Genomic DNA, 42,259 nt, shown 5'->3' on the forward strand with positions numbered 1-42,259 from the left:
CAGTCACGGGCCCGGAGAGCCCATCCCCACCACGATCCCGCCCTCGCAAGCGACAGCACGCCAATTCTCGCGCCCTGGCCCGTCCCGCCGGCCAGTCTCAGAACCGCCTTGTTCAGCGCCCTCCTAGACACGCGCGTCTCAGGTTTCACTGTTAGTCTGTGAAGGCCTGAAAACATACATGGACCTGGGTCCCGACTTTCAAAGGGGAATGCTGATGGCAGCACACGCCAAAGCCCTCACTAGCAGTTCGAAGAAGCTGGGTATCGTGGGCCTCGGCTCGTTTGCCGTCGCTGCGGCTTTCATCGGTGTTGGCAGCGGAACGGCCAACGCCGATGTCGAGGAGATCTCACCCGGTCCGGTTGTGACCAGCCGGCAGGCTTCCCAGAACTCGGTCATCCGCATCAATGACTACGGTCTAGCGCGCGGCACTTCCGAGGCGCGTGTCGCAGACGCCGGCGAGATCAACGCGTTCGGAGTGCAGGGCAGCGAAATTGATTTGCCGGTCGTCCGTGACACCGTTAAGGCCGTCGTGGGCACCACCGCCTCGGCGTTCGAGGGTGAATGGCCCGTCGGCCCGGCAATCGGCGATTGGTGATCTGCAGAGTTTGAAAATTCCGTCCCCGGCGATCACGCCGGGGACGGAATTTTTTTCGGGCTTTGCTTCGTAAGGCATTGCGCCGCGGAGCCGTCCATTCAACTCCAGGAGCGGCTCGTACGAAGCCCACGAACTAGTCGCAGAGGTACCCGAGCCGTAGTCCACCGGCCCGAGCACCACAGTCATTTGGTGCGGTCATGGTGTTATCAAACACCGGCCCTGCCACGTTCTGCCCGTGTCCCGGCGTGGAGGGACTCAGCGGAGCCGCGCTGGCACCCCCAGCAAGTCCCAGGAATGCGAACGCCATGGCCCCCAAGGTAATTGCGTTCATGCGAGCTTCTTCATCGTTTTCCTCTCGGAGTTGCTTACATCACTGGCATGTAGTGCTGTCTGCCATCTGTTACAGATTCCGGTCGAGATTCATTCCCGCAAATGTGTTCCCAGGGGTCTCGATCAGGATCAATCAACGCTCGGACCGGCCACGAACAGTCGCGCGCACGGCGCGGGCGCACAGTTGGACGTCTCAGCGAGAGCAGTCGACCGTCACCGAAGCAGTCGGCCTGACGACAAACGGGTAGTAGTCGTCGTCGTAGTTAAGGATCGGCACCCAGTTGGGTGGTCCTTGCGACCTTCGCACGTTGGTCACCACGCACTTGTTCATCGATGCGGTGCCGATCCGGTCGATGCTGACCGAATAGCCCTGCTGCTGGAGGTCGGAGATGACTTCCTGCGCGCTCTTGGTGTCTGCGCCCGCGGAACCGGCCGCCATGGCGAGCACCCCGCCCACGGCTGAGACCAATACGACGATTGCCCGCACTCCGTTCATGACGGCACCTCACGTTGGTCGTTACGAGACGCCTCTAGCGTAGCCCCCGGCGCTGCGACTTTTGTTCCCGTTTTTCGCGGTCCGTGCGGCTAACTCCGGTCGGCGCTTGTCGTCTCGGCAGTATCCGGGCTCGGCCCGCTCCCTGGGCTTGCGGCGCGCCCGTCGGACGCTCCATCGCCGTCGGCAAGAATGTTGCGGATCTCGGTAAGCAGGCTGAGCTCGGTGTCCTGCGCCTGTTCGACCTCACCCTTCTTGCGCAGCCGGTTGTAGGGGAGGACGACCAAGAAATAGACCACCGCAGCGACGAGAATGAAGTTGATGAGTGCGGACAGCAGGATGTTCAGGTCGATGGCTTGGCCGCCGCCGATGTTTATCCGCAGGATGCCGTAGTCGGAATCGCCTCCCGCGCCGATGCGATTGATGAGTGGCTCGATGACGCTGTCGGTGAATTTCGTGACCAGCGCCGTGAACGCGGTACCGATGACCACCGCGACGGCCAGGTCGACGATGTTGCCCCGGGCGAGAAACTCCTTGAAGCCCTTCAACATGCTCTTCGCTTCCTTCCTGCACGTGGGTGTTCTGGCTGAGAGGCAACGTTAGTCAACTCGATGCTTGTTCGGACGATGTCCGGTTCAGTGGAAGGTGAGGGTGACCCTCTGCACGAGCGCCGCACCGGCCACCTCGTTGGCGTCCTGCGCCGGTAGGGCGACGAGCACCACTCGTTCGCCTCCGTTGCCCGCTCCTGACGGCGTTTGCGACACCAATACCACCACCGCGTCGGTTGCCACGACCTGCGGTTCGGTGCCGCCACCCACGCCGGCGTCGTCTCCGGCGCCGAGCACGTCGACCACATCCCCAGGACGGATCAGATCCAGCAGCGCCGTGTCGTCGAGATGTAGCGGAACGATGCGCGCATTCGGGCCCGCCGCCGACTCGGCCAGTCTCGGACCCAGCAGTCGAACATCGGTCAGTGCCTCGCCGCGGCGGGCCGGACCCGCGAGCGTCGCACCAACCACCACTGCGAGATCCCGTTGTGCGCCGTCGGGAACCGTTGTCGCCATGCGGGTTTCGAGACGGACATCGGCGGCGGTGAGTTCGATCCCTGGCGCCAGATCCCGGGCGGCGACGACGATGTCGGTCCGTTCGTGCGCCGGGTCGGGTCGAAGTGCCGCGACAGCGGCCAGGATGACGAGAGCGCCGGCTGCGAACCGCCGGGCCGCCGCGGTGCGCGACCAGTCAGGGCGTAGGCGACCAACGATCCGACTCAACGCCGACGGATTGAGCGATTCCCCCATACCGCCAAACTAGGCAGCAGCCGAGGGTTTTGGCGCGGGCTGATGCCGCGCCTGTGGATAACTAGTTCGTAGCCGCGGCGGCCGGCGCCGAACTCGAGGAGCTTGAGCTCGAACTCGAGGAGTCCGACTTCGAGTCGCTGGACGCAGTCGAGGCGGCTTTGTCCGACGACGAGGACTCCGCGCTGCTGGAGGAGCCATTCGACGACGTCGACGATGCTGAGGTCGACGATGAACTCTTGGCCGTTTCCCGGCTGTCGTTGCGATAGAAGCCGCTGCCCTTGAACACCACGCCTACGTTGCCGAACAGCTTGCGTAGGCGACCGCTGCACTTGGGGCAGGTAGTCAGCGCATCGTCGCTGAACGACTGCACCTCATCGAAGCGATTGCCGCAGTCGGTGCACGCATAGGAATACGTGGGCACGAAAACCTCCGAGATCGTCAAACTTCTTAGCACTCTACCGGCTCAAGTGCTAGAACCGCTACGTGGGCTCCGCCATTCCCGGCGACAGTCAGCCGAGTGTGACAAGCCCATTGTGCGGGGTCAGCGCGTGGGTCATGCGCACATCGTGCGGTTCGGCGGGCAGGCGGTCGACGAGTTCGTCGTCGCGCACGACGGCGATGAGTCGCGCTGCCGCATCGGCCAGGGGCAGGGAACGGTCATAGAACCCCGCTCCGCGGCCCAGCCGGACCCCTGCGTGGTCGACCGCGAGTGCCGGCACGAGGATCACCGATGCCTCCGCTATCGCGTCGGCCCCGAGCCGCGGTGGCGCAGGCTCCTGCAGTCCATGCCGCGCTCCGATCAGCTCGCCGGGGCGGTACTCGCCCCACTGCAGCGGCTCCGGGGCGCCCGTGGTCTCAGTGCTGCCGGTGACCGGCAGCAGCACCCGCACGCCGCGGCGGCGCAGTGAATCGATCACCTCGAGGGATCCGGGCTCGGACCCGACCGGTACGTATGCGCACACGGTCTGGGCGTCGGTGACCAGCGCCGCAAGGTGGTTTGCGAGCGCCTGCGCCTCGCGGTCGTGCTCTTCAAACGACAGCGCGCGGCGAGTCAGCAGTATCGCCTCGCGCAGTTCGGCTTTTGTTCGCTGCAACGCATCGCCTCCAAACCGGACCTTGGGGGGTTCTGCCGACCTAAGGACATTAATGTGTGAACAATGACACGGCCCGAGGTACCGATTCCGCGCACCGCGGTCGTCCCTGCGGCAGGTTTGGGCACGCGGTTCCTGCCCGCGACGAAGACCGTGCCGAAAGAACTGTTGCCCGTCGTGGACACCCCGGGCATCGAACTGGTAGCCGCGGAGGCGGCGGAAGCCGGTGCCGAGCGGCTCGTCATCGTGACCTCCGAGGGCAAGGACGGGGTGGTCGCCCACTTCGTCCAGGACCTCGTGCTCGAGGGCACGCTGGAAGCACGTGGCAAGCACGTGATGCTGGAGAAGGTGCGCCGCGCAACGGCGCTCATCAAGGTCGAGTCGGTGATCCAGGCCGAACCCCTGGGTCTCGGCCACGCCGTCGGCTGCGTAGAGAGCGTCCTGAACGACGACGACGACGCAATCGCTGTGCTGCTGCCCGACGACCTTGTGCTGCCCACCGGTGTGCTGGAGACGATGTCGAAAGTGCGTGCCAAGCGCGGCGGTTCGGTGCTGTGTGCGATCGAGGTGCCTCGCGACGAAATCAGCGCATACGGCGTCTTCGACGTCGAACCCGTCACCGATACCAACAATCCGAACGTGATGCGCGTCAAGGGCATGTTCGAGAAACCGAAGGCGGAGGACGCGCCGTCGCCCTATGCCGCCGCAGGCCGCTACGTGCTCGACCGCGCGATCTTCGGCGCGCTCAAGCGGGTTCCGCGGGGAGCGGGCGGCGAGATCCAGTTGACCGACGCGATAGCTCTGCTAATCAACGAAGGGCATCCGGTCCACGTCGTCGTGCATCGCGGTTCTCGACACGACCTCGGAAATCCCGGCGGCTACCTCAAGGCTGCGGTTGACTTTGCGTTGGAGCGCGACGACTACGGGCCCGAGCTACGGCGGTGGCTGGTGGAGCGCTTGGGGCTGATCGATTGCTGACTCGCAGCGATCGCCCCGACACCGAGAAAGGCAACTTGTGCGGTCGGTTGAGGAGCAGCAGGCTCGGGTAGCCGCTGCCGCGGTGGCCCCCAGACCGGTCAGGGTGGCGATCGCCGAGGCGCAGGGCTTGATGTGCGCCGAAGAGGTGGTCACCGAGCGACCCCTGCCGGGGTTCGATCAGGCCGCCATCGACGGTTATGCGGTCCGCAGCGTGGACGTGCTCGGCGTGGGAACCGGCGACGAGGACGATGGCGGCGACAGCGACGTTAGAGCCGCGACAGGCTCCGACGGTGAGGTGAGCCTGCCGGTGATCGGCTCGATCGAAGCCGGCGCGCGAACTCCCAGCCGGCTGCAGCCACGCCAGGCCGCGCGGGTCCAAACCGGCGCGCCGATGCCGACGCTCGCCGACGCGGTGCTTCCGCTGCGATGGACCGACGGCGGTGACGCGCGGGTGACGGTGCTGCGTGGTGTGCGCTCGGGCGCCTATGTCCGCAGGACGGGTGACGACGTCCAGCCGGGGGACGTGGCCGTGCGGGCGGGGGCGATCATCGGCCCCGCTCAGGTGGGATTGCTGGCCGCGGTCGGACGGGACCGCGTGCTCGTGCACCCGAAGCCACGGCTGTCGGTGCTGTGCGTTGGCGGCGAACTCGTCGACATCTCCCGCACGCCGGGGAACGGACAGGTCTACGACGTGAACTCCTACGCGCTGGCCGCGGCGGGCCGTGACGCGGGCGCCGAGGTCAACCGCGTCGGCATCGTCGATACGGACCCCAAGGCGCTGCGCGACGTCGTGGAGGGTCAGATCAATCGGGCCGAGGCGGTGGTGATCGCGGGCGCGGTCGGCGGGGCCGCGGCCGAGGGGGTTCGGGCCGTACTCGCGGAGCTCGGCGAGATGGAGGTGGCGCGCATCGCCATGCATCCCGGTTCGGTTCAGGGCTTCGGTCAGCTGGGACGAGACGGTGTTCCGGTGTTCCTGCTGCCGGCCAACCCGGTCAGCGCGCTGGTGGTCTTCGAGGTGATGGTGCGGCCGCTGATCCGGCTGTCGTTGGGTAAACGACAGGCACACCGACGGATCGTGCAAGCGCGCACCCTGTCGCCGATCGGCTCGGTGGCCGGTCGCAAGGGCTTCCTGCGCGGACAGCTGATGCGCGATCAGGACACCGGCGAATACCTGGTGCAGGCGCTTGGCGGTGTGCCCGGCGCGCCGTCGCATCTGCTAGCGACGCTGGCTGAGGCAAACTGTTTGGTCGTCGTTCCCAGCGAGGCCGAGCAGATCCGCACGGGCGAGATCGTCGACGTCGCATTCCTGGCCCAGCGCGGCTGATCGACTCCGGGCACACCGTCATGAACCTATGGCGTTCGAGTTCCATGCATCCGGGGTGGCCGTCGCCTGCCGGTCCGCTGCGGGTGCCCGCCGGCGTGGTGCGGTTGCGGCCGGTGCGGCTGCGCGACGGGCCGCAGTGGAGTCGTCTCAGATTGTCCGATCAGGCTCACCTGGAACCGTGGGAACCCTCCAATGGCTCGGATTGGGAAGTGCGGCATGCCATTACGTCATGGCCATCCGTGTGCTCCGGCCTGCGGTCGGAGGCGCGCAAGGGTCGGATGTTGGCATACGTGATCGAGCTTGACGGACAGTTCGTCGGCCAGCTGACGATCGGCAACGTGACGCACGGCGCGCTGCGGTCGGCGTGGATCGGGTACTGGGTGGCCAGCTCCGCGACGGGTGGTGGTGTCGCGACAGCCGCGCTGGCGTTGGGCGTGGATCACAGTTTCGGCGCAGTGCGGCTGCATCGCGTCGAAGCGACAGTGCGTCCGGAAAACGCGGCGAGCCGCGCCGTGCTGGCAAAGGTCGGCTTTCGCGAGGAGGGCCTGCTGCGGCGCTATCTCGAGGTGGACGGCGCATGGCGTGATCACCTGCTGGTGGCCATCACCATCGAGGAACTCAACGGCTCGGCGTCGTCTGTCCTGGTGCGTCAGGGCCATGCGAGCTGGACGTAAGGTGCCCGCTGGCCTCTGTCCCGAGTGTGCGTCCTCATACGCCGACCCCGGCGCGTTGCGGACGAAACCGCGCACTCGGCGGGTCTCGAATATGAGTCAATCTGTTGCAAAAGTGACACGTGTGACTGTTGGTGCTTGTCAGCAGCGAATTACAGGTGTGTAATTGTCTCGGCGCGCCATCCACGGATGCGCAGGTCACCAGACCTAGCCTTATCGGGGAAAGGAGCAGGCGACATGCCAAGCATCCCCCAATCCCTCCTGTGGATCTCTCTCGTCGTTCTCTGGCTGTTCGTGCTCGTTCCAATGCTGATCAGCAAGCGAGACGCAGTGCGCCGCACCAGTGACGTGGCGTTGGCGACTCGGGTTCTCAACGACAGCAGAACACGGCTGCTGCGGCGCAAGTCGCCTGCGGCCGGTCATGCCAGCGACCCGGACTGGCGGCCATCCGACGAGGATGTCGACGGAGACCTCGACGACGATGCCGAAGAGGCCCCGGCGCGACGGTCGGTTGTGCGGGTCGCCGCCGTGGATATCGAGCAGGACGAGGACCCGGGCTACCTCGACGTGGATGTGATCGAAGAGGCCTCCGGTGCACTACCGGTAGGGGCATCGGCGCGCACCGGGACAGCAGCGGAGAGCCAAACCGATGAGCTGGCACTGGATTTCGGCGGCACTGCTGACGAGGCACCCGCTCCGGAAGTAGCCGAAGAAACCGAAGAGGAAGAGAGCGAACCCGAACCCGACGGTTCCGACGACGAATACGACGACGAGTACGAGTACGTCGCAGATTCCTCGGGTCTGGAAGCGCCGTCGGACACCGAACTGCAGCTGGCCGATTCGCTGAGCGCCGCGCGCAGACGCCGGCACGAGTCGAAGACCGGGGCTGCGGTCAGTGCCCGCAAGTACAAGTTCCGCAAGCGGATGTTGACCGTCATGGCGGTAGTGGTCGTCGCCGCGCTCGCCGCGGCATACACGCTGTCGCCGGTCATGTGGTGGGTGAGCGCCGTCGTCAGCGCGGTGACGCTGTTCTACCTGGGCTATCTACGACGTCAGACGCGCATCGAGGAGCGGCTGCGGCGCCGTCGGGCCCAGCGGATGGCCCGGTCACGGCTCGGGGTGGAGAACACCGACGACAGGGAATTCGACGTCGTGCCGTCACGGCTGCGGCGGCCGGGTTCGGTGGTGCTCGAGATCGATGATGAGGATCCGATCTTCGAGCACCTGGACTACGCACCGTTCGCGCGCGAGTTCGACCTTCCGCGCGCGGCGGGTCAGTAGCCTCGCGGTTTCGACCGGCGGGCCGCGACTGGTAGCCTGTGCTACCGGTATCAGGGGCTATGGCGCAGTTGGTAGCGCGTCTCGTTCGCATCGAGAAGGTCAGGGGTTCGAATCCCCTTAGCTCCACAATTTTTGAGCAGGCGAGGGCAGTCGCGCACTAGTGCAGGTGGGCCGGTATGTCGGCCAATTCGCAATTTGCTGCGGGCACGGTCGCAGCGCCATAGATTGTGCCTGGCAGCGGCCAGTCTCTGCGCTGACCGGACGGGGTGGGGCTGTGGTTCCGAACATCAAGAGGGCGATGCGCCTGGCCGGGATGCGTCCGATGCCCCGTTGGCCGGTCCCGGCGACCGTGGACTTGCGCGGCAAGCGGATTCTGTTGACCGGCGCATCGTCGGGCATTGGTGCCGTTGCTGCGGAGAAGTTCGCCGCCCAGGGTGCATCGGTGATCGCGGTGGCCCGCCGGGCAAGCCTGCTGGCCGAGGTCGTCGACCGGATTACCGCGAGCGGCGGCAACGCCACCGCGATTCGTGCTGACCTAGCCGATCTCGATCAGGTCGACATGGTGGTCGCGCAGGTCGGCCCCGTCGACATCTTGATCAACAACGCGGCCAGGTCGATTCGCAGGCCGCTGGCCGAATCGCTGGACCGATGGCACGACGTCGAGCGAGTGATGGCGCTGAACTACTTCGCGCCCCTGCGGCTCATCCGTGGCCTGGCCCCAGGAATGATCGAACGCGGCGACGGGCACATCATCAACATCGCCACCTGGCGAGTGCTGCCCGAATCGTCCCCGATGTTCGCCGCTTACAACGCATCCAAGGCGGCGCTGAGCGCCGTCAGTCGCGTCATCGACACCGAGTGGGGGAACGCGGGTGTCCACTCCACGACCATCTACTACCCATTGGTCGCGACGCCGATGATCGCCCCGACCCGCGCCTACCAAGGAGTTGCGGCGCTGGGCGCCGACGAGGCCGCCGACTGGATGGTGACCGCCGCGAGCACCAGACCGATCCGCATCGCGCCCCGCAAGGCGCTCGCGCTACGTGCACTCGACGTCGTTGCGCCGCGCATGCTCAACAACATCCTGGAACGCGAGACCAACCGGATGAACGCCAGGACCGCCACGCCTGAGTTGACCGAGCCCGCGCTCGGCGGCCAGTGACCCCAGGCTCTGAAGAAATGTCACATGAGTGATCTGGAGCGTTCCGGCATCGGCGTGGGTCGCAGGCCGGAGAACCTCATCCTTGGGGCACTGCTTACCACGGCCGCATTCTTCTGCGTGGCGCTCGTAGGCAGCCTCGCAAAGGTGTCCGGACAGTACACATCGACGGGCGTACTGCTGCTGTTCCAGAACGCGATATGCCTGCTGTTCGTGATGCCGGTCGCGCTGCGCGGCGGCCGGTCGTCATTGCGGACCGACAAGATCGGTCTGCACATTCTGCGAGCGGCAACCGGGACGGCATGCTGGTATGCCCTGTTCTTCGCGATCACCCAGATACCTCTGGCGAACGCCACGCTGCTGACCTACAGCGCGCCACTGTGGATGCCGCTGATCGCCTGGGTGGTCACACGCCAACGAATATCGAGAATGACCTGGATCAGCGCCGGCATCGGCTTCGCCGGAATATTGCTGGTGTTGCAGCCACAAGGCCACAGCTTCAACGTCGGCGAGTTGTCCGCGTTGGCAGGTGCGCTCTTCCTGGCCGTCGCCATGATGTCGGTCCGTTGGCTCGGTGCCACCGAGCCGATGATCAGGGTGCTCTTCTACTACTTCCTGCTCGCGACCGTGCTGTCAGTTCCCATCGCCGTGCTCGACTGGCGACCTGTTCAAGCGTCGGCATGGACGTGGTTGGTCGGGCTTGGATTCGCGCAACTGTTCTCGCAGATCCTCATCGTGGTCGCCTACCGCTACGCCCCGGCAGAGAAAGTCGGGCCGTTCATCTACACCGTTATTGTGTTCACCGCGCTGATCGACTGGATCGTCTGGGACCACCGGCCAACGCTCGTCACCTATTTCGGCATGGCCCTCGTCATCGGCGGCGGCCTGGTTGCCGTGCGGGCCAGACCCGCGAGCGCCGGATCCGCGACCGCCAGGGCTTCACGCGGCTGATCTCTCCAGGATATGGACGCCGCAGGCGGATCCCAGTCCGATGACGTGGGCAAGACCGACTCGCGCATTCGCGATCTGGCGGTCGCCTGCCTCGCCGCGCAGGTGGTGGCAGATCTCCCAGACGTTGGCGATTCCGGTGGCCGCAATGGGATGACCCTTGGACTCCAACCCGCCCGACACGTTCACCGGTGTCGAGCCGTCCCGCCACGTGGCACCGGAATTGAAGAAGTCTGCTGCGCCGCCCTCTTCGCACAGCATCAGGTTGTCGTAGTGCACCAGTTCGGCCGTGGCAAAGCAGTCATGTAACTCGACGAGATCGAGCTCGCTCGGAGCCACGCCGGATTGCTCGTAAGCGATGGCGGCGGCCTTGCGGGTCAGCGAGTTGACGTTCGGCAGAACCTGGCAGCCCTCTTCGTACGGATCGGTGGTCAGCACCGACGCCGACACCTTCACGGCGCGTCGCTGCTGTTCGAGCGAAAGAGACTTCAGCGTCGCGCCGTTGCACACGACCGCGGCAGCAGCGCCGTCACAGTTCGCCGAGCACATCGGACGGGTGTTGGGGTACGCGATCATCACGTCGTTCATGATCTGGTCCAGTGTGAACCGCTTCTGGTAGGACGCAAGCGGATTCAGGGTCGAGTGCGCGTGGTTCTTCTCGCTGATCTTGGCGAACAACTCGAAACTGGTGCCGCCGTACTTGTGGCCGTACTCCATGCCGATCTGGGCGAAGACCCCTGGCATGGTCTCGGTGCCGATCCTGCCGTCGATCGGGGCGACCGCGCCGTAGCGGCCGGAAGGAGTCCAGGTGTCGGCGTCCTTCTTCTTCGATCCTCCGCCGCCGAGCAGGCCTGCGCCGGACAGCTTCTCGACTCCGACGGCCAATCCGTAGTCGACTTCGCCAGCCTTTACCGCCATGATGGCGGTCCGCAGTGCGGTGGCGCCGGTGGCGCATGCGTTGGCGACGTTGTACACGGGAATTCCGGTCTGGCCGATCTGCTTCTGAAGTTGTTGTCCGATACCGGCACTCGCGTTCATCAAGTTGCCCGCCGCGATCACTCCGATATCCGCCATCGTGACGCCGGCATCCGATAGCGCTCCCGTCGCGGCCTGCGCCGCCAGGTCGATCGTGTCGAGATCGGGATGCTTGCCGAACTTGGTCATCTGAATGCCGAGGATCCAGACTTCATCGCTGGCGCTCATCGTTGCTCCTTCGTGTCAGAGACGGGCTCGAAGCCGAACCCGATCGCTTCGGTGCCTTCGGAGTCGGTGCCGATCGAATGGGTGGCGAGCCGCACTTTCATGCCGTCGTGGACGTGCTCGGCGTCGGGCTCGACGTTGATTAGGTTGGCGCGAACCTGGGTCCCGCCGCAATCGACGACCGCGGCGACGAACGGGGTGGGAATCCCCGGTGCCGCGAAGGCGACGATCGTGAATGCGCGCACGGTGCCCTCGGTCGCGATCGGCACCGTCGTGAAGTCGGTGGCAAAACAGTTGGCGCACGCGTTGCGCCGGTCGAAGTAGCGAGCGCCGCACCCTGTGCATTCCTGGGCGACCAGATGTGGTTCGTTGTCGAGCACCAGATAGTCGACCAAGGGTATTCGCCCCGCCATGCGCACCTCCATCGTCAGTGAGGTCGACGTTAGTCTGCGACCTTTGTCCAGTTGAACAGGCATCGTTTGCGCCTCGGCCGAATGGGGCATACGACCCGCTGCTGTCGTGTAGAAGCACGCGACAAGGTGGGGGCCTGTGGGCATGGAACGACTCAGCGGATATGACGCGTTCTTCCTGGAGCTGGAGTCGAGCACTCAGCCAGTCAATGTGTGTTGTCTGCTCGAGGTCGACACCCACACGATGCCCGGTGGTTACACATTCGACCGGTTCGCAGACGCGCTCGCCGTCCAAGTCGATTCGGTCCCCGAATTCCGTATGAAGCTGGCCGACAGCCAGCTGAACCTCGCATATCCCGTCTGGGTCGAGGAGGAGAACTTCCGACTCGATCGCCACCTCAACCGTGCCTGCCTGCCACGGCCTGCCGGGCGGACCGAACTCGCGGAGGTATGCGCGCACATCGCCGCGTTGCCGCTGGAGCGTTCCCACCCGCTCTGGGAGATGTGGGTGATCGAGAGTCCGGATGACTCCGACGCGCTGGCGGTGATGTTGAAGTCGCACCATGCAGCACTCGATGGGGTGGCCGGAGCGGACCTCATGTTCCAGCTGTGCAGTCTCGATGTCGATCCGCCGGCGCCTGCGCCGGTCGACGGTCCTGGTGCTACGAACCGCATCGAGATCGCTGCCTCGGGGTTCGTCGATTTCTTACGTCGCCCACAGCGGATGGTGACGTTGATTCCCGATACGGCCATGACCGTCGCGCGCACCGTGGCGCGCGCAATCAGTGGGCGGGCTATGGCGCCTCCGTTCGCGGCGCCATCGACCGTCTTCAACGCACCGTTCACGTGCCGTCGCAATATCGCGTTCACCCAGGTCGACCTGTTGGACGTCAAGAAGGTCAAGGACCGGTTCGGTATCACCGTCAATGATGTGGTGACGGCAATGTGCTCGGGAGCCTTGCGGCAGTTCCTGCTTGACCGCGACGAAATGCCCGACGCACCCTTGATCGCAACCGTGCCGATGTCTGTGCGCGCGAAGTCCAACCGACCCGGCCGAAACCAGACGACGTGGATGTTCTGCCGTTTGGCGACCGACATCGAAGATCCGCGGGAGCGGCTCGGCGTCGTTGCCGAAAGCGCCGCGCTCGCCAAGGAACATGGTTCGGCGATGTCCCCGACCCTCCTGCAGGACTGGGCTGAGATGGCGGGACAGGCGCTCAACGCCGTGATGAGACTGGTGCGCAACATGCCGCTGCCCGAGCGGCCGGTACACAACCTCGTGCTGTCCAACGTCGCCGGTCCGCAGGAGCGGTTGTATCTCCTCGGTTGTGAAATCAATGCGCTATATCCGTTTGGACCGATCGTGATCGGGGCCGGGCTGAACATCACGGTGATGTCCTTGGACGGCAAGCTCGGGATCGGCGTGATTTCGTGTCCCGATCTTGTCGACGATGTCTGGGATCTCGTCGATGCGTTTCCGGGCGTCCTTGATGAACTGCTGCAGCTCGACGTCGCCGCCGCACTCTGATTACAAGACGACGAACCAGACGGCGACGTAGTGACTGATGGCCGCGGCTGCGGTGAAGGCGTGGAAGAACTCGTGATAGCCGAAAGTATGCGGCCACGGATTGGGCCAGCGAATGGCGTAGAGGATCGCGCCGACGTTGTAGAGGACGCCGCCAAGTACGAGCAGGAACACGACGATCGGACCGCCGCCGTCGAGGAGGGTTCCGGCAAACCAGATCGCCGCGTAGCCGAGCAGGAGGTATAGCGGCACGCCCACCCATCTGGGCGCCGACGGCCACCACATCTTGAGCGCGACGCCGGCAGCAGCGCCGATCCAGACGATGGTCAGCACTTCGGCTCCGGTGCGCGGCGGCATGGCCAGGAGCGCGAACGGTGTGTAGCTGCCGGCGATGAAGATGAAGATCGCGGAGTGGTCGAGACGCTTCATCCATTTCAGCGCCACCGGGTTGTGCCAGTGCTTGCGGTGATAGATCGCGCTGACGCTGAACATTGCCACGATGGTGATGGTGTAGATCAGCGTCGCAAGGACCGCCCTCGGCGTCGACGCGATCGCGGCCACCGATACGAGTGCCAATCCGCCCACCGTGGCGGTGACCGCGGAGATCAGATGAATCCAGCCGCGGGCGCGTGGCCGTCCGATGAGGTCGGCGACGGTGTCGGCCAGACCCTGGGGCAGGTCGTCGACAACCGGGGCTGGTGGGCCGGGAATCTCAGAAACCGCCATCGGGCCTATTCGGCCTGATGGTAGGTGGTACTCGTTGTCGGTAAGCGCGATCTGGGCCTCTCCTCGGTGCGTCGAGCCGAAATGGCAGACCGCGACGACGCGGGACTGAGCCTACCTGGCTCCTCGCTAGTCGCCATGTACGACGAGTCACCCCGCGCCGCGCCGCAGTTGAGCGCGCAATAGAGCGAGCGAATCGAAGTCGCGGACCGCCTGCACAGCCCGATCGAGCCCGGCCCGCGTCGGTGCCTCGCCCTGAAGGCGCCGGCCGAATGCCGCGGTGACGCCCGCAGCGATGTACGCGGTGAAGGCGAAGAGTTGGTATGAGTCCCACGCGTCGTCGAAGGTCAGCCGCGTAGTGCCGTCGGCGTTCAACTTCTCGACGTAGGTGCGCACCAGATCGGTGTCGATGGCGCGACGGGTATCGGAGTCGATGGACGTGGCGGCGAAATAGGCGAGGTCCTTCACGGCCGGCCCACAGGAGGTGACCTGCCAGTCGAACAACACGGGCCGATCGCCGACGAAACAGATGTTGCCCAGGTGGGTATCGCCGTGGATGAGCGTGTGCGGATAGGTGCGCATGAGGGCTGCGATCGCCCAACGGTGCTTGATGAGCATCTTCGCCTCCGTGCGAATCTCCGGCGGCGCGATGTCGTTGAAGTCCTTCGGGATGGTGTGGAGCAGATGCCACGAGTGCGGGCCGAGTCGGGTGTTGCGGGAGTGGGTCGGACTTAGGTACGCGAGGTCAGCATCGAATCGTGGTGACTCCCAGAACTTCTGGTGCACGGTCGCGAGTGCGGCGGCGACGGCGAGCGCCTGTTCGGCGGTCGCCCCGGTCGCCAGCGGTGGGAAGGCGGCGTCGCGGACCGAGAGATCCTCGATGATCACCACGGCGTGGCCGTGCCCGTCGGAGGCCGCGCCGTACAGTGCGGGCATCACCTCGGACAGTTCGGGGTGAAGCCGACGGTAGGCCTCGGCTTCGTTGTGCGCGAGGGCCATGAACCGGTTGAAGAAGCGTTCGGCGGGCCGGGTGGGGGCGAGTTTGACGAACGCTGTGGCGGGCAGGTCTGGCGCGCCGGTGATGTCGAGTCGCGCCCGGGTGGCCGTGCCATGGTCGACATCGCGCACGTGCACGGCGGTGGCGTCGTCGCGTGCGGTCAGCGCACGGAACGTGGCCACGTCGATATCGTGCGGACGACGTGGAATCCTTTGCCGCTTAATCGGATTCACGCCGTTCCTTTGCCCGGCGCTTACCTTCGTGCATTGCCGCCACGCGGGCGACAGGGATGGTGCGGCCGTGTTCGATCAGGTCGGTGGGCAGCGTCTGGGCCGACGGCATCGACTCCGTCCAGCTCGGCCGTCCCTCGAGCGCGTCGATCGCCGTGTGGACCGTGAAGTCGGCGGGGGTGATCGAGTCCAGCTCGGACCACTCCAGTGGAAACGACACCGGAGTGCCCGGGCGCAGCCGAGGGGTGTACGCCGCCGCGACGGTGGCCCCGCCCGCGCGGGTGGCGTCGACGAAAACCTTGCCGCCGCGGTCGGAGACGATGAACGCCGTCGTCGAAATGTCGGGGTCGAGAGCCTCCGCGCGGGCGGCCAGTGCGCGGGTCGCCGCGGCCACGTCGTCGACCGCAGCCGCGTCATCGATCGGGACGAAGACGTGCACCCCCTTGGCGCCGCTCGTCTTCACCACGCCGTCCAACCCGCTGTCCGTCAGGGCTTGATGCACCAGGTGCGCGACGGCCACCACTTTCAAGAAGTCATCGTCCGGCGGGTCGAGGTCGAGCACGAGATGTGTTGGGCGGTAGATATTGTCGGCCAGTCCGAGCGTGGGGTGGTATTCGACGGCCCGCTGGTTGGCCAGCCACAGCAGCGTGCGCCAGTCATTGCAGAGCGCATAGTGGACCTCGCGGTGCGAGGCCTCCGCCCACATCGGCACCGTGCGCACCCAGTCGGGGGTGTACTTGGGCACGTTCTTCTGCATGAACGGTTCGCGTCCGCGTAAGACCCGCAAAACGGTCAGGGGCCGATCGATCAGGCCTGGCAACATCCGATCGGCGACCGCTTCGAGGTAGTCGACGAGGTCACGTTTGGTGGCGCCGGCATCTGCGGTCAGCGGCTCGTCGAGATTGGTGAGGTCGACGCCGTCACGCTGCTCTTTGGCCGCCACGTCAGCCGCTGGCGGTCGTCGCGAGTCCGCCGTCGACGGGAATGACGGCGCCGGTGAGGTAGGCACCCGCGCGGCTGGCCAGGAACACCGCGATGCCGGCCATGTCATCGTCGCGACCGATCCGGCGAAGCGGAGCCGATGCCGCGATCGAGTCACCGAACGATTCGAGCGTCGCTGCCATCATCTTGGACTGGAAAGGCCCTGGTGCGACGGCATTTACGGTGATGTGCTGCGGCCCGAGTTCATATGCGAGCATTCGTGTCAGATTGTGCAGCGCCGCCTTGCTGCTGACATAGGAGTACACCGGAAGCCGGCTCGGGCGAATACCGTCGATGCTTCCGACGTTGATGATGCGCGACGGGTCGTCTGCGGTCCCGGTTGCGCGAAGCGCTGGCAGCAGCGCCTGGACCATCCAGAACGGCGACTTGACGTTGAGATCGAGGACCTTGTCCCAGGCGGAGTCCGGGAAGCTTTCCAATGGCTCACCCCAGGTGGCGCCCGCATTGTTGACCAGGATTCCCAGGGGCTCACCCTCGGCGGTGACCTGCTCGGCCAGGCGCAGGCATTCGTCGTGTCGAGACAGATCGGCCGGGATTGCCTGTACTTCGCCGAAAGGCGACAGCTGCTCGCAGGCTTGTTCGCACGCATCGGCCTTGCGGGAGCTGATCACCACACGGGCGCCGGCCTGCACCAATCCGCGGGCCATCATCAAACCGATGCCTCGCGTACCGCCGGTGACCAGGGCACGCTTCCCGGTCAGATCGAACAGCTGGGCGTGGGTGCTGAATTGAGCGTCGCTCATCCTCGAATAGTGCCTTACCGGTTGCGGCCGCGTTCCTTGCTCCCCTAGTCGGGCACGCCGTAGCCTCGTGACGTGGCCGGCCCGACTGTCGTCCGAGCCGACGAACTCGCCGAACTTGGAGCCTTCGCCGGTTGTCCAACCGAGGACCTGGCACCACTCGCGGCGCAGTTGCAGCCGTTGGTCGCGGCGCCGGGTCAGGTGCTGATGCATCAGGGCGAGCTCGCGGTTTCGTTTTTGCTGATCGGGTCCGGCCGCGCCGAAGTCACCCATGCCTCCGATGACGGGCACGACACCGTCGCAGAACTCCAGCCAGGCCTCATCGTCGGCGAGATCGCGTTGCTGCGCGACGCGCCGCGCAGTGCGACGGTGGTGGCGATCGACCGGCTCACGGGATGGGTCGGCGATCGAGAAGCGTTCGCCACCATGCTCGAGATCCCGGGCATGGTGGACAAGCTGGTGCGCACGGCCCGGCAGCGGCTCGCCGCGTTCATCACGCCGATTCCGGTGAAGCTGCGCGACGGGTCCGTCTTCTACCTGCGCCCGGTGCTGCCGGGCGACAGCGAGCGCACCACGAACGGACCCGTCGAATTCTCCAGCGAGACGCTCTACCGCCGATTCCAGTCGCCGCGAACGCCGACGAAGTCCTTGATGACCTACCTGTTCGAGGTGGACTACGTCCACCATTTCGTCTGGGTGATGACCGAGGGACCCGAAGGGCCGGTAGTGGCCGACGCACGCTTCGTGCGTGACGAGGATGACCTGGCCGCCGCCGAAGTGGCGTTCATCGTCGGCGACGACTACCAGGGTCGGGGCATCGGTTCATTTCTGATGGGAGCGCTCGTAGTCACCGCCGATTATGTTGGTGTGGAACGCTTCACGGCGAGGGTATTGAGTGAGAACCACCCCATGCGGGCAATCCTGGATCGCTTCGACGCCGACTGGCACCGCGACGACCTCGGGGTCGTCACCACCGTCGTCGATGTCCCCAACCCCCGCTCTCTGCACCTGCCGACGTCGCTGGTCAAGAATATGCGCGATGTGACGTCCCAGGTCATCAAGGCGGTCGGCTGATGCATGAGGCAGTGAAGGCCGGAGGCCGGAGGCCGACATTGAATAAGGACACCCGCCTTTGCATTTCGCTGGCCGGCCGTCCGAGCAATATCGGCACTCGATTCCACAATTACCTGTACGACCTACTGGGCCTCGACTTCATCTACAAGGCGTTCACGACAACAGATATCGCCGCCGCGGTCGGCGGTGTTCGTGCGCTCGGTATCCGCGGCTGCTCGGTGTCGATGCCGTTCAAACAGGACGTCATCGATCTGGTCGACGAGGTCGAGCAGTCCGCGAAATCCATCGACGCGGTCAACACGATCGTCAACGATGACGGCCATCTCATCGCGTCGAACACCGATTACATCGCCGTTCAGCGGCTCATTGCCGAACACGGCCTGCAGCCGTCGCAGTCGGTGCTCTTGCGGGGCAGCGGCGGGATGGCGAGCGCGGTCGCGGCCGCGTTCCGGGACAACGGATTTCAGCAGGGGACGGTGATAGCCCGCAATTCCGAAACTGGGCGTGCACTCGCCGATCGGCTCGGCTACTCCTACGCCGCCGAGGTGGGCAGTCGCGTCGCCGACGTGATTGTCAACGTCACGCCGGTCGGGATGGCGGGCGGCCCCGAAGAGAGTGACGTCGCCTTCGATGAGAACACAATCGGTGCGGCGCACACCGTATTCGACGTGGTGGCGTTACCCTCCGAGACGCCGTTGATCAGAGCGGCTCGCGCTGCGGGCATACCCGTCATCACCGGAGCCGAGGTGATCGCCCTGCAGGCCGCCGAACAATTCGAGCGTTACACCGGTGTGCGGCCGTCCGCCGAACAGGTCGCGGCGGCATCCGCGGTGTCACGTGCCTGAGGCCGCGTGCCGGTTGCGGCGGCTCGTCGGGGAGGGGCGATTGCGCTGTCGTCATCGCTTGCGCCGAGTCCGCTAGGGAGTGATGGTGGTCTGTTCGTCGATGGCCGAGGTCGCATCCATCAGGGCACCGATCTGATCTTCGAGACCGTCCGCGTTGAGCTGAAGGACGTAGAGCCCGTCTTGGCCCGGAACCACGACGGTCTTCTGTGCAATGGCACGTGCAACGCCGTCCTTTTTGTAGGTGCCACCGATCTGCATGGCATCGAAGCCGCTGAGCTCGTCAGCGGTTCCCTCCTCAGCGCCCTCGAAGCCGGGCATGTTCCTGATCTCGCCGGGCGCGAACTCGAGGATTTTGGCTGGATCGACGTTGCCGGTCAGCTTGGAGACCAGCGCGATGATCGAGGGCGGATCTGCTTCGAACGCAGGGTCGGTGGAAATGATTGCGCCGTAAGCCCATTCGGGGGTACGAGGCCCTGCGTCCTCCCACCCGGGCGGGGTGGGTAGGTCGAAGGTGGGGGCACCGGGATCTCCGCGTTTGACCGGCGCCTCGACGATACCGTTGTCCTTGATGTAGTCGACGATCGTGTAGTTCGGTCCCGTGGCCTGCGCCGACGTGGTGGCCTCGGCGGCGCTGGTCGTGGTGGTTGTGCTGGCTGGCGCCTCGCTGGAGGTGGCTTCCGACGTGGTTGGGTCGGACTTGGTGTCCGATCCGCAACCGGCCAAGCTCAGGCCCAATGCGATGGCCGAGACGGCGATGACGCCGGCCCTCACTGACATCCTCATACGGTCTCCTCGATTCGGAATCTCGCCGTAGCCTACGGTCGGCCCCCCGATGGCGCTACGCCTGGATTTTGCTATACAGTGGCAAAACATTTGCTGGCCCGTGGTGAATTATTGGGGCAAGATACATGCGTGCTGCGAACTCGGGCCGATGTATCGAGGACGAGGGGTTTGAAAATGCGGGGGATGATTCGTTCGCTGGGTGTGGTGGGCCTGGCGTTGCTGAGCGTCGTCGGGCTGGTAGTTACATGGACTGCGGCGACAGTTGTTCAGCTGACGGCGACCGCGCTCATCATGGGCGGTACCGACCATCCGCTGAGCGCGGGCGGTGACGACCCCAACTACATCGAGTCGTATCTGGACAACGCGGTCACGCTCTTCATCAACCCGGCGGCGGACTCGCCCAGTGAAGCCGGCCCCATCGACGGGGTGAACGCCGGTGACCGGGTCTACGCGGTCACCTATCCCGCGCAGTTCTTCCCCGTGTTCGGCTCGCAGACCTTCGACTCGTCAGTCGCGGCCGGCCGCGGGAACCTCAACGGTTGCGTGCGCGGAACGGCGTGCTCGTTCAATGAAGAGGCCGACGACCCGGCGAACCCGAACCCGGCGATTCCGCCCGGTCCCGACTTCGTCACGTTCGGCTACTCGCAGAGCGCAGTCGTGGCCTCGCTGGTGAAGAAGGATCTGATCGCGAACCGCCCCGCGCCTGGCACCGACGTGTCGTTCTTCCTGCTCGCCAATCCGATGCGCCCCAACGGCGGTGTCCTGGCGCGGGGGCCCGAGGGCCTCACCATCCCGATCATCGGGATCACCTTCCACGGAGCCACCCCGACGAACAGTTGCGAGACGGGTGAATGCTACGAAACCGCGGACTTCGCAGCGCAATACGATGGTCTCGGAGGCGATGCGCCGGCCAGCATCACGAACGTGTTGGCTGTCGCGAACGCCGCGCTCGGGTACTACTACCTACACGGCGACCTTCAGGACGCGAGTTTCGCGGACGCCGAATATCAGGGCTCCCAGGGCGACACCGACTACTACATCCTCCCCGCGCGGCGTCTGCCGATTCTGATGCCGTTCGAGTCCTTCGTGCCGTCACCGATCCTCACCCTGCTCGAGGCACCGTTGAAGGCCGCGATCGAAGCCGGCTACGCACGGGACGTCAACCCGGGCGTCGCCACCAAGGTGGGGCTCCTGCCGTTCCGGAATCCGGTGCAGGCCATCGTGAACATCATCAGGGCGATCCCGGTTGGCATCGACGACGCGATCGCCGAGGCGAGCGGAAACCCGGCCAATCGCCCACTGGGCACCGAAAAGGTCACCAGTCCCTTCGGTGTCGGCGGACCTGAGCTACCCGAACCGCGAGCGGCCGAGCAGAACGCGGGATTGATGACGTCGCGTGTTGGCGACGATCCCACCGAGAAAAAAACCCCCGAAGAGGTCGTCCCGGAGGGGAGCCTTGTCAAGGAAGAAGTCATCCAGGATGGGGGCGTCGAGGAAGAGGGCGTCGAGGGCGAGGTCATCGAGATTGGGGAGACCGAGAACCCCGAGGTGACCGCGCCACCTGTCAGCAGGAAGCCGGTCACTCCGCTCGGCAAGCTCCGCGATGCTCTGAACTCAATCCGCCCGCCCAAGATCAGATTCGGTCCGCAGCGCGAGGTCAAGCCGTCGTCGGCGACACAGCCCACCGGTGGCCAAACCACAACCGACGAGCCGAATCCCGTCTCGACGAAGCCGGAACGCCGTGCGGACCGCGAGGCAGCAGCCTGACGGTCGGATCAGACGTCGCAGTTCAGCGATACGGTGATCGACCGACTCACGACGACGGTGACGTAGTCGCGGTCGTATCCGCCTTTATCGCCCCTATCGCCCTTACCGCCGTTACGGACCGGGAACGTCTGGGTGACCTCTTGCGGGTTTCGCACGTTGGTCACGAAGCACTCGCCGATGGGTGCGTTGCCCACCCGATCGATGACGACGTTGTATCCGACGGATTCCAACTGGCCGATCGTCTGATAGGCGTTGCCTCCACTGGCGGGCTGCGCCGTCGCCACGCCCGCCGGGGCGAGAGCGACACCTGTCAACGCTATCGTTGCTAGTAGACCCCATCCTTTGCGCATGAGGGCCTCCGTTCTTTAATTTGCCTGGTACTTACGCATCGGCGGACGGACACATTTCGTTGCATGGATAGCTCTAAGGGTTCTCTGAGGCATCGATGCCACGTACAAGCGATGTGTGCGGCGGCGGTGGTTCTCCTCGCTGCGGCCTGTGGCTCGTCTGACGACCCGCCGCCTGCGACGAGCGCGCCGACCACGGACGCGTCGGCACCGGTGAATCCCGCCAGGATCGATCGTGTGCGTCATGACCTGCCGGACGGATACGAGGTCGCCGACCTGACGGGTCCGGTCCGGCCGACCGCGTTGTGGGGATTCGGCGCGCAGTGGTCGGCCGAACCGCCGCAGTGCGGTCTGCTGGCTGATCCCGTCGTGGATCCCGCCTCGACGAACGGCTGGTCGGGATCCGGAACCGGCGGCATCGTCTACGCAGTCGTGGCGGAATCGGCGGCGGGCCTCGATCCGGCGGTGACCGCTGAATGCGGGCAGTGGGAGTTGTCGGCCGGGCAAGCCAGCGGCACCGTCAGTCTCACGGCCGCGCCGGCAATCGAGAATGCCGAAACCGTCGCGATGGCCACCGTGACGACGACCGTCGTCGAGGGCGGTACCGAAACCCATTCGCACGCCGATACCGTCACCGCCTACCTGGACGGCCACGTCGCGTTCGTCACGGTGGTGACCGATCCCGGATCGCCACATCCGCAACTGGGCGCGGATTTCACAGCAGCATTGATGGTGAAAACGGTGGCGGCGTTGCGGGGTTGACCCCGGGTCGCCGGGGTAGCCTGTGCGGCGATGTCAAAGAGCGCAAAGCTCGGCAGCCAGTTGGCCCTGGTTTGTGCCGGCGTACTGGCCGGGTGTGGGACTTCCGAGTCGGCCGATTTTCCGGACGCCGACATCGCCCGTATCAAGGACGTGCGGTCGAGCTTCGGTCCGCAGTTCAAGGCGAGCGAGTTCGGGCCGACGGGGATCGACCCGCGACTGCTCGAACCGCAGGCGCTGCCCGAAGGTATGAAGTTCGATCCGGCCGATTGCGGATCGTTCGCCACCGCGCAGGTGCTGCCGCCCGGGGTGAAGGGCAACATGGCGGCCACCACCGCAGAAGGCGATGGCAATCGGTTCATCGTCATCGCGGTGGAAACCTCCGAGCCGGTTCCGGTCAACCGGCCCGCCGACAACTGCCGGCGCGTCGGGTTCGCCGGTGGCGGCGTGCGCGGTCTTGTCGAGGAAGTGGAGGTGCCACAGATCGACGGCGCCGAGACAATGGGCACCCGCCGTGTGCTGCACACCGTCGTCGACGGCAAGCCGAGCACGGGTGAGGCCTATAACTACATCGCGGGCTTCGGGCCGTTTTTTGTGATCGTCACCGCGAACCCATTGGTGTTGCCCGACACGCCCGTCGCGCCGGTCGACACGCAGCGCGCCCGCGACCTTCTCACCTCAGCCGTCGCCGCGGTAAGGGGTTAGCGGACGTCGTGCGGACGGAACTGAATGCTGATCCGCGGGCCGGTCGGCCGCGCAGTTTTCGGTATCGCGTGCTCCCAGGTGCGCTGGCACGACCCGCCCATCACCAGTAGGTCGCCGTGGCGGTGCGCCATTCGTAGTGACTTGCCGCCGCCACGCGGTCGTAGCGCGAAGACCCTTGTGGCGCCGAGGCTGACGATGGCCACCATGGTGTCCTCGGTGCTGCTGCGGCCGATGGTGTCACCGTGCCAGGCCACGCTGTCGTTGCCGTCGCGGTAGAGGCACAACCCTGCGGTGGTGAAGGGTTCGCCGAGTTCGCCCGCGTAAAGGTCGTTGAGGCGGCGGCGGATCTGCTTGAGTCGCGGATGCGGGGGCGGTTCGTCCACGAGATCGTGAAAACTCACCAGCCGCGGTACATCGAGCACGCGGTCGTACATCTGCCGCCGTTCGGCGCGCCACGGGATGTCGTCGTGCAACTGCGCGAACAACTCGGCCTCGTCCTCGAGCCATCCGGACCGGTAGTCGATCCACGCGCCATTGCCCAGATGGCGTCGTTCGGCATGCTCGAACAGCGAGCTCTGCAGAGCCAGCTCCATGGCTGCGAGTCTATCGCACAGACGTTCGAACCATCAGAGGCGCACGGCGCCCGGCCCCTCCTGGGCCAGCACGTCGCCGGGGTTGGACAGTATGCAGGTCTTCAGGCTCAGGCAGCCGCACCCGATGCAGCCGGTGAGGTTGTCGCGCAACCGCTGCAGGTGCAGGATGCGGTCGTCGAGATCCTGGCGCCAGCCGGCCGAGAGCCGGGCCCAGTCCTTGCTCGTCGGGACGCGGTCCGTCGGCAGGGTGGCCAGTGCTTCGCGGATCCGCGCGAGCGGAATGCCGAGTCGTTGGCTCATCCGGATGAACGCGACGCGGCGCAGGGTTTCGCGGGCGTATCGCCGTTGATTGCCGCCGGTGCGCTTGCTGGTGATGAGCCCTTCGCGTTCGTAGAAGTGCAATGCCGAGACGGCGACGCCGCTTCGGACGGACATCTCGGAGGGCGTGAGTTCGTGAATCAACTCCATGACCTCAACTTTAGTTGAGGTCGCTGCCTGCGTTCTGCACGTTACGGTGCTAGATGTGACGTTGGGCTGTGATTCCGAGGTCGGCCGGCTGCGCGCCGTCATCCTGCACCGGCCTGGCGCCGAGCTCCAGCGGCTGACACCGCGCAACAACGACAAGCTGCTGTTCGACGGGCTGCCGTGGGTGGCCAAGGCGCAACGCGAACACGATGCGTTCGCCGGGCTGCTGTCGTCACACGGTGTCGAGGTGCTGTTGCTGGCCGATCTACTGACCGAGGCACTGGCAAAGAGCGGTGCGGCACGTATGCACGGCATCGCGGCTGCCGTCGATCCGCGGCGGCTGGGACTGCCGTTGGCGCAGGAGCTTTCGGCGTACCTGCGCACGTTGGATGCTGCAGCACTGGCGTCGGTGCTGATGGCGGGGATGACGTTCAACGAGTTGCCGCTGCGCGGTGGCGAACTGTCGTTGGTGCGACGGATGCACCACGGCGGAGATTTCGTCATCGATCCGCTGCCGAATCTGCTGTTCACGCGTGACTCGTCGTTCTGGATCGGCCCGCGCGCGGCGATCACGTCGCTGGCCTTGCCCGCACGCGTTCGCGAGACGTCGTTGACCGACGTGATCTACGCGCACCACCCGCGATTCCTGGGGGTGCGGCGCGCGTATGAGTCGCGGTCAGCACCTGTTGAAGGTGGCGACGTCCTACTCCTGGCACCCGGAGTGGTCGCGGTGGGAGTGGGGGAGCGGACGACTCCTGCGGGCGCGGAGGCGTTGGCGCGCAGCCTGTTCGATGATGATCTGGCCCATACCGTGCTGGCCGTGCCGATCGCTCAGGAGCGCGCGCAGATGCACCTCGACACGGTGTGCACGATGGTCGACGTCGACGCGGTGGTGATGTATCCGAACGTCGTCGAATCGTTGTCGGCGTTCACGATTCATCGCAACGGATCCGGCGGTGTGCGGATCGACGACGCGCGACCGTTCCTGACCGCAGCGGCCGATGCGATGGGTATCGAGAAGCTGCGCGTCATCGCCACCGGGTTGGACCCCGTCACCGCTGAGCGCGAGCAATGGGACGACGGCAACAACACGCTGGCTGTCGCGCCGGGAGTGGTTGTGGCATACGAGCGCAACGCCGAAACCAATGCACGGCTGGAAGATTCGGGCATCGAGGTCTTGTCGATCGAGGCGTCAGAGCTTGGCACCGGCCGCGGCGGACCCCGCTGCATGTCCTGTCCCGCCGACCGCGATCCGCTGTAGATCTGTTGGCGCAGGCGCGCGGTGGGTGCAGTGTCCCGCGACGCTGAGTAACTCTTCGGTCGCCCCCCAATGAATGGCCCTCCGCAGGCCGGTGATGTTTTCGGGGGGGACTGACAGTTTCAGCGCTATCGCCCATATCGACACCAGGGTCGTGGATTCCGCTCCGGCACCGCTCATGCACAGCCCTGGCGTCGGAATGGAGGCTAGGACCGACAAAGGGGCACTAGCTCCAGGACGGCAGCCAGATCTGCATGTTCCAGGTGGCCTGCGAAATCGGGATACCCGTCAGGATCGGATACATCCACGCGAAATTTGTGAGCACCAGCGCGATATAACAACTCACCGCGATCAACCCGAGCGTTCTTCGCTCCGAGTTCTGATTGGGCTTGTACAGGATGTCGCCGAGGATCATCGCGATGGTCAGCACGAGGAACGGGGCCATCGTCGCCGCATAGAAGAAGTACATCTGCCGGTCGATATCGGCGAACCACGGCAGGAATCCTGCGCTGTAGCCCACCAGGATCGCGGCGTAGCGCCAATCGCGCTTGACGAACGTTCGCCACAACGCCCATGCCAGCACCGGCACCGCGATGAACCACATCGCGGGCGTACCGACCAACATCACGGCCTTCACGCAGGATTGGTCCCCGCACCCCGGCACGTTCTGGTTGTCGATCGCATAGAGCACAGGTCGCAGAGACATCGGCCACGTCCACGGTTTGGACTCCCATGGGTGGTGGTTGCCGTCGGCGTTGGTCAGGCCGGAATGGAACCTGTACGCCCCATACGTGTAGTGCCACAACGAGCGCAGCGCGTCGGGCACCGGCAGGATGCTGTTCTCGCCGATGGTTCTGCCTGCCTCGTGCCGATTAACCCCGGTCTCCGACGCGAACCACGGCGTATAGGAGGCCAGGTAGACACCGAACGGAATCAGCACGAGCGCGTACAGGGACGGGCCCAGATCCCGTCGGAAGGCGCCGAGCCACGGCCGCGGGACGCGATACTGCTTGCGCGCGGCGATGTCGAATGCCAGCGTCATCACACCGAAAAACGCCACAAAGTACAGCCCGGACCACTTTGTCGCACAAGCTAATCCGAGCAGCACCCCGGCGCCGAACCGCCACCACCGCACACCCAGCCGCGGCCCAAACGGCGTCTCGCCGATGCGGCCCTCGAGCAACGCGACGTGCATCCGTTCGCGCACCTGGTCGCGGTCCACGATCAAACACCCGAACGCCGCCACCACGAAGAACACCAGAAATCCGTCGAGCAGCGCGGTGCGCGCAGCGACGAAGCTGACGCCGTCGGCGACGAGCAGCAGCCCCGCGATTCCGCCGACGACGGTGGACCGGCTGATCCGTCGCCCGATCCGCACGACGAGCAAGACGGTGATGACGCCGCAGACGGCGCCGGCGAAGCGCCAGCCCAGCCCGGTGTAGCCGAACAAAGCCTCGCCCATGGCGATCAGCTGCTTGCCCACCGGCGGATGTACGACCAACCCGTAGCCGGGGTTGTCCTCGACGCCGTTGTTGTGCAGCACCTGCCAGGCCTGCGGCGCGTAATGCTTCTCGTCGAAAATCGGCGTGCCTGCATCGGTCGGCGATCCGAGATTCAGGAAACGTGTCACCGCCGCCAATGCGGTGACCACGGCGGTCATCGCCCAGCCCTGCAGGCGGTCCACCGGGCCGAAGTCGGCGACCGGCACCAGCGGCGCCGGGCTGATGACCGGGACCGCGCGCGAAGCTTCGGTTGCTGGGGCGGTCACGCAAGCGATCGTAGGCTGTCCGGATGACGATCCCCCGGTCGTCCCCTGCACTCCGTGCGGGGGCCCACCGCTCCTGCCCGCCGAAATGAGCCCTGGCCGTCTGCTTATCGGCGCCACGCCGCTAGGCCAGCCCGCGGATGCGTCGGCGCGGCTGGTCAGCGCGCTGGCCAGGGCCGACGTCATCGCCGCCGAGGACACCCGGCGAATCCGGACCCTGGCCCAGGCGCTCGAGGTGAAGCCGGCAGGCAAGGTGGTCAGCCTCTACGACCAGAACGAGGCGGCACGGGTCCCGGGGCTGGTCGCCGAGATCGCGGCCGGAGCGACCGTCCTGTTGGTCAGCGATGCCGGTATGCCGCTCATCAGCGACCCCGGGTATCGGCTCGTGGCGGCCTGCGTCGATAGCGGGTTACCGATCTCATGCTTGCCGGGCCCATCGGCGGTGACGACGGCCCTGGCGGTGTCCGGACTGCCCTCGGAGAGGTTCTGCTTTGAGGGATTCGCTCCGCGACGGCACTCGGCACGCATGACGTGGCTGGCCACCCTGGCCTTGGAGTCGCGCACGTGCGTGTTCTTCGAGTCGCCCCGGCGGCTGGCCGAGACGCTCAAGGACGCCGTCGAGGCGCTGGGCCCTGAACGCGAGGTCGTCGTCTGCCGGGAGCTGACGAAGACGCATGAGGAGATCGTCCGTGGTTCACTGGCCGAGCTCTCCGAATGGGCGAAAGAGGGCGTGCTGGGCGAGATCACCGTCGTGCTGGCCGGGGCGACACCGAAAGCCGACGTGGAGTCTCTCGTGGCTCTGGTTCTGGATCTCGTCGAGCAGGGCATGCGGGTCAAGGATGCGTGTGCGCAGGTGATCGCAACGAATCCGGGCTCACCATCGCGGCGCGAACTCTACGATGCGGTTCTGCGATCGCGAGAGTGAAGGAACCGGTGGGTTGAGTACGACGGTGTTCGTTGTCCTGCTTGTCCTTGGGATCCTCGCTGTGCTGGTCGGGATCTGGATTCCCATCCGCGTGTGGCTGCGCCGTCGCAGCAGCGCTGTTGCCGAACAGTTGAGAGCGGAGATCGAGGGCGAGTCCGTTGTCCGTGCGCCGGAAAAGGGCTCATACCGCGGAGCGACGGCGGCCGGATACCCCGTGGTCAAGAACACCGGGCTGATCGCTCTCACCCGGCGACGGTTGGTTTTCCGAACCCTCACCGGCCATTTGATCGAAGTGCCCGTCGAGTCGATCATCGGCGTGCGGGAGGCCACCGTCTTCAAGGGTTCGGTGGTGGGCGGACAGCAACATCTGGTCGTCGAGACGTCCGCCGGTGAGATCGGCTTCTACGTCTTCTCCGGTATCGCTGACTGGATAGCAGCTGTCACGTCTCTGGTGCCTGAACAGCGGACGTAAGCAGGCTCTCATCGAAATCGACACGTGCCACGACTAGTCGAGCGCTGCCGGATGTACGCCGACTGTTAGTCGCGCCACTGCGCGAGCACGGCCTTCTGAATCGGCGTATCACGGTAGAAGAGGCGGCTGTCGGATAACGCAGCCCCTGAGGAGGAGCTGTGAGAGTCGTTGGGCTAGAAGAACATTACGTCACTACCGAGGTCATCGAGGCTTGGAATAACTTGGATCCTTGTTGGCAGGATCCTGTGATTTCCGCGACCGCCGGCATCAGGGCGCGCCTGATCGAGATCGGCGACCAGCGGCTGGCCGCAATGGACGACGCGGGCATCGACGTCCAAGTCGCCTCGCTGACCTCGCCGGGGCTCTGGAACCTCGCCCCCGCCGACGCGCGGGCGCTTCAGACCGACTGCAACGATCAGCTGGCCGCCGCCACAGGAGCCCACCCCGATCGCCTGCAGGGTTTCGCCACTCTGGCCGCACCCGACCCCCAGGCGGCGGCAGACGAACTGGCCCGGGCAGTAACGACTTTGGGGTTCAACGGCGCCCTGGTGTTCAGTCGGGTGCGGGACAAGCCCATCGACCACCACGACTTCTGGCCGGTGTTCGAAGCCGCCGAGCAGTTGGGGGCGCCGCTGTATCTTCACCCGCAGTCGCCGCCCTCGACAGTCCGTGAGGCGTACTACTCGGGGTTCGACGACATCGTCAGCGCCGCCTTCGCGACCCACGGCGTTGGCTGGCACTACGACACTGGCGTGCAACTACTTCGGCTCATCCTCGCCGGGGTGTTCGACCGATTCCCCAATCTGCAGGTGATCATGGGTCACTGGGGTGAGATGGTGCTGTTCTTCCTGGACCGCATCGACCGCATGGGCGGAATCAACCATCTCGAGCGGCCGATTTCTGAGTACGTCCGCTCCAACGTGTTCGTCACTCCGGGAGGCATTTTCAGCACCCGCTACCTGCATTGGGCACTGGAAGTCCTTGGTGCCGAACGCATCATGTTCGCCGCCGACTATCCGTTCGCGTCCGCAACCGGCGGCGTTGCCCGTGACTTCCTCGACGTGCTGGATGACGACGATCGGGAAAAGGTCGCCTCAGGCAATTGGGATCGGATGTGCGCGGGGATTCGTCGCTGAGCCCGCGATGTCAATGAACGGCGCGGCCTTGTGCAGGCACTCATCCCACTCGCGATCAGGATCGGAGTCAGCGGTGATGCCGCCACCCACACCGAGCACCGCGTTGCCGCGGCCGTCGAACTCGACTGTCCGGATCGCGACGTTCAGCTCGCATCCGGCGATCGGTGACGCCAACCCGACTGTGCCGCAATACACCCCGCGCCGGTGTGGCTCCCAGCCTCTCAGCAGCTGGCGCGCACGCAGCTTCGGCGTCCCCGTGACCGAAGCCGGTGGGAAGGTCGCGTCGAGCACCGCTGCCATCGGCAGGTCGACATCGACGCACGCGGTCACCGTCGACACCAGATGCCACACCCCCGGAGCCGGACGCACGACCAGCAGTTCGGGCACCGACACACTGCCGGTGACGGCGACCCGGCCCAGATCGTTGCGGACAAGGTCGACGATCATGATGTTCTCCGCGACGTCCTTGACCGATGCCCGCAGCGCCGCCGGATCCGCGTGCCGCGGCAGCGTGCCCTTGATCGGACTCGACGCCACAGCGTCGCCGCGCCGCCGCAGGAACAGCTCCGGCGAAAGCGATGCGACCGCACCCCAATCCCCGGCCAGGTATGCGGCCCTGGCGGGGGAGGTGCGCGCCACCGCATCAGCGAAGAAATCCATTGCGGCCCCGGTGTTCGATGTCGCCGCCGGGGCGGCTCCGTCGACCCGGCCGGCGAACTGCGTGCACACACAGGCCTGGTAGACCTCGCCCGCTGCGATCGCCTCAAGGCAGGACAGCACACCTCGGTGGTGCGCTTGGCGATCGGCCACACCCCAGGTGACCGCGCTCGCGCGGGGCGCCACAGGTTCGCGCAGCCCCTCGGAGACCCATCCGGGAAGCTTTGCACCGGAGAGGCTTTCGTACCACCACTGCCCGTCGCTGTCTTGACGCAATACGCAGTCCGACCAACCGCCGGCAGCCTCGGGTATGCGTGGTCCGCGGCCGTCGGCCCCGGCGTCGGGATACGACAGGTAGCCAAACCATCCGCCGCCGACCGCATCTCCGGACGCACCGGGGGGCACGTCGAACACCTCGGAGGTCCCGACGGGCGTCACCGCCACCGACGGCGCGATGACGGCATCCGAACCGAACCACTCACCGATCAGAGCGGCAGGTGGCGGTAGCCCGCGGCGCCGAGCCGCGTCGGCGACCGCGCGCAGTACCGCAGGGGCACTGCCCAGCCCGCCGAGCCGCTCGATCCGCACACCTCAAGCGTGTCAGAGAGCTACCGGCTGATCTCCCGCGGGATGTCGACGCCGGTGAGCTTGTCCGGGTTGCGCATGGCGTAGAAGTGGCTGATCCGGCCGTCGGTGACCTCGACGGTGATGACGCCTTCGAAGCTGTCGCCGAGGTACAGCTTCAGCGCAGGCGCGTTGTTGTACATCGCCGGCTCCACCCGGCCGGATTCGCCGGCCAGGCGTATGAGACCGATAACCAGCTTCGCCACCCGTTCGGCTCCCGTGACGGGTCGGCGCGCGGCGCTGACCTTGCCGTCGCTGTCGGCGGTCCACACGACGTCGCTGGACAACATCTCGATCAGACCGTCGAGGTCGCCGGTCGAGGCAGCGGTGAAGAAGCGCGCGGTGATCTCGGTGGAGAGTTTGGGGTCGACGGGCTCGAAGCGCTTGCGTCGCGACTGAACATGCTCGCGGGCGCGGTGGGCCATCTGGCGGACCGCGGCCGAGGGTTTGCCGATCGTCGAGGCGATCTCGTCGTGGCTGAAGCCGAAGACCTCGCGCAGCACGAACACGGCGCGTTCGTCCGGACTCAGCGTCTCGAGCACGACGAGCATCGCCATCGAAACCGATTCTGCCAGAACGATATCGGCCGATGCGTCTGAGTGGTTGCCGGTCTCCAGCAGCAGCGGCTCTGGTAACCACGGACCGACGTAGTCCTCACGCCTGCGAGACTGCGCTCGCAGGGCGTTGAGGGACTGACGGGTGACCAGCTGGGCGAGGTAGGCCTTGGTGTCCTGCACCGTCGACAGGTCCACATCGGCCCAGCGCAGGTAGCTCTCCTGCAACACGTCGTCGGATTCAGTTGCACTGCCCAGGATCTCGTAGGCGATCGTGAACAGCAGTGGCCGTAGCTGCGTGAATCGTTCGGCGTGTTCGTCGGTCACGGACGCACCGGCTGACCCGCTGAAGCCAACTGCTGCTGCCGCTTACCGCCCTTGAGCCAGAAGTAGCTTCCCGGTTTGCGTGCCTCCCGCGCAAGGAAACTGACGGTGCCCTTGCAGACCGCCTCTTTGATCTTGGCCGCGGTGCGGCCGCCGATGTGCAGGCCGATCACGGTGTCGTCGAGATGCGCGAGCTGGACGAGTCCGCCGTCGCGGCCGAGGCTGATGCACTGGCCGGTGAACGCCTGGTTCAGCCGTTTGGGTTCGGTGCCCGCGATGCGGCTGAGGACCGTGTTGGCGGCCTGCGCACCCAGCGGGATCGCAGCCTGGCAACTCATCCGCAGCGGCAGGTTCGACGGTGCGGCCGCATCGCCGGCGGCAACGATACGGCGGTCGTCAACGCTGGTGAGGGTCTCGTCGGTGAGAAGACGACCGGCGCCGTCGGTGCTCAGGCCGCTGCTGGCGGCCAGATCGGGGACGCCGAAACCGGCAGTCCAGATCGTGACTGCGCTGGCGATCGTGCGTCCGTCGGCCAGGATCACCGAGCGGGGCAGCACCTCGGCCGCGGTGGAGCCCGGGCCGTCGATGATGGTCACCCCGAGTCGGGTCAGCCTCTTTGCCGCCGCGCGGCGGCCACGAGCGTGGAGGTACGGGCCGAGCACTCCACCACAGACCAGAGTGACGCGGCGGCCTTCCTCGGCGAACTCGGCGGCCACTTCCAGCCCGGTGGGACCGGCGCCGACCACCGTGATCGGCGCGTCGGTACCCGCAGCGTGATAGGCCGCCTTCAGCTGCTCCGCGTGCTCGAGTTCTGAGATCGGGTAAGCGAATTCAGCAGCACCTGGGACAACCGGGGTCGCCCCGTGACTACCGATGGCGTAGATCAGATAGTCATAGGTCAACTCTTCGCCGCCTGCGAGTTCGATACGCCGCCGCGGTGCGTCGATACGTGTCACCGAATCAACGGTCAGTGCAATTCCGTCGCCCAGGATCTCTGAATAGTCGACCACCGCATCGTCGGAGCCGGTGACCAACTGGTGCAGCCGGATCCGCTCGACGAACTTCTGGCGGGGATTGACCAGCGTGATGTCGACGTTCTCATTCAGTCTCAGGTGGTTGGCCGCGAGCACGCCGGCGTATCCACCGCCGATGACGATCACGCGGGTCTTCTGTTCGGTCATGTCATTCTCCTCGGGATCATCCTCGCTCTCCGCCGGCCGCCGGCGGCGGCCTTTCAGCATTGAGCTGGTCTGTCCTCTAGACACCGCGAGTGCCGGGAGTGTGACAGCGTGCGCGCGATGTGGCCGACATCACTATCGACCGACCTCCCGCGGGACCGTTCCCGATCAGCTTCCTAGAACGAACGGCTGACCGGCCTGCGGGCAGCTAACATCGGTGCGTCTATACGCAGCCGCCGCGCTGCATGAGGGGGGATCCGATGAAGCCGCAGCAAGCAGCGATTGGATGAATCCGGAAGCAAGGCCTCCTGAAATCGCGCATCCGAGAATGTAGTGACGACGAGCGATCAGGTCGCCTCCTACGGGGCGGTGTCGCGTGAATGAATCAGCTTCTCGTGTGAGTCCGCCGGCCGATCCGAGCCGCCGGGGACCCATTGCGGCGGCGATAGTCCTGGCCGTGGCGACCCTGAACTGGGTCGGCTGGGCGACCGGAATCCAGGCGTTGACCAGGATCTACCCGAGCTGGCCGCAGATGGTGCCGTGGACCGCGCTGTGGCTGGTCGCCCTGGCGGTGGCGCTGCTGGTGCAGTCGGGCCGTCCGACGCATGCCCGGGTGTGGGTTGGGCGCAGTGTAGCGGCGGCGGTGGGTGTGCTGGCGACGGTCGTGCTGGCGGAGTACGCCACCGGTCGGGCGTTGGGCGTGGATCAGGTGTGGTTTGGGACTGCGGTACGCGGACTCCAGTCCACCTGGCCGGGTCGCCCGAGTCCACAGACGGCGATCTCGGTGCTGTTCCTGTCCGTTGCCGTTGGGGTGACCCGGGTGGATCGGGGATGGGCCCGCTTGACATGGGTCTTGTGTTGCGTTGCCGCGATGGTCGCCCCTGCCGTCACGGCGCTGGCGTATTTGTTCCATGCGGTCTCGCTGTTGACGGTCGCGCAGTCCACCGGAATGGCCTTGGCGACTGCGCTGGCGCTGTTGCTGCTGGGATTCGCGGCCGTGACGGCACATCCCGAACGGGGTGCGGTAGGGCGACTGCGCTCTCGACCGGACCGCCGGACGCTGATTCGTTTGGTCGCGATCATCGCCAGCTTCCCGATCTTCGTCGGGCTGTCGCGAATGCTTTTTCTCTCCATCGGTCTGAGCGCTGATTCGGCGCTCACCTTCTCGACGGCGGTGGGCACGGGCGTTGTCGGATTGCTGGCGTTCCACCTGAACCAACGCGATGAAAGGCAACGTGCGGCCGCCGAATCCGATCGGATTCTGTTGCGGGCCAGTGCTGACAGCATGCTCGACCCTCAGGTACTTCTGGAGGCGGACCGCGATGTCACCAGGCAGGTGGTCGATTTCCGCTATCGCAGTGTCAACCAGGCAGCCTGCTCATATTTGGGGCTGCGGGAAAGCGATCTGGTCGGGCACACCCAGCGGGAAGCCACGCCGAATCTTGAGAGCCCAGAGTTGCAGCGTCGCTACATCCAGTGCCTCGACGACGGGGAGCCGGTGATCCACGACGATTTCGCGCTCTTCAACGAGACGCTCGACGATGCCCGCCGTTACGACATCCGCGCCACGAGGGCCGGAGCCGACCTGCTCAGTTTGACCTGGCGCGACGTCACGGAGCGGTTCGTGGCCGCGCAACGCCTCGCAGTGTCCGAAGAGAACTACCGTCTGCTGGCGGAGAACTCCGGAGACGTGATCGTTCATCTTCGCGACACCAAGATCGTGTGGGTCTCCCCGTCCGTCCAAGCTGTCCTGGGTGCCCCACCGGAACACTGGGTGGGCCGTCAGATGCAGGAGGCGGTTCTCCCGGAGGCAACACTGGACCTCGCCGCTCAGGCCGCCACTGTCCTCGCGGGTGGTGAGGTGCGCCGGCGCATTCGAATACTCGCTGCGGATGGCCTCACACACTGGTTTCATATGCACGCCAAGCCCTTCTATGACGCCAGCGGCCGCGAGGACGGGGCGCTGAGTACGCTGCGTCTGATCGATGACGAAGTGGCCGCGGAGCAGGAAGCCGAGGAGGCGCGTCGGCAACAGGCCCGGGCGGAAGCCCGCTACCGGCGGTCGATGGACAGCGCCGCCATCGGCATGTGCCTCGTCGCCCCGAACGGCGCCTTCGTGGAAGTCAACGACGCGCTTTGTGAACTGTTCGGCTACGACGCCGACACCTTGAAGCAGAAAACCTGGCAAGAACTCACCGTCCAGGAATACCTGCAAGCGGATCTTGACAACTTCAACGATGTCCTGGAAGGCCGCAAAGACTCCTACCGGATGCTCAAGCAGTACGTCCATGCCGACGGTCATCGGATCTGGGGCGATCTATCGGTGAGCTGTATCCGTGACGAGAACGGACAGGTGGATAACTTAGTCTCGCAGATCGCCGACATTACCGCCGAGGTGGCTGCACGAGAACAGCTCGCCCAGAGCGACGAGCAGAACCGCCTTCTGGCACAACGCCTTCAGCAGCAGAGCGAGCAGATCGCAGCCGAATTGGAAAGTGCGGCGGCCTACATGGCCTCGATCATGCCCAGCGGTCTGACCGGAGCCGTTGACGTGACGTCCCGCTACCTGCCCTCACGAGAACTCGGCGGTGACTGTTTCGACTACACCTGGATCGACGACGACCACCTTCTGGTTTACCTGATCGACGTCTCCGGCCATGGCCTCGAACCCGCATTGCTCGCGGTCTCCGTGCACAACATGCTGCGATCGGGAACCCTCGGCATCGAATCCATGGTGGCGCCGCAGGCGGCGCTGACCGAACTGAACCGCCTGTTTCAAATGGACGATCAGGTCGATCACTACTTCACGATCTGGTACAGCGTCTACCAGGCATCCACTCGTACGCTTCGCTACGCAAGCGCCGGCGCCCCGCCCGCAATCGCTTTCGACAACGCCGGCGACGGCACCGTCTCACTCACCGAGTTGTTCACTCCGGCAATACCTGTCGGGATGTTCGGGGACACCGTGTTCACCACGCGGACCTACGCCGTCCCACCGGGGTGTCGGATCCTGATCTACAGCGACGGCGCGCAAGAGATCCTCCTCGCCGACGAGCACCAGTTGTCCGCGGCCGGCTTCAAGGAGATCAATGCCCGACTGGCCGGATCGTCGAGCTGGTCCCTCGACGGACTCCTCAAAGAACTGATGGACCTCACACCGACAAAAACCTTCGACGACGACTGCTCACTGATCCAGCTGACATTCCCTTGAGGCCGATGCGACACGCACTCGGAGTTTGCCAGTCCGGGCCCGATACGGCCTACGTCACGATCGACCGATTTCCCGCGGCGTCGTGACCCCGGTCAGCTTGTCCGGGTTTCGCATCGCGTAGAGGTTCGTGATCTTGTCCTCGATCACCTCGAATACGACGAGGCCCTCAAGGTGATCGCCGGTGTAGACGACGATCGCCGGAGCACTGTTGTAGACCGCCGTCTGGAAACGCATTTGCGGCGTCTCCTCGGCCACCTGAAACACGCGGGCCATGAGCGCGGCAACCCGCCGGGCGCCAACGACGGGCCGGCGAATCGCTGCGGCCTTACCACCGTGGTCAGCCGTCCAGGTCGCCCCCGGTGCCAACAGCGCCATCAGTCCGTCCATGTCTCCGGTGGACGCGGCGGTCAGGAACTGCTCGGTGATCTGTTGGGTCCGCTCGGCGTCGACGGGTCCGAAGCGATTGCGCCGGGCATGCACGTGTTCGCGCGCACGGTGCGCCATCTGGCGCACCGTCGGCACGGATTTGCCCACCGCCTCCGCGATTTCGTCGTAGTCGAAGCCGAACGTCTCACGCAGCACGAACACCGCCCGCTCGTCGGGGGTGAGCGTCTCGAGAAGAACGAGCATCGCCATCGAAACCGATTCGGCGAGAACGACGTCGGCCGAGGCATCGCGGTCGTCGAGCAGCAGCGGTTCTGGAAGCCACGGCCCGATGTAGTCCTCGCGACGGCGCACGCCCTCGCGCAGAGTATTGAGCGCCTGGCGGGTCACCAGTTGCGCCAGATACGACTTGGTGTCGCGCACCGTCGCGAGGTCCACGTCGGCCCATCGCAGATAGCTGTCCTGCAGCACGTCATCGGATTCGGTTGTCGAGCCGAGGATTTCGTAGGCGATGGTGAACAGCAGCGGCCGTAGATGGGTGAACCGCTCGGCGTGTTCTCCCCCGGCCGAGCCGGCGATCGGACCCTGGGTGGTCACGCTTGTGTGACCACCTCGGGCGCGACCTCCGTCGGCCGTGGGCCGCCCTTGAACCAGAAGGTCGATCCCGGCTTGCGGGCCTCTCGGCGCATACCCCACAGTGTGCCCTTGCAGATCGCCTCCTTGATCTTGGCGGTGAGGCGCCCGCTGAAGTAGAGGTTGACGGCCGTGTCGTTCATGCGGCCCAGCTGCAAAATCCCGGCGCGGCGTCCGAGGCTGATGCATTGCGCCGGTATGCCGTACTCGAACCTGGCGGGCGCGGTGCCCGCGATCCGACTGAGCACGGTGTTGGCGGCCTGCGGCGCGAGCTGCGATGCAGATGCGCAGCACATCCGCAGCGGCTCGCCCGAGGGCGATGCGCAGTCGCCGGCGGCGATGACGCGAGGATCGTCCACGCTGGTCAGAGTTTCGTCGGTGAGCAGGCGGCCGATCGAGTCGGTGCCCAGGCCACTGGCCGCGGCCAGGTCCGGCACGCCGAAGCCCGCGGTCCAGACGGTGACCGCGCTCGGGCGCACGGCCCCGTCTTCGAAGACGACGGCGTCCGGTCGCACCTCGGTCACAACGTCTGTTTCGAGCACGGCAACCCGCAGCCTTGCCAGCGTCTTGGCCACCGATCGGCGCCCCGGCACCGACAGCGTCGGCCCCAACCGGCCGCCACACACCAGGGTGACCTTTCGCCCCTGCTCGGCGAACTCGGTGGCCGCCTCGATGCCGGTCAGCCCGCCACCGACCACAGTCACCGGTGCGTCCGGGTGCAGGTCGTCGAGAGCTGCGCGCAGGCGCTGTGCCTGCTCCAGTTCAGCGATCGGATAGGCGAATTCGGCCGCGCCCGGTACTGACGCCGGTACGACGCCGGTGCTGCCGACCGCGTAGATGACGTAGTCGTAGTCGACCGCGGAACCGGATGCCAGCTCCACAGTGCGGTTGGCGGTGTCGATGCGGGTTGCGGTGTCGACGACCAGCTTGATGCCGCTGCCGAGCAGGCTGCCGTAGTCCACGGTTGCGTCGTAGTTGCCCGCGGCGAATTGATGCAGCCGGATTCGCTCGACGAACTTGGGACGGGGGTTGATCAACGTGATGTCGGGGGCGTTCCAATCGCCACGCATCCGCAGATGGTTGGCCGCCAGTGTTCCCGAGTAGCCGCCGCCGACGACGACGACCTTTGGAGTGATGTGTTGAGTCATGCCCTCAAGACACCGCCCGCCCGCCGATCGTGACAGAAAGTGACGTGCGTCACTCCACCTGGTGGCGCGGGAACACACCCACCGGCGCCGGCAGCACAGTGCCGGGTGCGATCCGTGTCTCGACGGACGCGAACGTCCGCTGATCGGCGGTCTGCCCGAGCAGGTCGAGCAGCTTGGCCATCGACTCGGGCATCACCGGCTGGCTCAGCAACGCCGCGATCCGCACCGTCTCCAGCGTGGTGTACAGCACGGTGCGGAACCTGGCTTGATCTTGGGCTTGGTCGGACTTGCGCAGCACCCACGGCTCCTGCGCGGAGAAGTACCTGTTGGCTGCGCCGAGCACCGACCAGACGGCTTCCAGCGCCAGGTGCATCGCGGTGGCGTCGAAGTGGCCGCGGACGCGCTCGAGTAGTCCGTCGGCGGCGTTCAGCATTTCTTGGTCTTCGGCGGTGAATTCGCCTGTCTCAGGGACGATTCCGTCGAGATTCTTGGCCACCATCGACAGCGACCGCTGCGCGAGGTTGCCCAGCTCGTTGGCGAGGTCGGCGTTGATGCGACCGATGATCGCGTCTTCGCTGTAGCTGCCGTCCTGACCGAACGGCACCTCCCGAAGGAAGAAGTAGCGCACCTGGTCGACGCCGAAGGCATCCACCAAAGCGTTCGGATCGACCACGTTGCCCACCGACTTGCTCATTTTCTCGCCGCGGTTGAGGACAAAGCCGTGCACAAAGACCTTGCGCGGCAACTCGATTCCCGCCGACATCAGAAAAGCCGGCCAGTAGACGGTGTGGAACCGGATGATGTCCTTGCCGATCATGTGCAAATCGGCGGGCCAGAACCGTCCGAACATCTCCGATGAGGTGTCCGGGAAGCCCACGCCGGTCAGATAGTTCGTCAGCGCGTCGACCCACACGTACATCACATGGTCGGGGTGGTCGGGCACCGGCACACCCCAGTCGAACGTCGTTCGCGATATCGACAAGTCGCGTAACCCGCCGGAGACGAAGCTGACCACCTCGTTGCGCCGAACGCCGGGCTCGATGAACTCCGGATGCGCCTCGTAATGCGCCAGCAGTCTGTCGGTGTAGGCCGACAGCCGGAAGAAGTACGTCTGCTCCTCGGTCCACGTCACCGGGGCACCGGTCTCGGTGGCGATCCGCACACCGTCGGCGTTCACGCTGGTTTCGCCTTCGGTGACGAAGCCTTCGTCACGCACCGAATACCAGCCCGAGTAGGTGTCGAGGTAGATGTCGCCGGACTCGTTCATCCGCTTCCAGATCTCGATCGACGCCTCGTAGTGGTCGGCGTCGGATGTCCTGATGAACCGGTCGAACGAGATGTTGAGCTTTTCCTGCATCCGCTGGAACACATCCGAGTTGCGCCGAGCCAGCTCCGCGGTCGGTATGCCGAGGGCCGCGGCCGTCTCGGCCATCTTCTGACCGTGAACGTCGGTGCCGGTGAGGTACCGCACGTCGTAGCCGTCCAACCGCTTGAATCGCGCTATCGAGTCCGTGGCGATGTATTCGTACGCATGGCCGATGTGCGGTTCGCCGTTGGGATAGGCGATGGCGGTGGTGATGTAGTAAGGCTCACTCATTTCCGGTCAGCTTATTGTGTGGCGGTGAGTCGCAACCGTCCGCCGCCCCCGGCCCCGGAGCCGCTCGTACCCCTTATCGACGCCCACACCCACCTCGATGCCTGTGGCGCCTCCGATGCCGAGAGCATCCGCGCGATCGTCGACCGGGCCGAAGCCGTCGGCGTGCAGGCCGTTGTGACGATCGCCGACGATCTCGAGTCCGCGCGTTGGGTCACCGAAGCCGTCGACGCCGATCCGCGGGTCTATGGCGCTGTAGCGCTGCATCCCACCCGCGCCGACGCGCTCACCGACGAGACCAAGACCGTCATCGAGCGGTTGGCCTCCCATTCGCGCGTCGTCGCCGTCGGGGAGACCGGTATGGACATGTACTGGCCGGGCAAGCTCGAGGGCTGCGCCGACCCGGCGACCCAGCGCGACGCGTTCGCATGGCATATCGACCTGGCCAAGCGCATCGGCAAGCCGCTGATGATCCACAACCGCGATGCCGACGCCGCCGTGCTGGACGTACTGCGCGCCGAGGGCGCACCCGACACCGTGATCTTCCACTGCTTCTCGTCCGACGCCGAGATGGCCAGGGCCTGTGTGGCCAACGGTTGGCTGCTCAGCCTGTCCGGCACCGTCAGCTTCCGGAACGCCACTGCACTACGGGAAGCGGCGTCGCTGATTCCGCTACAGCAACTTCTCGTGGAGACCGACGCGCCGTTCCTGACGCCGCATCCGTACCGAGGTGCGCCGAACGAACCCTATTGCCTGCCCTACACTGTCCGTGCGCTGGCCGAACTCCTCAACAGCGCCGCTGAGGACATTGCGCAGGAAACTACTTCGACGGCCGTACGAGCCTATGGACTGGCGAGTTGCCGCCCGTGAGGGTTTTCGTTACCGTCTTGTGATCAAACGCGGTGTGTTACCGGGCATGGCGCACCGTCCGATAGTCGGGATAGACCACGTTTTGAGCATTTTGAATAAGATCCACCAAGAGCAGTCGCCGTTGTTGCGCCTCGTGGTCGGAGTGACGTTGCTTGCGCTGGCCTTCGCGGGCGGATTCGCGGTAGCTGCCCACAAGACCGTGACCCTCGCCGTGGACGGCACGACCATCACCGTGCCCACCATGAAAACGCGTGTCATCGACGTTGTCACGGAGAACGGATTCGACGTCGGCGAACGTGATGACCTTTACCCGGCGGCCGAGCAACCGGTGCACCAATCCGACACCATCGTGCTCCGTCGGAGCCGGCCGATTCAGATCTCCACAGACGGCCGTGACAGCCGTGAGGTGTGGACGACAGCGTCCACCGTCGACGAAGCGCTCAGCCAGCTTCAGATGACCGACAAGGCGCCCGCAGCGGCGTCACGCGGAAGCCGTGTGCCGCTCGCAGGCATGTCGCTTCCCGTGGTCAGCGCAAAGACTGTGCAACTTGCCGACGCCGGAGTGCTGCGCACCGTGAATCTCGCCGCGCCGAACGTGGGCGCCCTGCTCGAGGTCGCCGGCGTACCGCTGCAGCAGAGCGACGAGGTGGTGCCCGCCGCATCCTCGCCGATCGTCGACGGGATGCGGATCGACGTGAAGCGGGTGCGGATCGAGAAGGTCACCGAGCGTGCGCCGCTGCCGCCCGCGAACCACCGGATCGAGGATCCGACGCTCAACATGAGTCGCCAGATCGTGGAGGATCCTGGCACCGAGGGGACACAGGACGTCACGTTTGCTATCGCGAAGGTCAATGGCATCGAAACTGGGAGAATGCCAGTAGCCAATGTCGTGGTCGTTCCAGCTCGTGACGGTGTTCTGCGGGTCGGTGTCAAGCCTGGTACAGAGGTTCCGGAAGTAAACAACGGAGGTACCTGGGACGCTCTCGCTCGCTGCGAAGCCGGAGGTAACTGGGCCATCAACACCGGCAACGGTTATTACGGTGGGGTCCAATTTGACCAAAACACCCGAGGTGCCTCACCTAATTGTGAGCGCGAAGGGTGAGCTGGTGCCTCACGCATAATGAGCGCGTGGGGGCTTGCGTTACTTCGCCGTGGCCAATCGGTTGATTGACGGTTGCAATGCTTCCAGGTCG

At 65.6% G+C, this 42,259-nt stretch carries 42 protein-coding genes and 1 tRNA gene; 21 read left to right on the plus strand and 22 right to left on the minus strand.

Annotated features, from left to right (window positions below):
• The first annotated feature begins 214 nt into the window (after positions 1 to 214).
• Complete coding sequence (locus CSQ99_RS26250) at positions 215 to 595, plus strand: hypothetical protein (RefSeq protein WP_099041970.1); 381 nt, start codon at positions 215 to 217, stop codon at positions 593 to 595.
• 523 nt (positions 596 to 1,118) lie between these two features.
• Here CSQ99_RS26250 and CSQ99_RS26255 read toward each other — a convergent pair.
• The 5 genes from CSQ99_RS26255 to CSQ99_RS26275 all read right to left on the minus strand — a co-directional run bounded on the left by CSQ99_RS26255 (position 1,119) and on the right by CSQ99_RS26275 (position 3,810).
• Positions 1,119 to 1,421, minus strand: coding sequence for a hypothetical protein (locus CSQ99_RS26255; protein ID WP_099041936.1), 303 nt, complete (start codon positions 1,419 to 1,421; stop codon positions 1,119 to 1,121).
• Positions 1,422 to 1,510: 89 nt separating this feature from the next.
• Positions 1,511 to 1,969, minus strand: coding sequence for a large-conductance mechanosensitive channel protein MscL (mscL, locus tag CSQ99_RS26260; protein ID WP_099041937.1), 459 nt, complete (start codon positions 1,967 to 1,969; stop codon positions 1,511 to 1,513).
• An 84-nt stretch (positions 1,970 to 2,053) separates the two neighbouring features.
• Positions 2,054 to 2,716 carry an SAF domain-containing protein gene (locus CSQ99_RS26265; RefSeq protein ID WP_099041938.1) on the minus strand — a complete coding sequence of 221 codons (663 nt, stop codon included), beginning with the start codon at positions 2,714 to 2,716 and terminating at the stop codon, positions 2,054 to 2,056.
• Positions 2,717 to 2,777: 61 nt separating this feature from the next.
• The gene (locus CSQ99_RS26270; RefSeq protein ID WP_099041939.1) at positions 2,778 to 3,137 is read right to left on the minus strand and encodes an FmdB family zinc ribbon protein; all 360 of its coding nucleotides are present in this window, start codon (positions 3,135 to 3,137) and stop codon (positions 2,778 to 2,780) included.
• Between the two features lie 88 nt (positions 3,138 to 3,225).
• Entirely contained in the window at positions 3,226 to 3,810 is a 585-nt protein-coding gene (locus tag CSQ99_RS26275) for a 5-formyltetrahydrofolate cyclo-ligase (RefSeq protein WP_099041940.1), read from the minus strand.
• A 63-nt stretch (positions 3,811 to 3,873) separates the two neighbouring features.
• Between CSQ99_RS26275 and CSQ99_RS26280 the strand changes: the two genes are divergently transcribed.
• The 7 genes from CSQ99_RS26280 (at position 3,874) to CSQ99_RS26310 (ending at position 10,171) form a co-directional block, all read left to right on the plus strand.
• Positions 3,874 to 4,785, plus strand: coding sequence for a UTP--glucose-1-phosphate uridylyltransferase (locus CSQ99_RS26280; protein ID WP_099041941.1), 912 nt, complete (start codon positions 3,874 to 3,876; stop codon positions 4,783 to 4,785).
• A 37-nt stretch (positions 4,786 to 4,822) separates the two neighbouring features.
• Positions 4,823 to 6,109: a molybdotransferase-like divisome protein Glp gene (gene glp, locus CSQ99_RS26285; RefSeq protein ID WP_099041942.1), complete on the plus strand. Its 1,287-nt coding sequence runs from the start codon at positions 4,823 to 4,825 to the stop codon at positions 6,107 to 6,109.
• A 20-nt stretch (positions 6,110 to 6,129) separates the two neighbouring features.
• A complete protein-coding gene (locus CSQ99_RS26290; protein WP_099041943.1) occupies positions 6,130 to 6,783 on the plus strand; it encodes a GNAT family N-acetyltransferase in 654 nt (217 codons plus the stop codon).
• A gap of 234 nt (positions 6,784 to 7,017) precedes the next feature.
• On the plus strand, positions 7,018 to 8,061 hold the full coding sequence (gene sepX, locus CSQ99_RS26295; protein WP_099041944.1) for a divisome protein SepX/GlpR: 1,044 nt from the start codon (positions 7,018 to 7,020) through the stop codon (positions 8,059 to 8,061).
• Positions 8,062 to 8,114: 53 nt separating this feature from the next.
• Positions 8,115 to 8,187: transfer RNA gene (locus CSQ99_RS26300), tRNA-Ala, on the plus strand.
• Positions 8,188 to 8,335: 148 nt separating this feature from the next.
• Positions 8,336 to 9,223 carry an SDR family oxidoreductase gene (locus tag CSQ99_RS26305; protein ID WP_099041945.1) on the plus strand — a complete coding sequence of 296 codons (888 nt, stop codon included), beginning with the start codon at positions 8,336 to 8,338 and terminating at the stop codon, positions 9,221 to 9,223.
• Between the two features lie 24 nt (positions 9,224 to 9,247).
• Positions 9,248 to 10,171 (plus strand): DMT family transporter, encoded by a 924-nt coding sequence (locus CSQ99_RS26310; RefSeq protein WP_099041946.1) that lies wholly within the window; start codon positions 9,248 to 9,250, stop codon positions 10,169 to 10,171.
• On the opposite strand, the gene CSQ99_RS26315 is transcribed toward CSQ99_RS26310, so the two are convergent.
• Both CSQ99_RS26315 and CSQ99_RS26320 read right to left on the minus strand, forming a co-directional pair.
• Positions 10,160 to 11,371, minus strand: coding sequence for a thiolase family protein (locus tag CSQ99_RS26315; protein WP_099041947.1), 1,212 nt, complete (start codon positions 11,369 to 11,371; stop codon positions 10,160 to 10,162). The two genes, CSQ99_RS26310 and CSQ99_RS26315, sit on opposite strands and share 12 nt — an antisense overlap.
• Positions 11,368 to 11,781, minus strand: a complete 414-nt coding sequence (locus CSQ99_RS26320) for a Zn-ribbon domain-containing OB-fold protein (RefSeq protein ID WP_099041971.1) — start codon at positions 11,779 to 11,781, stop codon at positions 11,368 to 11,370. The genes CSQ99_RS26315 and CSQ99_RS26320 overlap by 4 nt, the downstream gene beginning before the upstream one ends.
• A 142-nt stretch (positions 11,782 to 11,923) precedes the next feature.
• Here CSQ99_RS26320 and CSQ99_RS26325 point away from each other — a divergent pair, with 142 nt between their 5' ends.
• Entirely contained in the window at positions 11,924 to 13,306 is a 1,383-nt protein-coding gene (locus CSQ99_RS26325) for a WS/DGAT/MGAT family O-acyltransferase (RefSeq protein WP_099041948.1), read from the plus strand.
• On the opposite strand, the gene trhA is transcribed toward CSQ99_RS26325, so the two are convergent.
• From trhA to CSQ99_RS26345, 4 genes are all read right to left on the minus strand, one after another.
• Positions 13,307 to 14,029 (minus strand): PAQR family membrane homeostasis protein TrhA, encoded by a 723-nt coding sequence (gene trhA / locus CSQ99_RS26330; protein ID WP_099041949.1) that lies wholly within the window; start codon positions 14,027 to 14,029, stop codon positions 13,307 to 13,309.
• 147 nt (positions 14,030 to 14,176) lie between these two features.
• On the minus strand, positions 14,177 to 15,205 hold the full coding sequence (locus CSQ99_RS26335) for a phosphotransferase (protein ID WP_245909103.1): 1,029 nt from the start codon (positions 15,203 to 15,205) through the stop codon (positions 14,177 to 14,179).
• Positions 15,206 to 15,242: 37 nt separating this feature from the next.
• Positions 15,243 to 16,196 carry a DNA polymerase domain-containing protein gene (locus CSQ99_RS26340; protein ID WP_099041951.1) on the minus strand — a complete coding sequence of 318 codons (954 nt, stop codon included), beginning with the start codon at positions 16,194 to 16,196 and terminating at the stop codon, positions 15,243 to 15,245.
• Position 16,197: 1 nt separating this feature from the next.
• Complete coding sequence (locus tag CSQ99_RS26345) at positions 16,198 to 16,998, minus strand: SDR family oxidoreductase (RefSeq protein ID WP_099041952.1); 801 nt, start codon at positions 16,996 to 16,998, stop codon at positions 16,198 to 16,200.
• Between the two features lie 72 nt (positions 16,999 to 17,070).
• Here CSQ99_RS26345 and CSQ99_RS26350 point away from each other — a divergent pair, with 72 nt between their 5' ends.
• Both CSQ99_RS26350 and CSQ99_RS26355 read left to right on the plus strand, forming a co-directional pair.
• Positions 17,071 to 18,069 (plus strand): GNAT family N-acetyltransferase, encoded by a 999-nt coding sequence (locus CSQ99_RS26350; protein ID WP_099041953.1) that lies wholly within the window; start codon positions 17,071 to 17,073, stop codon positions 18,067 to 18,069.
• Complete coding sequence (locus tag CSQ99_RS26355; protein ID WP_099041954.1) at positions 18,069 to 18,914, plus strand: shikimate 5-dehydrogenase; 846 nt, start codon at positions 18,069 to 18,071, stop codon at positions 18,912 to 18,914. Before CSQ99_RS26350 ends, CSQ99_RS26355 begins: the two co-directional genes overlap by 1 nt.
• Before the next feature lie 72 nt (positions 18,915 to 18,986).
• Here the strand turns inward: CSQ99_RS26355 and lpqN are convergent, their stop codons facing one another.
• Positions 18,987 to 19,697 (minus strand): envelope biogenesis lipoprotein LpqN, encoded by a 711-nt coding sequence (lpqN, locus tag CSQ99_RS26360; protein ID WP_099041955.1) that lies wholly within the window; start codon positions 19,695 to 19,697, stop codon positions 18,987 to 18,989.
• A 183-nt stretch (positions 19,698 to 19,880) separates the two neighbouring features.
• On the opposite strand from lpqN, the gene CSQ99_RS26365 reads away from it, so the two are divergent.
• Entirely contained in the window at positions 19,881 to 21,464 is a 1,584-nt protein-coding gene (locus CSQ99_RS26365; RefSeq protein WP_245909104.1) for a PE-PPE domain-containing protein, read from the plus strand.
• 8 nt (positions 21,465 to 21,472) lie between these two features.
• Here CSQ99_RS26365 and CSQ99_RS26370 read toward each other — a convergent pair whose 3' ends face one another.
• Positions 21,473 to 21,814 (minus strand): hypothetical protein, encoded by a 342-nt coding sequence (locus tag CSQ99_RS26370; RefSeq protein WP_099041957.1) that lies wholly within the window; start codon positions 21,812 to 21,814, stop codon positions 21,473 to 21,475.
• Between the two features lie 111 nt (positions 21,815 to 21,925).
• Here CSQ99_RS26370 and CSQ99_RS26375 point away from each other — a divergent pair, with 111 nt between their 5' ends.
• Positions 21,926 to 22,573: a DUF5642 family protein gene (locus CSQ99_RS26375; protein WP_176561231.1), complete on the plus strand. Its 648-nt coding sequence runs from the start codon at positions 21,926 to 21,928 to the stop codon at positions 22,571 to 22,573.
• A 30-nt stretch (positions 22,574 to 22,603) separates the two neighbouring features.
• A complete protein-coding gene (locus CSQ99_RS26380) occupies positions 22,604 to 23,275 on the plus strand; it encodes a DUF5642 family protein (RefSeq protein ID WP_099041958.1) in 672 nt (223 codons plus the stop codon).
• On the opposite strand, the gene CSQ99_RS26385 is transcribed toward CSQ99_RS26380, so the two are convergent.
• Positions 23,272 to 23,868: an alpha-ketoglutarate-dependent dioxygenase AlkB family protein gene (locus CSQ99_RS26385; protein WP_099041959.1), complete on the minus strand. Its 597-nt coding sequence runs from the start codon at positions 23,866 to 23,868 to the stop codon at positions 23,272 to 23,274. The genes CSQ99_RS26380 and CSQ99_RS26385 overlap by 4 nt on opposite strands.
• A gap of 33 nt (positions 23,869 to 23,901) precedes the next feature.
• On the minus strand, positions 23,902 to 24,336 hold the full coding sequence (gene soxR, locus CSQ99_RS26390) for a redox-sensitive transcriptional activator SoxR (protein WP_099041960.1): 435 nt from the start codon (positions 24,334 to 24,336) through the stop codon (positions 23,902 to 23,904).
• Between soxR and arcA the strand changes: the two genes are divergently transcribed.
• Positions 24,335 to 25,594, plus strand: coding sequence for an arginine deiminase (gene arcA / locus CSQ99_RS26395; RefSeq protein WP_176561229.1), 1,260 nt, complete (start codon positions 24,335 to 24,337; stop codon positions 25,592 to 25,594). The two genes, soxR and arcA, sit on opposite strands and share 2 nt — an antisense overlap.
• Positions 25,595 to 25,817: 223 nt before the next feature.
• On the opposite strand, the gene CSQ99_RS26400 is transcribed toward arcA, so the two are convergent.
• Positions 25,818 to 27,359: a dolichyl-phosphate-mannose--protein mannosyltransferase gene (locus CSQ99_RS26400; protein ID WP_099041962.1), complete on the minus strand. Its 1,542-nt coding sequence runs from the start codon at positions 27,357 to 27,359 to the stop codon at positions 25,818 to 25,820.
• 85 nt (positions 27,360 to 27,444) lie between these two features.
• Between CSQ99_RS26400 and rsmI the strand changes: the two genes are divergently transcribed.
• The 3 genes from rsmI (at position 27,445) to CSQ99_RS26415 (ending at position 29,889) form a co-directional block, all read left to right on the plus strand.
• Positions 27,445 to 28,281: a 16S rRNA (cytidine(1402)-2'-O)-methyltransferase gene (gene rsmI, locus CSQ99_RS26405; protein WP_099041963.1), complete on the plus strand. Its 837-nt coding sequence runs from the start codon at positions 27,445 to 27,447 to the stop codon at positions 28,279 to 28,281.
• A 13-nt stretch (positions 28,282 to 28,294) separates the two neighbouring features.
• Positions 28,295 to 28,753: a hypothetical protein gene (locus CSQ99_RS26410; RefSeq protein ID WP_099041973.1), complete on the plus strand. Its 459-nt coding sequence runs from the start codon at positions 28,295 to 28,297 to the stop codon at positions 28,751 to 28,753.
• A 245-nt stretch (positions 28,754 to 28,998) separates the two neighbouring features.
• Entirely contained in the window at positions 28,999 to 29,889 is an 891-nt protein-coding gene (locus CSQ99_RS26415) for an amidohydrolase family protein (protein ID WP_245909105.1), read from the plus strand.
• Here CSQ99_RS26415 and CSQ99_RS26420 read toward each other — a convergent pair.
• The 3 genes from CSQ99_RS26420 to CSQ99_RS26430 are packed head-to-tail and all read right to left on the minus strand — an operon-like array spanning position 29,848 to position 33,229.
• Positions 29,848 to 31,134: an aminodeoxychorismate synthase component I gene (locus CSQ99_RS26420; protein ID WP_099041964.1), complete on the minus strand. Its 1,287-nt coding sequence runs from the start codon at positions 31,132 to 31,134 to the stop codon at positions 29,848 to 29,850. The two genes, CSQ99_RS26415 and CSQ99_RS26420, sit on opposite strands and share 42 nt — an antisense overlap.
• Before the next feature lie 20 nt (positions 31,135 to 31,154).
• Positions 31,155 to 32,051 (minus strand): RNA polymerase sigma-70 factor, encoded by an 897-nt coding sequence (locus CSQ99_RS26425; RefSeq protein WP_099041965.1) that lies wholly within the window; start codon positions 32,049 to 32,051, stop codon positions 31,155 to 31,157.
• Positions 32,048 to 33,229, minus strand: a complete 1,182-nt coding sequence (locus CSQ99_RS26430; RefSeq protein WP_099041975.1) for an NAD(P)/FAD-dependent oxidoreductase — start codon at positions 33,227 to 33,229, stop codon at positions 32,048 to 32,050. The genes CSQ99_RS26425 and CSQ99_RS26430 overlap by 4 nt, the downstream gene beginning before the upstream one ends.
• 454 nt (positions 33,230 to 33,683) lie before the next feature.
• Between CSQ99_RS26430 and CSQ99_RS26435 the strand changes: the two genes are divergently transcribed.
• Entirely contained in the window at positions 33,684 to 36,437 is a 2,754-nt protein-coding gene (locus tag CSQ99_RS26435; RefSeq protein ID WP_218014618.1) for a SpoIIE family protein phosphatase, read from the plus strand.
• A 54-nt stretch (positions 36,438 to 36,491) separates the two neighbouring features.
• Here the strand turns inward: CSQ99_RS26435 and sigJ are convergent, their stop codons facing one another.
• From sigJ to metG, 3 genes are read right to left on the minus strand one after another with little or no spacing between them, the layout of a single operon-like run.
• A complete protein-coding gene (gene sigJ / locus CSQ99_RS26440) occupies positions 36,492 to 37,418 on the minus strand; it encodes an RNA polymerase sigma factor SigJ (RefSeq protein WP_245909106.1) in 927 nt (308 codons plus the stop codon).
• On the minus strand, positions 37,415 to 38,602 hold the full coding sequence (locus tag CSQ99_RS26445) for an NAD(P)/FAD-dependent oxidoreductase (protein WP_099041967.1): 1,188 nt from the start codon (positions 38,600 to 38,602) through the stop codon (positions 37,415 to 37,417). The genes sigJ and CSQ99_RS26445 overlap by 4 nt, the downstream gene beginning before the upstream one ends.
• Positions 38,603 to 38,651: 49 nt before the next feature.
• A complete protein-coding gene (gene metG, locus CSQ99_RS26450) occupies positions 38,652 to 40,199 on the minus strand; it encodes a methionine--tRNA ligase (RefSeq protein WP_099041968.1) in 1,548 nt (515 codons plus the stop codon).
• Between the two features lie 24 nt (positions 40,200 to 40,223).
• Between metG and CSQ99_RS26455 the strand changes: the two genes are divergently transcribed.
• On the plus strand, positions 40,224 to 41,066 hold the full coding sequence (locus CSQ99_RS26455) for a TatD family hydrolase (RefSeq protein ID WP_099041969.1): 843 nt from the start codon (positions 40,224 to 40,226) through the stop codon (positions 41,064 to 41,066).
• Between the two features lie 82 nt (positions 41,067 to 41,148).
• Positions 41,149 to 42,168 carry a resuscitation-promoting factor gene (locus CSQ99_RS31725; protein WP_281258514.1) on the plus strand — a complete coding sequence of 340 codons (1,020 nt, stop codon included), beginning with the start codon at positions 41,149 to 41,151 and terminating at the stop codon, positions 42,166 to 42,168.
• Positions 42,169 to 42,259: the final 91 nt, after the last annotated feature.

The organism is Mycobacterium neglectum, assembly GCF_002591975.1.
In the GTDB taxonomy this organism is placed as follows: domain Bacteria; phylum Actinomycetota; class Actinomycetes; order Mycobacteriales; family Mycobacteriaceae; genus Mycobacterium; species Mycobacterium neglectum.

What these genes read in the sequence shown, in the direction of transcription:
- CSQ99_RS26250 (WP_099041970.1), top strand. Translation starts at nt 215, where the DNA reads ATGGCAGCACACGCCAAAGCCCTCACTAGCAGTTCGAAGAAGCTGGGT.
- CSQ99_RS26255 (WP_099041936.1), bottom strand. Translation starts at nt 1,421, where the DNA reads ATGAACGGAGTGCGGGCAATCGTCGTATTGGTCTCAGCCGTGGGCGGG.
- mscL (WP_099041937.1), bottom strand. Translation starts at nt 1,969, where the DNA reads ATGTTGAAGGGCTTCAAGGAGTTTCTCGCCCGGGGCAACATCGTCGAC.
- CSQ99_RS26265 (WP_099041938.1), bottom strand. Translation starts at nt 2,716, where the DNA reads ATGGGGGAATCGCTCAATCCGTCGGCGTTGAGTCGGATCGTTGGTCGC.
- CSQ99_RS26280 (WP_099041941.1), top strand. Translation starts at nt 3,874, where the DNA reads ATGACACGGCCCGAGGTACCGATTCCGCGCACCGCGGTCGTCCCTGCG.
- CSQ99_RS26290 (WP_099041943.1), top strand. Translation starts at nt 6,130, where the DNA reads ATGAACCTATGGCGTTCGAGTTCCATGCATCCGGGGTGGCCGTCGCCT.
- sepX (WP_099041944.1), top strand. Translation starts at nt 7,018, where the DNA reads ATGCCAAGCATCCCCCAATCCCTCCTGTGGATCTCTCTCGTCGTTCTC.
- CSQ99_RS26310 (WP_099041946.1), top strand. Translation starts at nt 9,248, where the DNA reads ATGAGTGATCTGGAGCGTTCCGGCATCGGCGTGGGTCGCAGGCCGGAG.
- CSQ99_RS26315 (WP_099041947.1), bottom strand. Translation starts at nt 11,371, where the DNA reads ATGAGCGCCAGCGATGAAGTCTGGATCCTCGGCATTCAGATGACCAAG.
- CSQ99_RS26320 (WP_099041971.1), bottom strand. Translation starts at nt 11,781, where the DNA reads ATGGCGGGGCGAATACCCTTGGTCGACTATCTGGTGCTCGACAACGAA.
- CSQ99_RS26325 (WP_099041948.1), top strand. Translation starts at nt 11,924, where the DNA reads ATGGAACGACTCAGCGGATATGACGCGTTCTTCCTGGAGCTGGAGTCG.
- trhA (WP_099041949.1), bottom strand. Translation starts at nt 14,029, where the DNA reads ATGGCGGTTTCTGAGATTCCCGGCCCACCAGCCCCGGTTGTCGACGAC.
- CSQ99_RS26345 (WP_099041952.1), bottom strand. Translation starts at nt 16,998, where the DNA reads ATGAGCGACGCTCAATTCAGCACCCACGCCCAGCTGTTCGATCTGACC.
- CSQ99_RS26355 (WP_099041954.1), top strand. Translation starts at nt 18,069, where the DNA reads ATGCATGAGGCAGTGAAGGCCGGAGGCCGGAGGCCGACATTGAATAAG.
- lpqN (WP_099041955.1), bottom strand. Translation starts at nt 19,697, where the DNA reads ATGAGGATGTCAGTGAGGGCCGGCGTCATCGCCGTCTCGGCCATCGCA.
- CSQ99_RS26365 (WP_245909104.1), top strand. Translation starts at nt 19,881, where the DNA reads ATGATTCGTTCGCTGGGTGTGGTGGGCCTGGCGTTGCTGAGCGTCGTC.
- CSQ99_RS26370 (WP_099041957.1), bottom strand. Translation starts at nt 21,814, where the DNA reads ATGCGCAAAGGATGGGGTCTACTAGCAACGATAGCGTTGACAGGTGTC.
- CSQ99_RS26375 (WP_176561231.1), top strand. Translation starts at nt 21,926, where the DNA reads ATGTGTGCGGCGGCGGTGGTTCTCCTCGCTGCGGCCTGTGGCTCGTCT.
- CSQ99_RS26380 (WP_099041958.1), top strand. Translation starts at nt 22,604, where the DNA reads ATGTCAAAGAGCGCAAAGCTCGGCAGCCAGTTGGCCCTGGTTTGTGCC.
- CSQ99_RS26385 (WP_099041959.1), bottom strand. Translation starts at nt 23,868, where the DNA reads ATGGAGCTGGCTCTGCAGAGCTCGCTGTTCGAGCATGCCGAACGACGC.
- arcA (WP_176561229.1), top strand. Translation starts at nt 24,335, where the DNA reads ATGACCTCAACTTTAGTTGAGGTCGCTGCCTGCGTTCTGCACGTTACG.
- soxR (WP_099041960.1), bottom strand. Translation starts at nt 24,336, where the DNA reads ATGGAGTTGATTCACGAACTCACGCCCTCCGAGATGTCCGTCCGAAGC.
- rsmI (WP_099041963.1), top strand. Translation starts at nt 27,445, where the DNA reads ATGAGCCCTGGCCGTCTGCTTATCGGCGCCACGCCGCTAGGCCAGCCC.
- CSQ99_RS26430 (WP_099041975.1), bottom strand. Translation starts at nt 33,229, where the DNA reads ATGACCGAACAGAAGACCCGCGTGATCGTCATCGGCGGTGGATACGCC.
- CSQ99_RS26445 (WP_099041967.1), bottom strand. Translation starts at nt 38,602, where the DNA reads ATGACTCAACACATCACTCCAAAGGTCGTCGTCGTCGGCGGCGGCTAC.
- metG (WP_099041968.1), bottom strand. Translation starts at nt 40,199, where the DNA reads ATGAGTGAGCCTTACTACATCACCACCGCCATCGCCTATCCCAACGGC.